The organism is Mesorhizobium sp. f-mel (genome assembly GCF_053850215.1).
The window spans coordinates 225,973-281,527 of the sequence record NZ_JBSPTO010000002.1 but is presented as its reverse complement, the minus strand read 5'-3'; the positions used below and the strand labels follow the sequence as shown (position 1 = coordinate 281,527).

At 63.6% G+C, this 55,555-nt stretch carries 55 protein-coding genes, 1 tRNA gene and 1 riboswitch (2 of these 57 running past the window's edge); of the genes, 29 read left to right on the top strand and 27 right to left on the bottom strand.

Annotation, left to right across the window (positions count from 1 at the left end; all coding sequences use genetic code 11):
- Nucleotides 1-855, bottom strand: the 5' portion of a protein-coding gene (gene serB, locus ACWUKX_RS05410; RefSeq protein ID WP_029357064.1) for a phosphoserine phosphatase SerB. It extends 48 nt beyond the left edge of the window; the window shows 855 of its 903 coding nt (coding positions 1-855); it begins with the start codon at nucleotides 853-855; its stop codon lies off the left edge, out of view.
- Here serB and miaA point away from each other — a divergent pair.
- Complete coding sequence (miaA, locus tag ACWUKX_RS05405; protein ID WP_456004619.1) at nucleotides 824-1,837, top strand: tRNA (adenosine(37)-N6)-dimethylallyltransferase MiaA; 1,014 nt, start codon at nucleotides 824-826, stop codon at nucleotides 1,835-1,837. The two genes, serB and miaA, sit on opposite strands and share 32 nt — an antisense overlap.
- 104 nt (nucleotides 1,838-1,941) lie before the next feature.
- Nucleotides 1,942-2,733, top strand: a complete 792-nt coding sequence (locus ACWUKX_RS05400; RefSeq protein ID WP_065010266.1) for a GGDEF domain-containing protein — start codon at nucleotides 1,942-1,944, stop codon at nucleotides 2,731-2,733.
- Between the two features lie 318 nt (nucleotides 2,734-3,051).
- On the opposite strand, the gene ACWUKX_RS05395 is transcribed toward ACWUKX_RS05400, so the two are convergent.
- The gene (locus tag ACWUKX_RS05395) at nucleotides 3,052-4,881 is read right to left on the bottom strand and encodes an ATP-binding protein (RefSeq protein WP_456004905.1); all 1,830 of its coding nucleotides are present in this window, start codon (nucleotides 4,879-4,881) and stop codon (nucleotides 3,052-3,054) included.
- Nucleotides 4,882-5,036: 155 nt separating this feature from the next.
- Between ACWUKX_RS05395 and ACWUKX_RS05390 the strand changes: the two genes are divergently transcribed.
- The 5 genes from ACWUKX_RS05390 (at nucleotide 5,037) to ACWUKX_RS05370 (ending at nucleotide 9,160) form a co-directional block, all read left to right on the top strand.
- A complete protein-coding gene (locus ACWUKX_RS05390; RefSeq protein WP_456004616.1) occupies nucleotides 5,037-5,603 on the top strand; it encodes a helix-turn-helix domain-containing protein in 567 nt (188 codons plus the stop codon).
- A gap of 3 nt (nucleotides 5,604-5,606) precedes the next feature.
- Nucleotides 5,607-5,915, top strand: a complete 309-nt coding sequence (locus ACWUKX_RS05385; protein WP_456004614.1) for a hypothetical protein — start codon at nucleotides 5,607-5,609, stop codon at nucleotides 5,913-5,915.
- Between the two features lie 80 nt (nucleotides 5,916-5,995).
- Entirely contained in the window at nucleotides 5,996-6,526 is a 531-nt protein-coding gene (locus ACWUKX_RS05380) for a GNAT family N-acetyltransferase (RefSeq protein ID WP_456004611.1), read from the top strand.
- Between the two features lie 568 nt (nucleotides 6,527-7,094).
- On the top strand, nucleotides 7,095-8,255 hold the full coding sequence (locus ACWUKX_RS05375) for a PcfJ domain-containing protein (RefSeq protein WP_456004609.1): 1,161 nt from the start codon (nucleotides 7,095-7,097) through the stop codon (nucleotides 8,253-8,255).
- Between the two features lie 380 nt (nucleotides 8,256-8,635).
- Nucleotides 8,636-9,160, top strand: a complete 525-nt coding sequence (locus ACWUKX_RS05370; protein ID WP_456004606.1) for a DUF1269 domain-containing protein — start codon at nucleotides 8,636-8,638, stop codon at nucleotides 9,158-9,160.
- Between the two features lie 54 nt (nucleotides 9,161-9,214).
- Here ACWUKX_RS05370 and ACWUKX_RS05365 read toward each other — a convergent pair whose 3' ends face one another.
- Nucleotides 9,215-11,017: an NAD(P)-binding domain-containing protein gene (locus ACWUKX_RS05365; RefSeq protein ID WP_456004603.1), complete on the bottom strand. Its 1,803-nt coding sequence runs from the start codon at nucleotides 11,015-11,017 to the stop codon at nucleotides 9,215-9,217.
- A gap of 493 nt (nucleotides 11,018-11,510) precedes the next feature.
- Here ACWUKX_RS05365 and ACWUKX_RS05360 point away from each other — a divergent pair, with 493 nt between their 5' ends.
- The 9 genes from ACWUKX_RS05360 to ACWUKX_RS05320 all read left to right on the top strand — a co-directional run bounded on the left by ACWUKX_RS05360 (nucleotide 11,511) and on the right by ACWUKX_RS05320 (nucleotide 22,252).
- On the top strand, nucleotides 11,511-13,307 hold the full coding sequence (locus ACWUKX_RS05360) for an acetolactate synthase 3 large subunit (RefSeq protein WP_456004600.1): 1,797 nt from the start codon (nucleotides 11,511-11,513) through the stop codon (nucleotides 13,305-13,307).
- An 82-nt stretch (nucleotides 13,308-13,389) separates the two neighbouring features.
- On the top strand, nucleotides 13,390-13,962 hold the full coding sequence (ilvN, locus tag ACWUKX_RS05355) for an acetolactate synthase small subunit (protein ID WP_029351349.1): 573 nt from the start codon (nucleotides 13,390-13,392) through the stop codon (nucleotides 13,960-13,962).
- Nucleotides 13,963-14,113: 151 nt separating this feature from the next.
- A complete protein-coding gene (locus ACWUKX_RS05350; RefSeq protein ID WP_456004597.1) occupies nucleotides 14,114-14,710 on the top strand; it encodes a LysE family translocator in 597 nt (198 codons plus the stop codon).
- 165 nt (nucleotides 14,711-14,875) lie between these two features.
- Nucleotides 14,876-16,114 carry an efflux RND transporter periplasmic adaptor subunit gene (locus ACWUKX_RS05345; RefSeq protein WP_456004594.1) on the top strand — a complete coding sequence of 413 codons (1,239 nt, stop codon included), beginning with the start codon at nucleotides 14,876-14,878 and terminating at the stop codon, nucleotides 16,112-16,114.
- Entirely contained in the window at nucleotides 16,111-19,275 is a 3,165-nt protein-coding gene (locus ACWUKX_RS05340; RefSeq protein WP_456004592.1) for an efflux RND transporter permease subunit, read from the top strand. Before ACWUKX_RS05345 ends, ACWUKX_RS05340 begins: the two co-directional genes overlap by 4 nt.
- A gap of 70 nt (nucleotides 19,276-19,345) precedes the next feature.
- Nucleotides 19,346-19,951, top strand: a complete 606-nt coding sequence (gene nthA, locus ACWUKX_RS05335; protein WP_455847358.1) for a nitrile hydratase subunit alpha — start codon at nucleotides 19,346-19,348, stop codon at nucleotides 19,949-19,951.
- Nucleotides 19,948-20,607 carry a nitrile hydratase subunit beta gene (gene nthB, locus ACWUKX_RS05330; RefSeq protein WP_456004590.1) on the top strand — a complete coding sequence of 220 codons (660 nt, stop codon included), beginning with the start codon at nucleotides 19,948-19,950 and terminating at the stop codon, nucleotides 20,605-20,607. The genes nthA and nthB overlap by 4 nt, the downstream gene beginning before the upstream one ends.
- Complete coding sequence (locus ACWUKX_RS05325; protein WP_164891962.1) at nucleotides 20,594-20,977, top strand: nitrile hydratase accessory protein; 384 nt, start codon at nucleotides 20,594-20,596, stop codon at nucleotides 20,975-20,977. Before nthB ends, ACWUKX_RS05325 begins: the two co-directional genes overlap by 14 nt.
- A gap of 147 nt (nucleotides 20,978-21,124) precedes the next feature.
- Nucleotides 21,125-22,252, top strand: coding sequence for an ATP-dependent DNA helicase (locus ACWUKX_RS05320; RefSeq protein WP_456004903.1), 1,128 nt, complete (start codon nucleotides 21,125-21,127; stop codon nucleotides 22,250-22,252).
- Between the two features lie 19 nt (nucleotides 22,253-22,271).
- On the opposite strand, the gene ACWUKX_RS05315 is transcribed toward ACWUKX_RS05320, so the two are convergent.
- Nucleotides 22,272-22,694, bottom strand: coding sequence for an STAS/SEC14 domain-containing protein (locus ACWUKX_RS05315; RefSeq protein WP_455847360.1), 423 nt, complete (start codon nucleotides 22,692-22,694; stop codon nucleotides 22,272-22,274).
- Nucleotides 22,695-22,806: 112 nt separating this feature from the next.
- Here ACWUKX_RS05315 and ACWUKX_RS05310 point away from each other — a divergent pair, with 112 nt between their 5' ends.
- Both ACWUKX_RS05310 and ACWUKX_RS05305 read left to right on the top strand, forming a co-directional pair.
- Nucleotides 22,807-23,547, top strand: coding sequence for a pyridoxine 5'-phosphate synthase (locus ACWUKX_RS05310; RefSeq protein WP_456004587.1), 741 nt, complete (start codon nucleotides 22,807-22,809; stop codon nucleotides 23,545-23,547).
- A 103-nt stretch (nucleotides 23,548-23,650) separates the two neighbouring features.
- Nucleotides 23,651-25,564, top strand: a complete 1,914-nt coding sequence (locus tag ACWUKX_RS05305; protein WP_456004585.1) for a potassium transporter Kup — start codon at nucleotides 23,651-23,653, stop codon at nucleotides 25,562-25,564.
- A 157-nt stretch (nucleotides 25,565-25,721) separates the two neighbouring features.
- Here ACWUKX_RS05305 and ACWUKX_RS05300 read toward each other — a convergent pair whose 3' ends face one another.
- Nucleotides 25,722-26,612: an SDR family oxidoreductase gene (locus ACWUKX_RS05300; RefSeq protein WP_456004582.1), complete on the bottom strand. Its 891-nt coding sequence runs from the start codon at nucleotides 26,610-26,612 to the stop codon at nucleotides 25,722-25,724.
- Between the two features lie 136 nt (nucleotides 26,613-26,748).
- Here ACWUKX_RS05300 and ACWUKX_RS05295 point away from each other — a divergent pair, with 136 nt between their 5' ends.
- From ACWUKX_RS05295 to ACWUKX_RS05285, 3 genes are all read left to right on the top strand, one after another.
- Nucleotides 26,749-27,159, top strand: coding sequence for a winged helix-turn-helix transcriptional regulator (locus ACWUKX_RS05295; RefSeq protein ID WP_456004579.1), 411 nt, complete (start codon nucleotides 26,749-26,751; stop codon nucleotides 27,157-27,159).
- Nucleotides 27,160-27,254: 95 nt separating this feature from the next.
- Nucleotides 27,255-27,728, top strand: a complete 474-nt coding sequence (locus ACWUKX_RS05290; RefSeq protein WP_456004576.1) for an FAD-dependent oxidoreductase — start codon at nucleotides 27,255-27,257, stop codon at nucleotides 27,726-27,728.
- Nucleotides 27,707-27,916, top strand: coding sequence for a hypothetical protein (locus tag ACWUKX_RS05285; RefSeq protein WP_456004919.1), 210 nt, complete (start codon nucleotides 27,707-27,709; stop codon nucleotides 27,914-27,916). Before ACWUKX_RS05290 ends, ACWUKX_RS05285 begins: the two co-directional genes overlap by 22 nt.
- Here the strand turns inward: ACWUKX_RS05285 and ACWUKX_RS05280 are convergent.
- Complete coding sequence (locus ACWUKX_RS05280; RefSeq protein ID WP_456004574.1) at nucleotides 27,879-28,640, bottom strand: glutathione S-transferase family protein; 762 nt, start codon at nucleotides 28,638-28,640, stop codon at nucleotides 27,879-27,881. The two genes, ACWUKX_RS05285 and ACWUKX_RS05280, sit on opposite strands and share 38 nt — an antisense overlap.
- Before the next feature lie 100 nt (nucleotides 28,641-28,740).
- Between ACWUKX_RS05280 and ACWUKX_RS05275 the strand changes: the two genes are divergently transcribed.
- Nucleotides 28,741-29,199: a MarR family winged helix-turn-helix transcriptional regulator gene (locus ACWUKX_RS05275; protein ID WP_456004571.1), complete on the top strand. Its 459-nt coding sequence runs from the start codon at nucleotides 28,741-28,743 to the stop codon at nucleotides 29,197-29,199.
- Nucleotides 29,200-29,236: 37 nt separating this feature from the next.
- Here ACWUKX_RS05275 and ACWUKX_RS05270 read toward each other — a convergent pair whose 3' ends face one another.
- Nucleotides 29,237-29,665: a DUF1772 domain-containing protein gene (locus ACWUKX_RS05270; protein ID WP_456004569.1), complete on the bottom strand. Its 429-nt coding sequence runs from the start codon at nucleotides 29,663-29,665 to the stop codon at nucleotides 29,237-29,239.
- Between the two features lie 128 nt (nucleotides 29,666-29,793).
- Between ACWUKX_RS05270 and ACWUKX_RS05265 the strand changes: the two genes are divergently transcribed.
- Nucleotides 29,794-30,480, top strand: a complete 687-nt coding sequence (locus ACWUKX_RS05265; protein WP_456004900.1) for a TetR/AcrR family transcriptional regulator — start codon at nucleotides 29,794-29,796, stop codon at nucleotides 30,478-30,480.
- Nucleotides 30,481-30,504: 24 nt separating this feature from the next.
- Complete coding sequence (gene ilvC / locus ACWUKX_RS05260; protein WP_456004567.1) at nucleotides 30,505-31,524, top strand: ketol-acid reductoisomerase; 1,020 nt, start codon at nucleotides 30,505-30,507, stop codon at nucleotides 31,522-31,524.
- A gap of 178 nt (nucleotides 31,525-31,702) precedes the next feature.
- On the opposite strand, the gene ACWUKX_RS05255 is transcribed toward ilvC, so the two are convergent.
- Nucleotides 31,703-31,987 (bottom strand): PilZ domain-containing protein, encoded by a 285-nt coding sequence (locus ACWUKX_RS05255; protein WP_456004564.1) that lies wholly within the window; start codon nucleotides 31,985-31,987, stop codon nucleotides 31,703-31,705.
- A gap of 183 nt (nucleotides 31,988-32,170) precedes the next feature.
- Nucleotides 32,171-32,746: a BA14K family protein gene (locus ACWUKX_RS05250; RefSeq protein WP_456004562.1), complete on the bottom strand. Its 576-nt coding sequence runs from the start codon at nucleotides 32,744-32,746 to the stop codon at nucleotides 32,171-32,173.
- 166 nt (nucleotides 32,747-32,912) lie between these two features.
- On the opposite strand from ACWUKX_RS05250, the gene ACWUKX_RS05245 reads away from it, so the two are divergent.
- Nucleotides 32,913-34,025, top strand: a complete 1,113-nt coding sequence (locus ACWUKX_RS05245) for an endonuclease/exonuclease/phosphatase family protein (protein WP_456004559.1) — start codon at nucleotides 32,913-32,915, stop codon at nucleotides 34,023-34,025.
- An 11-nt stretch (nucleotides 34,026-34,036) separates the two neighbouring features.
- Nucleotides 34,037-34,753, top strand: coding sequence for a hypothetical protein (locus tag ACWUKX_RS05240; RefSeq protein ID WP_456004556.1), 717 nt, complete (start codon nucleotides 34,037-34,039; stop codon nucleotides 34,751-34,753).
- Between the two features lie 85 nt (nucleotides 34,754-34,838).
- Here ACWUKX_RS05240 and ACWUKX_RS05235 read toward each other — a convergent pair whose 3' ends face one another.
- From ACWUKX_RS05235 to ACWUKX_RS05220, 4 genes are all read right to left on the bottom strand, one after another.
- A complete protein-coding gene (locus ACWUKX_RS05235) occupies nucleotides 34,839-35,081 on the bottom strand; it encodes a hypothetical protein (RefSeq protein WP_456004553.1) in 243 nt (80 codons plus the stop codon).
- Between the two features lie 123 nt (nucleotides 35,082-35,204).
- Nucleotides 35,205-36,422 (bottom strand): ABC transporter permease, encoded by a 1,218-nt coding sequence (locus tag ACWUKX_RS05230; protein ID WP_456004550.1) that lies wholly within the window; start codon nucleotides 36,420-36,422, stop codon nucleotides 35,205-35,207.
- A 2-nt stretch (nucleotides 36,423-36,424) separates the two neighbouring features.
- Complete coding sequence (locus ACWUKX_RS05225) at nucleotides 36,425-37,129, bottom strand: ABC transporter ATP-binding protein (protein WP_455841387.1); 705 nt, start codon at nucleotides 37,127-37,129, stop codon at nucleotides 36,425-36,427.
- 4 nt (nucleotides 37,130-37,133) lie between these two features.
- Complete coding sequence (locus ACWUKX_RS05220) at nucleotides 37,134-38,426, bottom strand: efflux RND transporter periplasmic adaptor subunit (protein WP_456004547.1); 1,293 nt, start codon at nucleotides 38,424-38,426, stop codon at nucleotides 37,134-37,136.
- 112 nt (nucleotides 38,427-38,538) lie between these two features.
- Here ACWUKX_RS05220 and ACWUKX_RS05215 point away from each other — a divergent pair, with 112 nt between their 5' ends.
- Entirely contained in the window at nucleotides 38,539-39,450 is a 912-nt protein-coding gene (locus tag ACWUKX_RS05215) for a PhzF family phenazine biosynthesis protein (protein WP_455841385.1), read from the top strand.
- Nucleotides 39,451-39,554: 104 nt separating this feature from the next.
- Nucleotides 39,555-39,630, top strand: a tRNA-Lys gene (locus ACWUKX_RS05210).
- Between the two features lie 118 nt (nucleotides 39,631-39,748).
- On the opposite strand, the gene cobT is transcribed toward ACWUKX_RS05210, so the two are convergent.
- The 7 genes from cobT to cbiE are packed head-to-tail and all read right to left on the bottom strand — an operon-like array spanning nucleotide 39,749 to nucleotide 46,134.
- The gene (gene cobT / locus ACWUKX_RS05205) at nucleotides 39,749-40,759 is read right to left on the bottom strand and encodes a nicotinate-nucleotide--dimethylbenzimidazole phosphoribosyltransferase (protein ID WP_456004545.1); all 1,011 of its coding nucleotides are present in this window, start codon (nucleotides 40,757-40,759) and stop codon (nucleotides 39,749-39,751) included.
- A 24-nt stretch (nucleotides 40,760-40,783) separates the two neighbouring features.
- Nucleotides 40,784-41,563: an adenosylcobinamide-GDP ribazoletransferase gene (locus ACWUKX_RS05200; RefSeq protein ID WP_456004542.1), complete on the bottom strand. Its 780-nt coding sequence runs from the start codon at nucleotides 41,561-41,563 to the stop codon at nucleotides 40,784-40,786.
- Between the two features lie 3 nt (nucleotides 41,564-41,566).
- Nucleotides 41,567-42,937 (bottom strand): cobyrinate a,c-diamide synthase, encoded by a 1,371-nt coding sequence (locus ACWUKX_RS05195; protein WP_456004539.1) that lies wholly within the window; start codon nucleotides 42,935-42,937, stop codon nucleotides 41,567-41,569.
- Entirely contained in the window at nucleotides 42,934-43,752 is an 819-nt protein-coding gene (gene cobA / locus ACWUKX_RS05190; RefSeq protein ID WP_456004536.1) for a uroporphyrinogen-III C-methyltransferase, read from the bottom strand. The genes ACWUKX_RS05195 and cobA overlap by 4 nt, the downstream gene beginning before the upstream one ends.
- A complete protein-coding gene (gene cobM, locus ACWUKX_RS05185; RefSeq protein ID WP_456004533.1) occupies nucleotides 43,749-44,513 on the bottom strand; it encodes a precorrin-4 C(11)-methyltransferase in 765 nt (254 codons plus the stop codon). The genes cobA and cobM overlap by 4 nt, the downstream gene beginning before the upstream one ends.
- On the bottom strand, nucleotides 44,510-44,896 hold the full coding sequence (locus ACWUKX_RS05180; RefSeq protein WP_065012359.1) for a cobalamin biosynthesis protein: 387 nt from the start codon (nucleotides 44,894-44,896) through the stop codon (nucleotides 44,510-44,512). Before ACWUKX_RS05180 ends, cobM begins: the two co-directional genes overlap by 4 nt.
- Entirely contained in the window at nucleotides 44,893-46,134 is a 1,242-nt protein-coding gene (gene cbiE / locus ACWUKX_RS05175) for a precorrin-6y C5,15-methyltransferase (decarboxylating) subunit CbiE (RefSeq protein WP_456004531.1), read from the bottom strand. Before cbiE ends, ACWUKX_RS05180 begins: the two co-directional genes overlap by 4 nt.
- Before the next feature lies 1 nt (nucleotide 46,135).
- On the opposite strand from cbiE, the gene ACWUKX_RS05170 reads away from it, so the two are divergent.
- Entirely contained in the window at nucleotides 46,136-46,918 is a 783-nt protein-coding gene (locus ACWUKX_RS05170; protein ID WP_456004528.1) for a cobalt-precorrin-6A reductase, read from the top strand.
- On the opposite strand, the gene ACWUKX_RS05165 is transcribed toward ACWUKX_RS05170, so the two are convergent.
- The 7 genes from ACWUKX_RS05165 to ACWUKX_RS05135 are packed head-to-tail and all read right to left on the bottom strand — an operon-like array spanning nucleotide 46,882 to nucleotide 55,411.
- On the bottom strand, nucleotides 46,882-47,646 hold the full coding sequence (locus ACWUKX_RS05165; RefSeq protein WP_456004526.1) for a precorrin-3B C(17)-methyltransferase: 765 nt from the start codon (nucleotides 47,644-47,646) through the stop codon (nucleotides 46,882-46,884). The two genes, ACWUKX_RS05170 and ACWUKX_RS05165, sit on opposite strands and share 37 nt — an antisense overlap.
- Nucleotides 47,643-48,401 (bottom strand): precorrin-2 C(20)-methyltransferase, encoded by a 759-nt coding sequence (locus tag ACWUKX_RS05160; protein WP_456004523.1) that lies wholly within the window; start codon nucleotides 48,399-48,401, stop codon nucleotides 47,643-47,645. Before ACWUKX_RS05160 ends, ACWUKX_RS05165 begins: the two co-directional genes overlap by 4 nt.
- The gene (locus ACWUKX_RS05155; RefSeq protein ID WP_456004521.1) at nucleotides 48,398-49,030 is read right to left on the bottom strand and encodes a precorrin-8X methylmutase; all 633 of its coding nucleotides are present in this window, start codon (nucleotides 49,028-49,030) and stop codon (nucleotides 48,398-48,400) included. Before ACWUKX_RS05155 ends, ACWUKX_RS05160 begins: the two co-directional genes overlap by 4 nt.
- A gap of 2 nt (nucleotides 49,031-49,032) precedes the next feature.
- Complete coding sequence (gene cobG, locus ACWUKX_RS05150) at nucleotides 49,033-50,376, bottom strand: precorrin-3B synthase (RefSeq protein ID WP_456004518.1); 1,344 nt, start codon at nucleotides 50,374-50,376, stop codon at nucleotides 49,033-49,035.
- Entirely contained in the window at nucleotides 50,373-53,927 is a 3,555-nt protein-coding gene (cobN, locus tag ACWUKX_RS05145; protein ID WP_456004515.1) for a cobaltochelatase subunit CobN, read from the bottom strand. The genes cobG and cobN overlap by 4 nt, the downstream gene beginning before the upstream one ends.
- 18 nt (nucleotides 53,928-53,945) lie before the next feature.
- The gene (gene cobW / locus ACWUKX_RS05140; RefSeq protein ID WP_455841374.1) at nucleotides 53,946-54,983 is read right to left on the bottom strand and encodes a cobalamin biosynthesis protein CobW; all 1,038 of its coding nucleotides are present in this window, start codon (nucleotides 54,981-54,983) and stop codon (nucleotides 53,946-53,948) included.
- Complete coding sequence (locus ACWUKX_RS05135; protein ID WP_456004512.1) at nucleotides 54,980-55,411, bottom strand: DUF1636 family protein; 432 nt, start codon at nucleotides 55,409-55,411, stop codon at nucleotides 54,980-54,982. The genes cobW and ACWUKX_RS05135 overlap by 4 nt, the downstream gene beginning before the upstream one ends.
- A 38-nt stretch (nucleotides 55,412-55,449) precedes the next feature.
- Nucleotides 55,450-55,555: riboswitch (cobalamin riboswitch) on the bottom strand; it runs 98 nt beyond the window's last position.

The window sequence follows — 55,555 nt, the reverse complement described above, 5'->3', positions numbered from 1 at the left end:
GGTCAGGTCGCCGTGGTCAATGCGGAATTTTGCCTCCGCCGCCACGACCTGCTTGGCATGAAGTGCCACACCGGTGCCGGCTAGGCGGATCATGTCGAGGTCGTTGGCGCCATCGCCGACAGCAATGGCGTCGGCGGTCGTCAGCCCGAGTCGCGCCGAAATCTCGAGCAGCGCATCGGCCTTGGCGGCACGCCCCAGGATCGGCTCGGCCACCAGCCCGGTGAAGCGGCCGTCCTGCTCGATCAGGCGGTTGGCGCGGTTCTCCTGAAAGCCGAGCATGGCGGCGATGCGTGAGGTGAAGACGTTGAAGCCACCCGACACGAGTGCAGTCCATGCGCCATTGGCCCGCATGGTCTGGACAAGTGCGCGGCCGCCGGAGGCCAGCGTCAAGCGGTTGGCGATGACGCGGTCGACCACGGCAGCGTCGAGGCCTTTCAGCAGCGCCACCCGCTCGCGCAAAGCCGGCTCGAATGCGATCTCGCCATTCATCGATCGCGCCGTGATGGCGGCGACGTAATCCTTGACGCCGATCTCGTCGGCAAGCTCGTCGATGCACTCCTGGTCGATAACAGTCGAATCCATATCGGCGATGAGGATTTTCTTCCGCCTTCCCTCGGCCTGCTGGACGATCACGTCGACCGGTTCGGGTGCGAGCACGGCGCGCAGGCCGGCGGTCGTTTCAACGGCTTCGGCCGCCTCGGGCAAAGCGAATTCGCAGGCGATGCCTTCGGCCAGCCAGCGAACAGTGCTTGCGCCAACCGACCGTGACACCATATTCGCAAGCGCCGGCGACAATGCGCGGCCGGCGGGATGGGACACAAGCGTGGCGACCAAGGGCGTGGCAAGCGGGGGCATCGAAAATTCCGGCAGGCAGGCGGGCGAGGGCCGCGTTAAGAACGCGATCCTGATAGCCGGGCCGACCGCCAGCGGCAAGTCCGCCCTTGCGGTCGACCTCGCCGAGCGCAATGGCGGCGTCATCGTCAACACCGATTCCATGCAAGGCTATTCGGTGCTCGACGTGCTGACGGCGCGGCCGACTGCTGCCGAACTCGCTCGCGTCCCGCATTTCCTCTACGGACATGTCCATCCCTCCACCGCATATTCCACCGGCGCCTGGCTGCGCGATGTGATGAAGCTCATCGACAACGGTGCGTTCTTGGAACGGCGGGTCGGCACGTTCTTCGAACGGCCGGTGATTTTCGTCGGTGGTACGGGGCTTTATTTTCGGGCGCTTGCGGAAGGCATTTCGGAAATGCCCGACATTCCGCAGTCGATCCGTGATCGCTGGCGCTACGAACTCCAGGAGCAGGGCGCAGCCAAGCTGCACCGCATCCTGCTGCGCGAGGATTCCGCAACCGGCATGATGCTGAAGCCGACCGACGGCCAGCGCATCGTGCGGGCGCTGGAGGTGCTCGACGCATCGGGCCGTTCCATCCTGGAATGGCAGGCGGCGCGCGGCCGTCCACTGATCGACAGGGCCAGCACGCGTTTCTTTGTGATCGAACCGGACCGAGCGGAGCTGGTGGAGCGGATCGAGGCGCGGTTCGACCGCATGCTGGAGAAGGGCGCTCTCGACGAGGTCAGGCGGCTGACCGACCTTGGCCTCGATCCCGACTTGCCGGCGATGAAAGCGATCGGCGTTCGCGAACTCCAGGCCGCAATGGCCGGCGAGTTGAGTTTCCCCGAAGCGATCGAGCGCGCGAAGATCGCGACGCGACAATATGCCAAGCGCCAGGCGACCTGGTTCAGGCATCAGTTGGGTCCGGAATGGATGAGATTGCGTCCTGGTGATCATGTGGAATCCACGATCTCGGATCTCCTTTCCAGTGCAACCTGAAAAGTTGATTTTGAGGGGAGACTTCCCGTCGAAGTTGTCCTAATTAACCCTCCGTAAGCCCGTCCATGCCATAACGTCTTTGGGAATTTTCCAACGGGGAGCAGATGCGTTTTCACAAGGCGGAATCAGCCTTTTTTGTGTTTATATTCGTGATCCTGGCCGCCGGCCTAGTGACGCTTCACGCCTATGGGCTTCTGCAGGCCTTCGCCGAAGACGTTCATACACCCGCACGGGTCGACAAGATCATCTATCTCAACAAGCTGCTGTTTGGGACCGGCGTTCTTTTGGCGACTGCCCTGTTCTTCGGCATTTTCTTCATCTATCCGCTGATCCGCAAGCAGGCGACAGAAGAAGGCAAGCTGCGCGCCATGACGGTTTCGCTCAGCGCCCGTTCGGAAACGCTGGAACATGCGGCGCTGACCGACAGCCTGACCGGTATGCAGAACCGGCGCTATTTCGATGACGCACTGAAGGAATATCTCGAGGAATTCCGCCGCATCGAGAAGCCGGTCGGGCTGATGATCCTTGATCTCGACCATTTCAAGCAGGTCAACGACACCCACGGCCATGATGTTGGTGACGAGGTGTTGCGGGCGGTCGCCAACTGTCTCAAGGACATGACACGTTATCACGATGTGGTGGCGCGTCTGGGTGGCGAGGAGTTCGCAGTGGTCACGCCCAACATGGACGCCGAACTTCTGTCCAAATTCGCCGAGCGCATCCGCAAGGCGATTGCCAACATGTCGATACTGTCAGGCAATGTCCGCCTAAAGATCACCACGAGCGTCGGCCTTGCCGTCTGGGACCGTAAGGAAACCGCCGAAGAGTTCTATCGCCGCGCCGACCGCCAGCTGTATGAGGCCAAGAGGCAAGGCCGAAACCGCGTCTGCGCCTAAAATCCCGTCACTAAATTCGTGAGGCTGGCCGCCTGATGCCGTTTTCTGCGCTACTACAGCGCCGCGCGTCCTTTGGACTCGCAAAGGACGCTGTAGCATCTTGATTTTGCGCATGATCCTTTCCGAAAATCGATCACGATTTTGGGGTCATGCGCGTGCTCGTGGACTGAATGTCCACTCCGCTCCGGTTCTCGAAAACGACACAATCCGGCTCAGCCTGACGAATTTCCTGACGGGATTTACCCAAGCAGGGAAAGCTTGCCCGGTATCTCAAGCGCGCAGGGCGCTGGATTCATGGAGACTTTCACCGTCGCCGGCTCAATCGTTCTGCGGGCGCAGGCCGAAGGTTGCGGGTTTCAAGCCATAACGCATGTCGAAATCGTCGTCGGGTTGGACGCGCGGGACGGGTGGCTTTCGGTAGTTGGGGTCACCGGCCTGTCGGGCGGAATCCACGACTTCGGCGAAGGCCATCGCCTGCTGCGATTTCGGTACGTTGCGCAGCCTTTCGACGATCGCCACCAGGTCGACATCATTGCCGGTTTCGGACGGCAAGGCTTCCTCGCGCTTGGCAGTGCCTGGAATGAGGTCATCGGACATTTTCTCGAACTTCAGCCGCATGGTCGTTGCCACGCCCTCACCGAAGGCGATGGCTTCGCGCTGGCCCATCGAAGACAGGAATGCCAGCGTCGAGGCCGAGGAATCGGCGATCGCCGAGCGGATGATCGCCTGGTCCTGCTCATTGGCAAGCCGCATGGCGAAAAAGGTCGAGCACTGCGACAGGATGGTGGGATCGAGCTCGCCCGGGCGCTGGGTGACGATGCCGAGATAACAGCCATATTTGCGGCCTTCCTTGGCGATGCGCGACAGCGCATGTCGGGTCGGCGCAAAACCAAGGCGCGGATCGGCCGGCATATAGCGGTGTGCTTCCTCGCACAGCAAAAGCAGCCGCAGCCGGCCTTCGCTCCACAGTGCAAGGTCGAAGGCCAGGCGCGCCAGCACCGAACAGACGGAATTGACCACTTCCGACGGCATGCCGGCCATCTCCAAGCAGGTCACCGGGCGCCCGTGATGCGGCACGCGGAAAATATTGCCGATCGTCTCGTGGATGGTATCTTCGATCAGCCGCGAATTGAACATGAAGCGGTAGCGCGGATCCGAGGCTGCCGATTCGATGCGCGTCTTCAGCGATTTGAGGGTGGGGCGGTCGTTCTTGCTTTCCAGCAGTCCCATGCGCTCGTCGATCTGCTTGATAAGATCGACAACGCGATAGGGCACCGGGGTGTCCGCGGTCAGTGTATCAGTGCCACGCCTGAGATAGGTGCCGGAATTCGGGTTGCGATACAGGTTCTTGGCTGCGGGAATGAGATCGCGCAAAGCATCGACCTCTTCCGGCACGGTCTCGCGCCCGCGAAACAGCACTTCGGCAAATTCCTCGAGCTTGAACATCCAGAAGGGCAGGTCCAGCGTCGTCGAATCGACCCTGACGCAGTGCTCGGGCAAGGACGCGCCGAACTCGTTGTGCGGATCGAGGATGAGAACGCGCAGGTCGGGTCGAGCGGCGATCGATTTGCGCAAAAGCAGCGAGACGGCGGTGGATTTGCCGACGCCGGTGGTGCCCACAATGGCGAAATGGCGCGCCAGCGTGTCGTCAATGGCGATGTTGGCGTCGATCGCCTCATCCTGTGACAGCGTTCCGATGGCAATCGAATGACGTCCGGCGAGATCATAGACCGCCTGCAAGTCGCGGCTGCGGATGCGGTGGGCGATGGCGCCGATATGCGGATAGGTGGTGATACCGCGGTCGAAAATCGGTTTGGTGCCGGGCTCGGCGCCGTCGCGCACCTCGCCGATGAGCTCGATACTGACCTCGATTGGGTTCTGGCCCGCATTGCTCCAGGCGCGATCCGACTTGCCGATCTCGTAGACTAGGCCGACGGTTCGCGTGGCGCCAAGATTGATGGAGATCATCTTGCCGACGCTCCAATGGCCGGTGACCGTGCCTTCGACATCGGCGGCATAGGCGCTGATGGTGGCGCGCGCGCCGTCGCACTGGACGACATTGCCCAGAATGCGCTTGTCGTTCTGCTCCGCCTTGCGGCGCTCCTGCAATGTCGGCTCTCCGACGGAGGCTTCGCGGTCGACGAACATGGACAGGCTGTTTCCCATTTCTCCAGGCGATAGACCTTACATCGACGGGGTTAAGGTGGGGTGAGGTCGGATGGTGTAAGAGCAATTAAGCCATTCGTGAAAATTGAATTTGATCGGCGCCTTGCTCTAAGCCAATATTTCGATATACCGGATGAATGACTGATATAGCGAACGACATCTCCTCGACCATCGGCAGGCGAATACGCTCCGAAAGAGCCTTGAGGGACTGGTCGCTGGCGGAGCTCGCAGACCGGTCCGACGTGTCGAAAGCTATGCTCAGCACGATAGAGCGCGGCAAGACGAGCCCGACCGCAGCACTTCTCGTGCGGGTCGCCGCGGCCTTCGGCATGACGCTTTCCACCCTCATCGCGCGGGCCGAGCTGCAAGGCGGCGGGCTGCTTCGCGAAAGCGATCAACCGCTTTGGCGCGATCCGGCAACAGGCTATGTCAGGCGGCATCTTTCGCCGGTCTCGGATATGCCGCTCGAGCTGATCCGGGTTCAATTGCCGGCGGGAGCCAAGGTGAGCTTTCCGGCAGCGTCCTATGCCTTCATCAGACAACAGATATGGCTGATCTCCGGACGGCTGGAATTCGCCGAGGGCCACGTCGTCCACAGTCTCGAACCGGGTGACTGCCTAGCACTTGGCGCGCCGTCGGATTGCAGCTTCCACGCTCCGGGACCGGACGCCGCCGACTATCTGGTCGCGCTGGCAAGGGGCTGAGCAATGGCGCGCCGTCCGAAACGTACCGACAATGGCGGCCCGCCTCTCGACGACTATGATGGCCCGCCATGGGGCGAGGGCGACGCCTACATCTTCCTTGCCTGGCAGGCGGCTCACGCCAAAGCCTGGAAAGCGCCGAGCCGAGACGTCATGCTGATGCGGCTGGACAAGGCCGAGCGGCTGGGCCTGACCTATGAGGAATACACGCTCGAACTGCTGGAGCGGGGGCGCCATCTGCAGGAAGAAGACACCGAACGCATTGCCGAAATCCGTCGGGCCAGGAGGCGGAGGCGGTTCAGTCATTTCAGCTGATGGCAGGGCCGCGTCTCGTGGCCCGACCGACGCTCACGCATTCACAGCCATTTTCATCTTGTTCTGGGGATCTTGCACGCATGAGTTCCATCGAAATCAAGACTCTGACCCAGGCTGCGGAAACCCACGCCATGCTGATCGACATGCTGGTCGAGACGGTAGCGGCCGGTGGATCGGTCAGTTTCATGCATCCGCTGGCGCCGGACGCGGCAGACGCCTTCTGGGGCAAGTCGCTTATGGCGGCTGAAAGGGGCGAAAGAGCGGTGCTCGGCGCCTGGGAAGGTGAGGTTCTGGTCGGCACCGTCACCTTGCTGCTCGATTGTCCTCCCAACCAGCCGCACCGGGCCGAAATCGCCAAGCTGATGACGCGCGTCGATCATCGCGGCAAGGGCGTGGCAACCCGCCTGATGCGGGTGGCCGAGGATCTCGCGGTCGAGAAAGGCCGCACGCTGCTGGTGCTGGACACGGCGGCCGAGGACGGCGCTTCCGGTCTCTATGAGAGGCTGGGATTCACGCTGGCCGGCGAAATACCGGACTATGCGTTGAAGCCTCACGGCGGGCTGACCAGCACGCTTATCTACTGGAAGCGTATCGGTATGTCGCCGCAGTAGTTCGTGCCGTTCAAGTCGGTGCTGTGCCGGCGAGGACAACTTGCTGTTGCGCTTGTTTCGATGTATTAGCCGCGCCCGACATGCGGCCCTTTTTTGCCGCACCGTACAGACTTTTGAAGGAGGCGACGATGAGATCTTGTTCACGCGTTTTGCGCCTTCGCGGCGGTCGGACGGGCTGACTCGCGCCATAGCGGGTTTTCCAACTTCCTGACAATCTGAGAACGGCTATGCCGCGATGCTGGTCATCGCTGTACACAGTTCGTCAAGCCGCAACGGCGCCGATGCTGCGTGGGTTCCCTTAAAAACGGTGGGCGCTGAGAGCTCCCCGCCGACGATCGCGGCTGTCTGAAGATCTGAGATGCGCCTTTGCAACACCCGGTCAGGCCATTGTAAACATTGGAAGAATGGCTCTTGCCTCGAGTTCGCTGTGAGCGTAGAGACGCGGCCCATTCCCAACCCGTCATCCCCAGAGGAGACCTGTCAATGACCCGGCAATCCAGATCGACACATTCCGTGCCGGCGCTGGAATTGCGTGCGGCTGACAGAGGTCCAATTGGGAAGAACGGCCATGGCAAAGTCCATGATCCAGCGCAGGCAGGATGCCGAGCGCGAACGCATTGACGCATATAAGCCAACGCTGCGGCGCGTTTCTCCCGTCCCGCGTCCCGCTCCGGATTTCGAGCAGGCGCTTGACGAGGCACGCCGGGGCCTTGCCGGCCTGGCGATCCGCGACGGCGCGTTGTGGCGCCCGAAGCTGAAGACGCGCGACCCTGCGCGGCTGCGGCTGGCGGCCGCTCGCCATCTCTATGCGCGCTATCCGGTTTCGGCCGCGCTCGAAGCCATCTGGCTGGATAGGTCGGGGCTGGATGGTCAGGAGATCGCGCTTCGCATGGCTTGGTACGTGGCGGTCGCAGGTGGCAACTCGCTCTACATGGCAGGTGCCAATGCCTGGCTGTCCCGCAAGGAGGTGCATTGCTTCCTGAATGTGACCGGTGACTTCTCGTTCAACGAGGCTTTTTGGTTGGCGATCGCGCGGTCCTATACGGATGATCCGGGATTGGCGGCCCGACTTGCGCGGACGAAAATCGCGCGCACGCCGCGCGGGGAACTGGTCTTCTGGCGCGAGGTGACGCGATTTTTCTGCGGGCATCCAGCGTCGAAGGAGGAGATCGATGACCTCTGCGACTACATCGGCGCGATGCACGAGCGCGATGCAGGGTACAGCCTGAAGGGGCGCACACTGGCTTCGCTGCGTCGGCAGATGTTGGAATGGCACCGCGACATTGGCGCGATCGAACGCATCGAGGCAATGCGCCGCCGCGCTGCCGGCAGGGCTCCGCCAACTGCCGGATTGCAGTCGCAACGCCGTGCCTGGGACGGCTCGCTCCTCGAGGACTGGGAATGGCAGCCATCGGCCAAGGAGGCGAAGGCGCATGGCGAGCGTTTCTTCGTCCGCCAGCTGAAGACCGCCGAGGATCTGGTCGCCGAGAGCCGGGCGATGCATCATTGCGTCTCGATGTATGCAGCCAAATGCATCGCCGGCAACGCCTCGATCTGGGTGCTGCGACGCACGGCGCTCGGCAAGATTGAGCGGTTGCTGACGATTGAGCTCGACCCGCAAAACCGTGCGGTGCAGGTGCGCGGTTTCGGCAATCGTCTCGCCTCGCTGCACGAGCGCAAGATCGTCGAGCGCTGGGCCAAGGCGAGGGGTGTGGTGCTCAGGGCCTGAAACGGAAGACCCCGCGCGGTGGAAAACGCCGCGCGGGCTGTACGGTTGTGCCGATGTCGGGTCGCAGTCGCTGACCGGTACGCTCATCTACTGGAAACGTATCGGTCAGTCTCGGTGACGGCTCCGCTGTCGCAGGTCCGGTTTGCTATCTCTTCTCTCCGGATATTCGGCTGGGCAAGTATCCCGGATGGCATCGCCGTGCAGATAGACAGTCAAGTACTGGTTCGAGTATCTTTCGGCCTCTCGCGGTGCTGCCTGTGTCCGTCCGAAGATGCGCCGCCTCACCGCTTGAGCGATGCGAAGCAAACAATAGCTGTCACGAAGATCTCGTAGCATGGGGCGGACCTGCCGAGCATTGCAAGCCAACAAGGAGCTATTCCATGTCCGATTTGATCGCCATCGTCTATCCGACCGAAGCCAAAGCGGAAGAGGTGCGCACGCGGCTGTTCGAATTGCAGAAGGAATATCTGATCGAACTCAGCGATGCAGTGATCGCCGTGAAGCAGGAGAGCGGCGACGTCAAGCTCAATCAACTCTTCAACCCAACTGCCGCTGGAGCGGTCTCCGGCAGCTTCTGGGGGCTCCTCGTCGGAATGATCTTCCTGATGCCGGTCGTAGGGGCGGCGGTTGGCGCGGCCTCGGGCGCACTTGGCGGCGCGCTGAGCGATTTCGGCATCAACGACAAGTTCATGAAGGATCTAGGATCGAGCCTGCAGCCCGGCAGCGCGGCACTCTTCGTGCTGGTGCGCAAGATGACAGCCGACAAGGTGCTCGAGGATCTGAAGGGATCGGGCGGCACCGTATTGAAAACATCGCTCGACCACACCAAGGAGCAGGCCCTGCGAGACGCGCTGGCAGCCACACAGAGCCAGCCGGTATCCGCACCCGACGCACCTGCCGCCTGATTAGAGGGGAGGCGCGGCATTCACCGCGCCTCCCTCCATGCCTTATCCCGCCTGCTAGCCCTTGTGATGGACCTGCGGCAGCCCGTAGACCGGCGTCGCGATGCCCTCATGCCGTGCCTTCAACTGTAGCGACAGGAACTGCGAATAGTGGCGTGACTGGTGCAGATTGCCGCCATGGAACCAGAGCGCTTCCTGTTGCGTCGGTTTCCACATGTTGCGCTGTTCGCCTTCCCAAGGACCGGGATCCTTGGTGGTGTTCGAGCCGAGACCCCAGCACTTCCCGACCTTGTCGGCGACCTCTTTCGAGATCAGCTCCGCTGCCCAGCCGTTCATCGAACCGTAGCCGGTAGCATAGACGACGACATCGGCCGGCAGCTTGGTGCCGTCGCTGAGCAAGACCGAATGCTCCTTGATCTCCTCCACGTCGACGCCGCTCTTCAGCTTGATAGCGCCGTCGATGATGAGCTGTGAGGCGCCGATATCGATATAGTAGCCGGAACCGCGCCTGAGATACTTCATGAACAGGCCGGAACCGTCGTCACCCCAGTCGAGCATGAAGCCAGCCCTTTCCAGTCCCTCGTAGAAGGCAGCATCACGTTTCTTCATCTCCTCGTAGAGCGGGATCTGAAATTCGTGCAGGATCTTGTAGGGTAGGGAGGCGAAGATGAGATCGGCCTTGGCCGTGGTCATCCCGTTTTGCACGGCTTGCTCCGAATAGAGCGCTCCGAGCCCGATATCCATCAGCGTGTCTGATTTGACGATGTGCGTGGTCGAGCGCTGTACCATGGTGACGTCGACGCCGGCTTCCCAGAGTGCGGCGCAGATATCATGCGCGGAGTTGTTCGAACCGATAACGACGACCTTCTTGCCAACATACTTGTCCGGACCGGGATGTTTCGAGGAATGATGCTGATCGCCCTTGAACGTCTCCATGCCCTTGAACTTCGGGATGTTGGGCCGGCCCGACATGCCGGTGGCCAGCACCAACTGCTTTGGCTTCAGGGCTATGTCCTTGCCGTCGCGATGGACGATGACGGTCCATTCCTTTTTCTCGTCGTCATAGGTGGCGCTTTTTGCCTCCGTGGAAGACCAATAGTTCAGCTCCATGACCTTGGTGTACATTTCCAGCCAGTCGCCGATCTTGTCCTTGGGCGAGAAGACCGGCCAGTTCCCGGGGAAGTCGATATAGGGCAGATGATCGTACCAGACCGGGTCGTGCAGGCAGAGCGACTTGTAGCGCTTGCGCCATGAATCGCCGGCGCGCTCGTTCTTCTCGACGATGATGGTCGGCACGCCGAGCTGCCGCAGCCGGGCGCCAAGCGCGATGCCGCCCTGGCCGCCGCCGATGATGAGCGTGTGGGGCTGACGGACAAAGCCGAGTTCAGTCGCCTCCTTCTCGCGCTCCTCCTTCCAGGTTGGACGATTTTTGCCGTGGCCATGCTTGGCGCCCAACGGCCGGGCGAAGCCGATGGGTTCCTCATGGCCTTTCAATTCGACCATCGTGGTGAGCAGCGTCCAGATCTTGCCGTTCTTCAGCCTGATATGGCCGAAGCCGCGCGCAACCTCCGTCTCGAAGCTGATCCAGCCCTCCAGCAGCTCGCCGCTTTCGCCGGCGTCCTCGCCCTTGGCGATCGCCCAGTTCGAAGGTTTTGTCTTCGCTAATTGGCTCATCAGCATGTCGCGCACCTGGTCGCGACCTTCCATGGTTTTGATGTTCCAGGTGAAGGTCACCAGGTCGCGCCAGTAGCAGTCTTCCTGAAAGCACCCGACCGCCTTGTCGACATCGCCGGCGGCAAGGGCTGCGCCGAATTGGTCGAGCAGGTCGGATAGTTTCTTGGCTGGGGCCTTGTCGAGCATCAAATTTCCTCCCGTGAAGTCCTGGTCGTCATCGTGGCCTTGGCGAACCCTCCCAGTTCGGCCGGAGTATCGCGGCAAACTATGCGCCGCGTCACGTCGTCAAATAGTTTGTTGTGGTTTCAATGGCTTATCGGGACGATCGTGAACTCTGATCCTGCCGGCGGTCGTACCGGAACGGTGCCTTGTGGCGGAACAAGCTGGCTCAATGCGATGATGGTCAACCGGCCCGTCCGATATGGCCAACGGGTTCAAACCCTTTTGGCATCGTGTGCATATTCGCCGTTGACAGCGGCGCAAAACCAATTCTATTGTCCGCCACCATGAAAACGGCACTCATTCTCGTAGTAGGAAAGCGCGTGGGCAAGGCGGTGTAACCGCCGGGCGAAAACCTCCCATGCGCAGACACAGGCTCCCTCGGGGGCCTTTTTTATTGCCCGAAACACGACTAAACGACCAGCAATCGCCCGATGGCGGACAGTACGGGACCAGACCGATGATCAGTGGACAGAATGAGCGGCGCGAAATGCCAAGGACCGAAATCACCGGCGCCGAAATGGTGGTGCAGGCGCTGAAGGACAATGGCGTCAAGCATGTTTTCGGCTATCCGGGCGGCGCGGTTCTCCCGATCTATGATGAAATCTTCCAACAGGACGAGGTCGAGCACATCCTCGTCCGTCACGAGCAAGGCGCGGGTCATGCGGCGGAGGGCTATGCGCGCTCGACCGGCAAGGCCGGCGTCATGCTGGTGACATCGGGGCCGGGCGCCACCAACGCGGTGACGCCCTTGCAGGATGCGCTGATGGATTCGATCCCGCTGGTCTGCCTGACCGGTCAGGTACCGACCTCGCTGATCGGCTCGGACGCGTTCCAGGAGTGCGACACGATCGGCATCACGCGCCCCTGCACCAAACACAATTGGCTGGTGAAGGACGTCAACGAGCTCGCGGCAATCATCCACGAGGCCTTCCACGTCGCAACGACAGGACGTCCCGGTCCGGTCGTCGTCGATATTCCGAAGGACGTGCAGTTCGCCAAGGGCATCTACGTGCCGCCACAGACGGCGCCGCGCACGAGCTATCAGCCTAAGGTCCAGGGCGACCTGGAAAAGATCAAGGCGGCGGTCGAACTGATGGCCAACGCCAAAAGGCCGATCCTCTATACGGGCGGCGGTGTCATCAATTCCGGCCCGGAAGCCAGCCATTTGCTGCGCGAACTGGTCGATCTGACCGGCTTCCCGATCACCTCGACGCTGATGGGCCTTGGCGCCTATCCGGCGTCGGGCAAGAACTGGATGGGCATGCTCGGCATGCACGGCACCTATGAAGCCAATATGGCGATGCATGATTGCGACGTCATGGTCTGCATCGGCGCGCGCTTCGACGACCGTATCACCGGTCGGCTCACCGCGTTCTCGCCGAACTCGAAGAAGATCCATATCGACATCGATCCATCGTCGATCAACAAGAACGTCCACACCGATGTGCCCATCATCGGCGATGTCGGCCGGGTGCTGGAGGATCTGGTGCGGCTGTGGCGGGCGACCGCCAAAGCCGACAAGAAGGCGCTCCACCCGTGGTGGGAGCAGATCGCGAAATGGCGGGCGCGGGATTCGCTTGCCTACAAGATGAACCACGACGTGATCATGCCGCAATATGCCGTCCAGCGGCTCTACGCGCTGACCAAGGACATGGACACCTACATCACCACCGAGGTCGGCCAGCACCAGATGTGGGCGGCGCAGCACTACCATTTCGAGAAGCCGAACCGCTGGATGACCTCCGGTGGGCTCGGCACGATGGGCTACGGCCTGCCGGCGGCGCTCGGCGTCCAGATCGCGCACCCGGATGCGCTGGTCATCGACATTGCCGGCGACGCCTCTGTGCAGATGACGATGCAGGAGATGAGTGCCGCGGTGCAGCACGAAGCGCCGATCAAGATCTTCATCCTCAACAACCAGTATATGGGCATGGTGCGGCAGTGGCAGCAGCTTCTGCACGGCAACCGGCTGTCGCATTCCTACACCAAGGCGATGCCGGATTTCGTCAAGCTTGCCGAAGCCTATGGCGGCCACGGCATCCGCTGCGAGAAGCCGGACGAGCTGGACGACGCGATCAAGGAGATGATTTCGGTGAAGAAGCCGGTGATCTTCGACTGCCGGGTGGCGACACTTGCCAACTGCTTCCCGATGATCCCGTCGGGCAAGGCGCACAACGAGATGCTTCTGCCGGATGAGGCGACCGACGAGGCGGTGGCCAACGCCATCGACGCCAAGGGCAGGGAACTGGTGTAACTGTCAGCCGGGGCAGGGCTGTCGGAAGAAGCCGTGCGGAAACAGAGAATTGGCTCAAAAGTTTGAAATCGAGATTCATGTCATGAACGCACAGCTTCAACCGACCGGCTCCGCCTACTTCATCGCCAAGGAAACGGAAAAGCCGGAGACTCACACGCTTTCCGTGCTGGTCGACAACGAGCCGGGCGTGCTGGCCCGGGTCATCGGCCTGTTTTCCGGACGCGGCTACAACATCGAGAGCCTGACGGTCTCCGAAACCGAACATGAAAAGCATCTGTCGCGCATCACCATCGTAACGCGGGGTACGCCGCATGTGCTGGAGCAGATCAAGCATCAGCTCGAGCGCATTGTGCCGGTGCACCGTGTCGTCGATCTCACCGTACGCTCGCATGAACTCGGCCAGGACCGGCCGCTGGAGCGGGAGCTCGCGCTGGTGAAAGTGGCCGGCACCGGCGAAGGTCGCGTCGAGGCGCTGAGGCTGGCCGATGCCTTCCGCGCTAGCGTCATCGACGCCAATACCGAGCATTTCATCTTCGAGATCACCGGCAAGGGCTCCAAGATCGACCAGTTCATCGCCATCATGAAACCGCTCGGCCTGGTCGAGATCTGCCGGACCGGCGTGGCGGCGATGAATCGCGGCCCGCAAGGGATGTAAACCGTCCGGCGCTATGGCTCCAACGCGCTGGCGCCGCCTACACCTGTCTGTTGCTTTTGGTGCTGATCCTCTGGGCCGGCTGCCGGCGCGGGGTGGCCTTTGTGCGCCTGAACCAAAAAGACAATGTTGCTGACCTGCTTGGGAAGAAGCCATGACCCTCGATGCATTTCTTGCCCTGCTGGTCTATGCCTTCGTGACTTCGATCACGCCGGGCCCGAACAACTTCATGCTTTTGGCTTCCGGCGTGAATTTCGGTTTTGCCAAAACCATTCCGCACATGCTGGGCATCAGCATCGGCTTTCTCGTTCTGCTGCTGGCCGTCGGCTTCGGTCTCGGCGCCGTGCTGACCGCGTTTCCGGCGCTGCACACCGGGTTGAAGGTCGCGGGCGGCGTCTACCTGCTCTATCTCGCCTGGAAAATCGCCGTGTCGCGCTCGTTCAGCGGCAAGGGCGAGGCCAAGGCGCGACCGATGCGTTTCATCGATGCGGCGGCGTTCCAGTGGGTCAATCCCAAGGCTTGGGTGATGGCGATCACCGCCATGGCCGTCTACGCCAATTCGGAGCATCCGTTTCTGTCGGTGGCGTTGATCTCGATAGCCTTCACCGTCGTCAACCTGCCGAGCGTTTCGGTGTGGGCAGGTTTCGGCATGGCGCTGCGCGGTTTTCTGTCGGATCCGGTACGGCTGAAATGGTTCAACATCGCCATGGGCGTTCTGCTGGCGGCGACGCTGTGGCCGATGCTTCGGTAGCTGCCTTTTATTGTGCACTGCACATTAAATCTTCGTAATGCCGGGTTTTGGCACTTTTTCGCCTTCGGCGCCTTCTATCTAACCTGGTGAACCCGCGGCACGAGGCTGCGAGTTAGCCAAGACATGACCACCGTACCACGGCATGTCGGATAGAAGGCTTTGACGATGCGTGGGAAGATCGTGCTTGCGGTGCTTGCGGCCGCCTGCCTTGTCGCAGCCGGGCTCTACCTTTCGCCCGCGGCAACGGACAAGGTCCGGCAGATGCTGTCAGCGGGGCAGGCGTCTCCTGACAAACCGGCGGCCGCCGCAAATGCCGCACGTTCGACCTCGGTGGTTGCCGCCACCGCTTCGACGGCCGACTTCCCGATCCGGCGCTACGCCATCGGCTTCGTATCCTCCCCTGCGGTGGTCAGCGTGAACGCACGGATCTCGAGCCAGATCACATCGATCGTCGTCAAGGACGGGCAGATGGTGAGGGCTGGCGACCTTCTGTTCTCGCTGGACGACCGCTCACTGAAGGCGCAACAGGCCCGTGACCAGGCGACGCTCGCCAAGGACGAGGCGTTGCTTGCCAGTGCCACGGCCGATCTTGAGCGCGCCAAGAACCTTGTCGCCAGGCAGGCTGGCACGCAGCAAACCTATGATCAGGCGATCGCCGCGCAGAAGTCCGCTGCGGCCACAGTCGATGCCGACAAGGCGTCGCTCGATGCCGACGCTGTCCAACTCGGCTTTGCCACGATCACGGCGCCGATTTCCGGCAGGCTGGGCGCGGTCAACGTCGCGATCGGCGATCTCGTCACCACCAGCAACGGCAACAGCACGTCGACCCCGCTGGTGACCATCACCCAGGTGGACCCGTTGCAGGTGAACTTCAATCTTCCGGAAAGCGATCTTGCCTTGCTGCACAAGGCGCTGGCGGAGCCAAGGGAAGGCGCAGTCACGCTGACCAAGGACGGCGATCCGACGCCGATCGGCAAGGGGACCCTCGATTTCGTCGATTCCAGCGTCGACACAGCCTCCGGCACGATCGCAACGCGTGCCCGCGTGCCCAATGCCGATCTTTCGCTGTGGCCGGGCCAATATGTGAATGTCGTTCTCGATGCCGGCATCATGCCGCAAATGACCTCCGTTCCCACGGTTGCGGTCCAGCCCAGCCAGAAGGGACCGTTCGTCTATGTGATCAAGCCTGACGAGACGGTGGAGATGCGGCCCGTGCAGGTCGCGCTGACCGAAGGCGACAGCAGCGCTATCGGCGAGGGGCTGAAAAGCGGCGAACGTGTCGTCGTCGAGGGCCAGGCAAAGCTGAAGAACGGTTCGCCGATCCACGAAGCCGAGGTCGGAACCGGCGATCAGGCGTCTCCAAGGGTTGCGGAGGCTGGCAAGGCGGCCGGGACGCGCCCATGATCTCCGAATTCTGCATCCGCAGGCCCGTCGCCACCCTGCTCATGTCCTTTGCCCTCGTGCTGGGCGGGCTGTTCGCTTACAAGTTCCTGCCAGTGGCCGCTCTGCCGAGCGCCGAGTTTCCGGTGGTCAACGTCTCGGCCTCGCTGCCCGGTGCCTCGCCGGAAACCATGGCGACCTCGGTGGCAACGCCGCTGATCAAGCAGTTCGCCACCATCGCCGGCATCGATTCGATCTCGACCACGAATTCGCTTGGCTCCACCTCGATCGCCATCCAGTTCGTGCTCAATCGCGACATCGACGCCGCGGCGGCCGACGTGCAGGCGGCGATCGCGCGAACGCAGCGGCAATTGCCGCCCGAGATGACCAGCCCGCCGAGCTACCGCAAGGTCAATCCGGCCGATGCGCCGATCCTCCTGATGTCGCTGGTCAGCGACACGGTTCCGCTGACCGATCTCGATGCCTTTGCCGAGAATGTGATCTCGCCGTCGCTGTCGACGATCGAAGGCGTGGCGCAGGTCTCGATCTTCGGGCAGCAGAAATACGCCGTGCGCGTCCAGATCGATCCGACGGCGCTCGCCGCACGCGGCATCTCGATCGACCAGCTGCAGACGGCGATCGCCTCGGCCAACAGCAACACGCCGCTCGGCGTGCTGCAGAACGACAAGCAGCAGCTGACGATCACCGCCAATACGCAGCTGAACAACGCGGCGGGATTTTCCAACATCATTATAGCCACCAGGAACGGCCGTCCGGTGCGGCTCGGCGAGGTGACCCGCGTCATCGATTCGGTCGAGACCACGACGACGGCAAGCTGGTACGACGGCACCCGCGCGATCATCATGGCGGTGCAGCGCCAGCCCGATGCCAACACCGTCGACGTCGTTGACCGCGTCAAGGCGATGCTGCCGTCCTTCCAGGATCAAATGCCGGCGGCGGCCAGTATCCAGTTGCTCAACGACCGCTCGACTTCGATCCGCGAGGCGGTCGACGACGTGCAGTTCACGCTGCTGCTCACCATCGCACTGGTGGTGATGGTGATCTTCCTGTTCCTGCGCCGGGTAACGGCGACAATCATCCCGGCGGTGGCGGTGCCGATCTCGCTGATCGCCACGCTCGGCGCCATGTTCCTGTTCGGCTTTTCCATCGACAACATATCGCTGATGGGGCTGACGCTGGCGGTCGGCCTTGTCGTCGACGATGCGATCGTCATGCTGGAGAACATCTTCCGCCACATGGAGGAGGATGGGCTCTCGGCCCTCGACGCGGCGCTCAAAGGTGCGCGGGAAATCGGCTTCACCATCATTTCGATCTCGATCTCGCTGGTGGCGGTGTTCATCCCCGTGCTTTTGATGGGCGGAGTGATCGGCCGCATTTTCAACGAGTTCGCGGTGGTGGTGACAGTCGCCATCCTGGCGTCGATGTTCGTGTCGCTGACACTGACGCCGATGCTGTGCTCGCGGCTTTTATCGGTGTCGAAGGCCGAGCGCGAAGCAGCGGAGGGCGGAGGTCACAGGCACAATTTCTTCATGCGAGGCTATGACTGGCTGCTGACCTTCTGCCTGCGGCACAGTTTCCTGGTTTTTCTCGTCTTTATCGGAACGGCCGCACTGTCGGTCTGGCTGATCCAGACCTCGCCGAAGGGCTTCTTCCCGCAGGAGGATATCGGCCAGATTTCGGTGACGACCACCGCGCGCCAGGACATTTCGTTCGACGCCATGGTGAAGCTGCAGGGGCAGGTGGCCGATGTCTTCACCCATTCACCCTATGTCTCGCATGTAGGGTGGTCGGTAGGCGGCGGAGACAACGCGCTCAACCAGGGCCGGCTCTATGTGCAATTGAAGGACAAGGACCAGCGCCCCGATATCGACAAGGTGCTCTCGGATCTGCGGCGGCAGCTGGCCAATGTTCCCGGCATCGAAACTTTCATGCAGCCGGTGCAGAATCTGCGGCTCGGCGCGCGCGCTTCGGCCAGCGCCTATCAGCTCGTCGTGCAGGGCCTCGACATCGGCGCGGCGGACAGCTGGGCGCAGAAGCTCACCGACGCGATGGTCGCGGATCACGCAGCCTTCACAGACGTCACCAATGATTTGCAGAATAACGCCTTGCAGGCGTCTTTGGTGGTCGACCGCGACAAGGCGGCGACGCTTGGCATCGACACCGATACGCTGCGCTCCAGCCTCTATGGCGGTTTCGGCACCGAGCAAGTGTCGACCATCTTCGGTTCGGCCGACAGCTATGAGGTGATCATGGAGCTCGACCCGAGGATCGAGTGGTCGCCAGAAAGGATGCTGGCGATCAAGGTGAGGACGGCCAGCGGCAGCCTGGTGCCGCTCGGCGCTTTCGCCAGTGTCGATCGGACCGCCGGCGCCTTGACCGTCAATCAGCTCGGCCAGCTTCCGGCGGTGACCATCTCCTACAATCTGCCGCAGGGCGTCGCGCTCGGTGACAGCGTGACCCACATCAATGCGCTGAAGGAAAAGATCGGCATGCCGGCGACGATCTCGACCACTTTTTCGGGCACGGCGAAAACGTTCCAGGATTCGCTTGCCAACCAGGGCCTGCTGATCGGCGGCGCGATCCTGACCATCTACATCGTCCTCGGCATCCTCTACGAGAGCTTCATCCATCCCCTCACCATTCTGATCGGACTGCCGTCGGCCGTGCTCGGCGCACTGGTGGCGTTGCGGCTTGCGGGCATGGACCTGTCGGTGATCGCGGTCATCGGCATCCTGATGCTGATCGGCATCGTCAAGAAGAACGGCATCATGATGATCGACGTTGCGCTCGAACTCAGGCGCGAGGGGATGTCGCCGCTCGATTCCATCCACAAGGCCTGCCTGATGCGCTTTCGTCCGATCATGATGACGACGCTGGCGGCGCTGATGGGCACGATCCCGATCGCGCTCGGGACCGGCGCCAGCGCGGAACTGCGCCAGCCGCTCGGCGTTGCGGTGGTCGGCGGCCTGGTCGCTTCGCAAGCTCTGACGCTGTTCGTCACGCCGGTCATCTATGTCTACATGGAGCATTTTTCCGGCTGGCTTCTCGGGCTGTGGCCGCAGCGTCGGGACGAGCAGCTACCGGTCGAAACCGTCGACCAGCCGTCGCTGTTCGAGGGCGGAGAAGAGTTGCAGGGCGAGCCGCAAAAGGCGGCTGCAGAGTAAAGCCGATGGGTTTCACTGGCCCAAGCCGTGGCGCTTGCCGCCGGCGGCTCGCGATCGTAATTTGACGCCCATGTCCCATGATCACGACCACGACAACGAGCTTGATCCTTTTGCCGCCCGGGTGCGCGCGCTGGAGACGATCCTTACCCAGAAAGGGCTGATCGATCCGGCCGCCATCGACGTGATCGTCGACACCTACGAGACAAAAATCGGCCCGCGCAACGGCGCCAAGGTGGTGGCGAAGGCCTGGGTCGATCCTGACTTTGCTGCTTTGCTGAAACGCGACGCGACGGTGGCGATTGGCTCGCTCGGCTACACCGGACGGCAAGGTGAGCATATGCAGGCCGTCTTCAACACGGTTGACACGCACAACCTCGTCGTCTGCACGCTGTGCTCGTGCTACCCGTGGTCGGTGCTCGGCCTGCCGCCGGTCTGGTATAAGGCGCCGCCCTATCGTTCGCGTGCAGTGATCGATCCGCGCGGCGTGCTCGAAGAATTCGGGCTGACCTTGCCGGCAACGACCAAAATCCGGGTGTGGGACTCTACTGCCGAGCTCCGCTATCTGGTCGTGCCGACGCGGCCGAATGGCACCGAGGACTGGAGCGAGGAGCGGCTGGCGGATCTGGTGACGCGCGACGCGATGATCGGCACCGGACTGGCCGGGGCGCCGAAATGAACGGGCCGCAGGATCTCGGCGGACAGATGGGGTTCGGGCCGGTCGCGCCTGAGAAGGACGAGCCCTATTTCCATGCCGCCTGGGAAAGGCGTGCACTGGGCGTGACGCTGTGCGCCGGCGCGATGGGGACGTGGAACATCGACGAGAGCCGGCATGCGCGGGAGTCGCTGCATCCAGCCGACTACTATGCCTCCAGCTACTACCAGATCTGGATCAAGGCGCTGGAAACCTTGCTCAAGCGGCATGGCTTCGTCAGCGATCGCGATTTGGTCGCGGGCAAGGCGGTCGATCCAGCGGCGGCGCCCAAAAGGGTGCTGAAGGCGGAAAACGTGCTGGCGGTGCTGGCCAAGGGCGGCCCATGCGACCGGCCGATCGCCACCCCGGCTCGGTTCAAGGCGGGCGACCTCGTGCGGACGAAGAATTTTCATCCGACCGGCCATACGCGGCTGCCGCGCTACGCACGCGGCAAGCAAGGCGCCGTCGAGGCGGTGCGCGATGGTTTTGTCTTTCCCGACACCAACGCGCATGGGCAAGGCGAAAACCCGCAATGGGTCTATACGGTGGTTTTTGAGGGCGCGGAAATCTGGGGCGAGGGCGCCGACCCGACGCTGACCGTGTCGATCGACGCTTGGGAGAGCTATCTTGAATCGGCGTGAGGCGAAGTCAGTCACCGCGCTGCCGGCCGGCGTCGATGCGCCGGTTTTCGCCGAGCCATGGCAAGCGGAAGCCTTCGCCATGACGGTCGCGCTGCACGACAAGGGCCTGTTCTCTTGGAGCGAATGGGCGGACGCCTTGTCCGCCGAGGTCAAGAAGCCGGGTGCTGCGAGCGATGGCCATGATTATTACGAGCACTGGCTGGCAGCACTGGAAAAGTTGCTGTCGGCCAAAGGCGTCGCCGGCAAGAGCGATGTCGATACGCTTGCCGCTGCTTGGGAACGCGCCGCGCACGCAACGCCCCATGGCAAGCCGATCCTGCTGGAGAACGATCCCAGCCGGACCGAAGGTCGTGGCGGCCCGACCGGTTAGGTTGTGGCGGCTCGACTTTGTTCCCTTTACGTTCCGACATCTGCCTGATAACTTGCGTCATTGTCGGCGGTAGGCCCGCCACTGATGATCTTAGTGCCGGTAGTCGTCGGCCTTGTCTTTCCCTCGCGAATCCGGTCTCTCGCGCTGATGGAATTCTCTCCTCAACAGGACGATGCGCTGAAAGCGGTCGCCACCTGGCTCAAGACCGGAAAGCCGCAGCTCTTCCGGCTGTTCGGCTTTGCCGGTACCGGCAAGACGACGCTGGCGCGCTATTTTGCCGAGCATGTCGACGGCCAGGTGCAGTTCGCCGCCTTCACCGGTAAGGCGGCGCAGGTGCTGCGTTCCAAGGGCGCGGTCAATGCCCGCACCATCCATTCGCTGATCTACCGGCCGAAGGGCGAGGAGACGGTAGCGGACGAGGTGACCGGCAAGACTTCGATGTCGCCGACCTTCTCGCTCAACCGGCAGAGCCCGATTTCGCGGGCGAAGCTCGTGGTCATAGACGAATGTTCGATGGTCGACGAACAGCTCGGCCGCGACCTGATGAGTTTCGGCACGCCGATCCTCGTTCTCGGCGATCCCGGCCAGTTGCCCCCGATCTCGGGCGGCGGCTTCTTCACCGACCATGAGCCGGATATTCTGCTCACCGAGATCCACCGGCAGGCGCGCGACAACCCGATCATCCGGCTGGCGCTCGACGTGCGCGAGGGACGCGAATTCATGCGCGGCGACTATGGCACGGCGCAGGTGATCGGCAAGGAAGAGGTCACCCAGGAACTGGTGCTGAAGGCGGACCAGGTGCTGGTCGGCACTAACAGGACGCGGCGTCGGTATAATCAGCGGCTGCGCGAACTGAAGGGGTTCAATGCCGACTACCCGCAGGCCGGCGACAAGCTCGTCTGCCTGCGCAACGACCCGGCCAAGGGATTGCTCAACGGCTCGCTGTGGAAGGTGATGACCTCGTCGCGCGAGACGGTGAAACCCGGCATCAATTTGCTGGTCTCACCGGAGGAGGACGATCCGGACCGCGGCGTTGCCAAGATCAAGCTGCTCAAAGCGGCGTTCGAGGACCCGGACGCCGATATTCCCTGGCAGCAGAAAAAGCGCTTCGATGATTTCGACTATGGCTACGCGCTGACCGTGCATAAGGCGCAGGGCTCGCAGTGGAACGACATCGTGCTTTTCGACGAAAGCTGGGCGTTCAAGGAAACCCGCCAGCGCTGGCTCTACACCGCGATCACGCGCGCGGCCGGACGGCTGACGATCGTCAGATAGGATCGATCCCGCGTCACCATCATGACCCTGCTGGCATCACCGGCGCACTAATCGGCTTGGCGCCCAGCCATTCCCAGGCGGCCGCTTCGTCCTCGGCCTCGAAATGCCGGAATTCGATTGGCACGGAGGCGGGCAAGATGCCTTGTGCGCCCGGTATCCAGTTTGGCTCGCCGATTGCCGCACAGCGGCCGATATGCGCCACGGCATCGGCGGTGCCCTGTTCGATAGTACTGTCCGACACATCGGCCCAGTCGACGCCGTCATGATCGACCAGACGCACCAGCACGTCGATTCTCGGGTGCAGCGCGTAAGCCGCCTCCAGCAAACCGAACAGATTCTCCGCGTCGGCGGCCGTGATATGGCCGACGACGTCGATGGCGAACAGGTCGTCGCGGTCAGTGTCGATGCGGCGAACCGCCGGCACGGCTTCAAGATAATTCACGGGCCTTCCTCTTGCTGGATATTATTCGTTCCTCTGGAACACCGCAAACCCCCTGTCTGTTCCCGCCAAAGGCGGTATAGATGGCCGCAAATACGTCCGGACCCCAGAAGCCATGCCTGCAAAACTCTCCGTCAATCTCAATGCCATCGCCATGCTGCGCAACCGGCGCGATCTGCCGTGGCCAAGCGTCACCGGGATCGGACGCATCGCACTTGCCGCGGGCGCGCATGGGCTGACAGTGCATCCGCGGCCCGACGAGCGGCACACCAGGCATTCCGACCTGCCGCAGATCAGGGCGCTGATCGACGACGAATTCCCTCAGGCGGAGTTCAACATCGAGGGCTATCCGAGCGAGGATTTCCTGGCGCTTGTGGAAAAGCACCAGCCGGAGCAGGTGACGCTGGTGCCCGACGACCCTGCCCAGGCTACCTCCGACCATGGCTGGAACTTTGCCGCCGAGGCGGCGTTCCTGACGCTGGTCGTCAAACGCCTGAAAAAGGGAGGCTTTCGCGTGTCGTTGTTTTCCGACCCGGATCCGGCAGGCATGAAGGCCGCGCGCGACACCGGCGCCGACCGGATCGAGCTCTACACGGGTCCATATGGCAGCTATCATTCCGATTCGGCAGAAGCGGCGAAGGAGCTGGAAAGACTAGGGAAAACCGCGGATGCCGCGCTTGCCGCCGGACTTCAGGTCAATGCCGGGCACGATCTGGTGGTGAACAACCTGCCGGCATTGGCAAAGCGCATCCCGGCACTGGCCGAAGTGTCGATCGGACATGGGTTGACAGCCGATGCGTTGGAGTATGGCATGGCCGGTACGGTCAAAAGATTTCTGAAGGCCTGTGGGTGGTAGCGATGGAAGCCTCGCTTTGCGGACATGGCAGCCATCACGTTGGGGCACTTGATATTGCATTGCAGCAAGCGTAGAGCACCGCGCGCTTATCGGAGTGTCGTCCATGGCCCTTACCAACAGTGGTAGTGAGGCAGAACCAGTCGAACAATCAAGCCATCCTGAGGTCGAAAAGCACAGCACCAAGGTTTTGATGCTGGGCGCTCTCGGCGTGGTCTACGGCGATATCGGCACCAGCCCGATCTATGCGCTTCGCGAAGCACTGCATGCTTCGTCCGGCACCGATCCGCGCAGTGCCGTTCTGGGCATTCTGTCGCTGATCGTCTGGGCACTGACGATTATCGTGACAATCAAATACGTCGCCTTCGTGCTTCGGGCGGATAACAAGGGTGAAGGCGGTACCCTGTCGCTTATGGCGCTGGCGCGGAAAGCTTATCCGGCTGGTTCCGGCATCATTCTTGCCATTGGTCTCTGCGGAGCTGCGCTGTTTTTCGGCGACGCGATCATAACGCCGGCCATTTCGGTCCTTTCAGCGGTGGAAGGGCTGAGCGTTGTGACCCCGGCGTTTGATCCATACGTGGTTCCCATCACATTGGTGATCCTTGCCGTCTTGTTTGCCGTGCAGCGCTTCGGGACCGGCAGAGTGGCCTCGGTTTTCGGGCCGGTGACGGGGCTCTGGTTTCTGGCGATCGGCATTGCTGGATTGGTGCACATCCGCGACGATCCGTCGGTGCTTTTGGCAATCAATCCCTACTATGCAGTCGTCTACCTTGCCGAGGCCAAGGCGGGCGCGTTTCTCACCGTCGGCGCGGTTTTTCTGGCGGTTACCGGTGCCGAAGCGCTTTACGTCGATCTCGGGCACTTCGGTCGCCGTCCAATCGTGCTGGCCTGGTTCTGGATCGTCTTTCCCTGCCTGCTGCTCAGCTATTTTGGGCAAGGCGCATTCGTTCTTGCTCACGGGGGGCTGCCCGACAATCCGTTCTTCCAGATGCTGCCGGATTGGGCACTGATACCGATGGTCGGGCTCGCAACGGCGGCGACTGTGATCGCCAGTCAAGCCGTCATCTCCGGGGCGTTTTCGCTGACCCGGCAAGCGGTGCAGCTCAATCTTCTGCCCAGAATCGAAGTTCAGCACACTTCCGAGATGCAGCTCGGTCAGATTTACATGCCACGCGTGAACCTCATTCTCGCGCTCGGCGTGATGCTGCTGGTCGTCGGCTTTGGCAGTTCGAGTTCGCTGGCTTCCGCCTATGGAATTTCGGTGACAGGCGAGATGCTGATGACGACAATTTTGCTGTTCGTGGTGATGCGGTGGCAATGGAAATGGCAGACCGCGCTCGCTGCGGTGCTGGCGCTGCTGTTTGGCACGATCGACACCGGCTTCTTCCTGGCGAATATCGTGAAATTCTTGGAAGGCGGATGGGTTTCAATCGCCGTGGCCTGCATCATGGGGCTGATCATGGGGACCTGGATACGCGGCAGTCGCTATCTGTTCGACAAGACGCGCAGGAACGAGATTCCGCTCGATTTCCTTGCCGCCAATTTGTTGAAGAAGAAACCGCAGTTGGTGTCCGGCACGGCCGTGTTCCTGACCAGCGATCCGGTCAGCGCGCCGACGGCGCTGATGCACAGCCTGAAGCACTACAAGGTGCTGCACGAACAGAATGTCATCCTCTCGGTGGTGACGGCGCAGCAGCCCGTGGTGCCCGACAGCGAGCGGGTCAAGATGGAAACGATCAACGAGCTGTTCATGCGGGTGACGCTGACCTTCGGCTACATGGAACAGCCCAACATCCCGCGTGCGCTGGCGATCTGCCGCAAGCAGGGCTGGAAGTTCGACATCATGACGACCTCCTTCTTCCTGTCGCGGCGCTCGCTCAAGGCGTCACCCAATTCCGGCATGCCGGTGTGGCAGGACAAGCTGTTCATCGGGCTGGCGCGCACGGCAGCGGATGCGACGGAGTATTTTCAGATCCCGACCGGACGTGTGGTTGAGATCGGAACGCAGGTGGCTATCTAGGGCATGCCGATATTCAGGTGAGGCCGGCCTGCGAACGGCGGGTTCCTGCGCTTCCGGTACTCACGGACCAAATGCCCGCTCCGTTCCGGTTCTCGGAACCCACCATTCTCGACTCGGCCTGACCTGAATCTCGACATGCCCCTGACCACGGCGGACTTCAGCCGGCTAGCACTGCCTTGTTCGCTTCAAGAAATTGCTTCAGCGATTGCGGCTTTTTGCCTGAAAGTGTCTCGATCGCGTCGGTCACCATGCCGATGCGGCCGGAGCGCGTGTTGGTGTCGAAGGAAACGACAACGGGAGCAAAATCCGAGGGAACGCCGGCGGCCGTCAGACCCTCGGTCAAGGCTTCATCCGAAAGCTGAACGACCTCGATGGGCTTGCCGGTGACGTCGGTGACGAGGGCCGCGATCTCGGCGACCGTGTAGGCCTGCGGACCCGTCAGCGTGTATGTGGTGCTTTCGGTATCGCCCGAGGCAAGACCGGCGGCGATCGCCACGGCCATGTCGTCGCGAGCGCCATGGGCGATGCGGCCGTCGGCCGCCGATGTGTACCACTGCCCCGAAGCAATGGCATGCGGCAGCGACATGAACAGGTTCTCCTGATACCAGCCGTTGCGGAAAATCGTGTAGGGGATGCCGCTCGCCTTGATCGCCTGCTCGGTCCCGTAGTGATCGCCCGCAAACAGCACCGGCGATACCGGCTCAGGATTGGGCATCGAGGTGTAGAGCAGATGCGAAACGCCGGCCTCCCTGGCGGCTGCGACTGCATTCTCGTGCTGCTTGAGGCGCTTGCCCCCAAGGTCGATCTCGCCGGTCGAGATGATCAGGACCCTGCCGGCGCCCTTGAATGCCTCGACGAGCGACGCCGTGTCATCGAAATCGGCTTGCCTGATGGTAACGCCGCGCGTCGCGAGGTCGGCGAGGTTTTCCGGATTACGGGTGGCGGCGATGATCCGTGCGGGCGGAACCTTGAGCGTGTCCAGCAGATGATGGATGACGCCGCGGCCGAGCTGGCCGGAGGCGCCGGTGACGAGAAGGGTTTCGGTCATGGGAAGTCCTGTCGTTGCGCCGGAGCGGCGGGTGCTTATATAAGTCTCAAAAAGAGACCAGCACTAAAATAGGAATTGACCGACCCTCGTAAAGAAGGCAGTTTTGCGGGAGGTAGGCAGGCGCAGGGAACCAGCGATGGACAGCAAAATCGTCGGTCTGAGATCGAAGCTCGAGATTTACAAAGCGGGCAGCGGCGGGGGGAACATTGCGGACTGTCCGGTTCGCGATGTGATCCAAGGCATCAGCAACAAATGGAGTTCGCTGCTGATGATGGCGCTAGCAGAAAAGCCGTACCGGTTCGGCGAATTGCGGCGGCTGGTACCCGACATTTCACAGCGCATGCTCACCCAGACGCTGCACGATTTGCAGCGCGACGGTTACGTCCATCGCGAGGTGTTCCCGACCAAGCCGCCGAGCGTCGAATACAGTCTGACCGATCTCGGACGCTCGATGTTCGGACCCCTGCACCAGCTGCTCCAGTGGGCCGAGCTCAATCATGGCGCTGTGCGCGACGCGCGGACCGCATTCGACGCTACCGAGACTTAACCATCAATGCCGGAGTGGCAACGCCAAGTGCGACGGCTTGATTTGGGGATACCGCTGAAGGATTGTCCGACTTGGGCGAGAAGATTCGGCGGGCAATGGGCATTTCTCTGGACATCGCGATTGCCGGCGCCGGCCCGGCCGGACTGGCCGCGGCACTCTGTCTTAAGCGTGCCGGGCACCGGGTCACCATCTTCGAGCGCTTCGACGCGCCAAAGCCAGTCGCGTCCGGATTGATCCTGCAGCCGACCGGGCTGACGGTGCTTGCCGATCTCGGTCTGCTCGACGACATCCTGGTGCTGGGCGCCCGCATCGACCGCCTGCATGGCGCCGATGCGAAAACCGGCCGCACCGTGCTCGACGTCCGCTATGATCCGCATCGCGGCGGCCGTTTCAGGCTGGCGGTGCACCGGGCGGCCTTGTTCGGCGTGCTTTTCCGCGCCGTCCGGCGCGAGGCGATCGCCATCGAAACCGGCGTCGAACTCGAGACGCTGGAAACCGGCGAGCGGACAACGCTGATCTGCGGCAACGGGCGAAGGATAGGCCGCGGGTGTTTCAGGCGCTGTCGCTGATGCTGACGCCGTTCTACCAGTCGGATTCGACCGTGATGCCGTTTGTCCGCGACAGGCTGGTGGCGTCAGTGGCGAAAATCCCGCCAGTGCCAAACATCCTTGCCTCGATGGTGGCTGGAACCGTGGTCGATCCGTTTAGGCGGATCGGTATCAAGGAAGCGCGGTGGCCGCCTCGTTGCGGCGGATAAGTTTCGAAAGATGCGAACCCTTCGCTTGCAGGAATGCATGAAGGCGCTGTGGATAATCCGGGGCGACAGCGTTCTTCACCGACTTGCGTTCGCGCAATTGCTTCCGCCAGGCCTCGACTAGCGACTTTCCGTTCAGGATGCGGAAATCGTCGATCCGATCGAACGCGTCGAGATAGCGGAAGATTGGTCCATAGACAGCATCGACCAGTGAAAAGCGCTGGCCGGCAAACCATGGCCCAGTTCGGCCAGCCGCCAGTTCTATTTCGAGACGATCGAACATTGCCGACAGACCTTGGCTTTCGGCAAGGAAGGCGGCCTCGGTCGGTGCGGAATAGAGTCGACCGATTGCGTTGAGGATGGCCGAGCCGAACTCGATCCAGGCGCGATGCCGGGCGCGGGCCAGCGGGTCGGCAGGGTGGAGTGGGTTGGCCAGCGTTTCCTCAAGAAATTCGAGGATGACCGCCGATTCGAAGATCGCGGTTTCCTCGCCATTCTGCTGCACGCGCAGCAGCGGTACCTTGCCGAGCGGCGAGATCGCCTTGAACCAGGCCGGCTTGTTGGCGAGATCGATGGTGAGGCGTTCGAACGGCACGTCCTTTTCGGCGAGCGAGATGGCCGCGCGCTGCACATAGGGACAAAGGTGATGGCTGACGAGAACGAGCTTGTCGGTCACCAGGCTGCCCGTCTCCGGGATGTCGGCGATCTTGCAGATTTCATGTTTCATGGCAGTGTCTTCCGATTATCGATGCAACTGCATCTATATAGATGCATCCGCATTAACCGTCAAGCTTGATGTAATTGCATCTATTGCCTATGCTGCAATCATGACGGAGAAAACCAGTCCTTCGCCCGCTGCCATCAAAGCCTGGGCGCGCCTGATGCACGTTTCGCGCCAGCTGATGGAAAGAGCTGAAGACGCGCTGAAGGACAGCAGCTTACCGCCGCTTGCCTGGTACGACGTGCTGCATGAGCTTGCCGAAGTGGGCGAGGGCGGCTTGCGGCCATTCCAGCTGATCGAGCGCACATTGTTTGCGCAATACAACATCTCCCGGCTGTTGGCGCGGCTCGAAGCGGACGGGCTGGTCGAGAAGCTCAGGGTTGCCGATGACGGGCGGGGACAGACTATCCGCATTACCGGGAAGGGGCGCGAGATGCGCCGCCGCATGTGGGCCGTCTACGGACGATCGATCGCGGAACTGGTCGGCGCCAGGCTTTCAGATGATGATCTCGACGCCTTGTCGGCTCTGCTTGGGCGGCTGCGCCATCCAGCCGCCTTGGAGTAATGTGGCCTTTTGGCGCTGAAAAATCGTTGCAGCGACGTCAGACACTTCCCCACAGGAATGCCAGTGCCGCCAGCACGCCAAGCGCGACGCGAACCAGATGCAGATTGCCCCATTTGACGATCAACGCCCGGGCTTGCGGGTTGGTGCCGTCCGCGTCCATCGCCTCCAGCAGTCGATTTGTCGGCATCATTGCGATCAGCGTCCATGGCCAGGGCAGGATGATCAGCACCGCCCCGACCAGATAGGCGAGATTGCCGGTCTGCCACCAGGCAACGGCACCAAGAACACAGGCGACGATGGCGATCGACGCCTGCATAGCGGCGCCGCGCTTGTAGGAGGGCTGCCATTCCTGCAGCAGTGCCCTGTCATCGAGACGAAGCCGCGCCGGCTGCTCGGCAACGCTGACATAGATGGCGGCGCCCGCGAAAGCGGCGGTAACGGTCAATGCAAGCAGACCGACAAGCATCTTCCCTCCGTGCTACCCCGTTCCAGTCTGGAAGGCGTCAAAAAGCGAGATAGGGCTTGCACCGGGTCCGACAATACGGCATAGACATGCCGAACCGTAACGTACGGTACTGGCAGGCTGCCACCATCATGGAGCAGGAAGACAGTTTGTTGCAGGCAAGCGTCGACATCGACACCGGCGAAGCGCTGACGGCACGGCAGAAAGCCGTGCTCGACGCCGCACTTCGCCTGCTGGTCGAGGAGGGCGATCAGTTGACCATGACCGCCGTGGCGCGGCGGGCGAGCTGTTCCAAGGAAACGCTCTACAAATGGTTCGGCGATCGCGACGGGCTTTTGACGGCAACGGTGCAATGGCAAGCTTCCAAGGTGCGCGTAGTGCCGGTCGACCGCAAGGGGCTCGACCTTGCCTCGCTGACCGCGAGCCTAGAACGCTTCGCCTCGGATTGGTTGAAGGTGATTTCGAGCGACACCTCGGTCGCGCTCAACCGGGTGGCGGTCGGCCGTGCCGGTCCAATCCGGCGCAAAGGCGGCAAGGACAATCTTGGTGCCATCGTGCTGGAGAACGGCCGCTTCGCGCTGGCCAGGCGCCTGAAGCCGGTGCTGGAAGCCGGTCGGCAGGCGGGGCTTCTCGAGTTCTCGGATGCCGAAGCGGCATTCCGTACCTTTTTCGGGCTGGTCGCCCGTGACGTGCAGATCCGCCTGCTGCTCGGCGACCGGCTGGAATTGACTGATGCGGCGATCGGCGGCGATGCCGTCCGGGCGACGCAGCAGTTTCTCGCTCTTTACGGCGCAAAAACCGGGCCGCAAGGCCTCTGAATTCACAACGGGAAGGAAAGAAAAATGCGTGTCTATTACGATCGCGATGCCGATCTCAACCTGATCAAGGGCAAGAAGGTCGCCATCATCGGCTATGGCAGCCAGGGCAGGGCGCATGCGCTCAATCTCAAGGATTCCGGCGTTAAGGATATCGCAATCGGCCTGAAGGCCGGCTCGGCGACCGCCCAGAAGGTCGAGGCAGACGGGCTCAAGGTGATGAGCGTGGCGGAGGCCGCCAAATGGGCCGACCTGATGATGATGGCGACGCCCGACGAGTTGCAGGCCGACATCTATAAATCCGAGATCGCGCCGAACATCCGCGACGGCGCGGCGATCGCCTTCGCCCACGGCCTCAACGTGCACTTCGGCCTGATCGAGCCGAAGGCCTCGGTCGACGTCGTCATGATCGCGCCGAAGGGGCCCGGCCACACGGTGCGCGGCGAATACCAGAAGGGCGGCGGCGTGCCGTGCCTGGTCGCCGTCAACCAGGACGCTTCGGGCAATGCGCTCGATCTCGCCCTGTCCTATGCCTGCGGCGTCGGCGGCGGTCGTTCGGGCATCATCGAGACCAATTTCCGCGAGGAGTGCGAGACGGACCTGTTCGGCGAGCAGGTGGTGCTGTGCGGCGGTCTGGTCGAGCTGATCCGGGCCGGTTTCGAGACGCTGGTGGAAGCCGGCTACGCGCCGGAAATGGCCTATTTCGAGTGCCTGCACGAGGTCAAACTGATCGTCGACCTGATCTATGAGGGCGGCATCGCCAACATGAACTACTCGATCTCGAACACTGCCGAATGGGGCGAATATGTTTCGGGCCCGCGCATCATCACCGCCGAGACCAAGGCCGAGATGAAGCGCGTGCTGAAGGATATCCAGACCGGCAAGTTCACCTCGGAATGGATGCAGGAATACCGCGCCGGCATGTCGCGCTTCAAGGGCATCCGCCGCAACAACGACAGCCACCAGATCGAGGAAGTCGGCGCCAAGCTGCGCGCGATGATGCCGTGGATTTCGAAAAACAAGTTGGTCGACAAGACCAAGAACTGATCCGCAATTTCATCTTTGCGTAAGAGCCGGCGGAGCGATCCGCCGGCCCAGGGTGCGAGGCCATTGGGTCCTGTGGGCCTCCGCCTCTATCTTACTTGCCGGGGCTCGTCGGGGTATTCTAGGAGATTTTCCTCTCGCCTAACTTCGTCGACTGCTTAAAGGGGCCCGTGCAGAAGATTTAGCCGTAGTGCCAGTGGGGCTTTGGCTCGGTGCCGGTGAACATGATGCCGATGCGGTCCTCGCGGCGCCAGCGGACCACTGCCTTGTAGGCGATGCCGTCGGTCGGCACATAGAGCAGAAACTCGTCGGGCACGCGTGCGTCGATCGAGACCTTCAGTTCGGCGCCGCCGTCATGCATGTTGCGCACCGTGCACGTGACCTCGGAATTGGTCATGCCGGTCAGGATCGTCGCGCCCTTGAAGACACGCTGCCTGCGTTTGCGCCTGTTTTCGTCTTCAGCCATCGCGCCAATCCCCGGCGATCGTCGCATTGCATGTGGTGCTATCGGCAAAGATAATTAGGCCTGCCTGATAAACATAGCGTTATCATCGCTCAGGAAGGGCGGAAAGAGCTTCAGCAGAAGTGGGCCAAATGAAAAACGGCGCCGCGAGGCGCGGCGCCGTTTCGAGTTGATCAGTCGCTCCGTTCAGCTGTAAGGCGACCAGCACTGCTGGCGCGGACCGCCATAGGGCTGGAATGTGTTGTCCCAGTCGCGATACGACCGATAGCGGTCGTAGCACCAGCGGACATGGGCGCTGGAAAGCCTTTGTGTGCGATACTGACGCCGAGGCGGGTAATAGCCCGGCTCATAGTAGCTCGGCCCGCTATAATAGTTGTAGGCGGGCAGCCCGAGGCCGAGGCCGAAAAAGATCGCGGAATCGTTGAAATGACGGCGATGATGACGACGGTGGCGCCAGCGCCAGCCATCGTCGCGATCACGCCATCTCCAGGCTTCGTCGCGACCGCGCCATCTCCGATGATCGCCGCCCCGCCACTCCCGGGCGCCGTGCCGATTGCGCCAGCGCCATTCGCTCTGCATCCGCCTGTCGTTGCCGCCGGCCCAACTCTCGCGGACCGGCACAATGTCGGGGGCGACGGCGTTGGCCGGCACCGGAAGGACAGGTTTGGGAATTGGGCCGGCAAGCGAGGGAGCCGTCAGGCCGGCCAGAAGACCCAGCGCCAGCAGCCCGGATCTGACAGAAAGAGAAAAGAGCGGTTTCATTGCACTCTCCAAGAAATTTCAGGCCCCACGCCCGGAATACCCCGAGGAAGAATGTCATTCATGGAACTTCGCGCCTGAACGGAGGATGAACGGAAAGGTTTCGTCAACCATGACGGGCAGGGCAGGCCCTTGTTTTCGGGCGCGCTTGTGGGCAAAGGTCACCGCCATGTCGCTGCGCCTTGCCACCTTCAATATCGAAAACCTGATGAACAGGTTCGATTTTTCCGGATACCGCAACCAGCTCAACGAAGATCGCACGCTGGCGCTCTTCGACATCCAGAGCGAGGCCGAATACAAGATGCTGGAGCAGGCGCGGGCGATTGCGCAATCCGACGATACGCGCCAGCTGACCGCATTGGCCATCGCGGCTACCCGCGCCGACATCATCTGCATGCAGGAGGTCGACAATATCGAGGCGCTGAAGGCTTTCGAATACGGTTATCTGTTCAAGATGGTCGGGCATGGCTACCGCCAGAAATACACTACCGCCGGCAACGATTCGCGCGGCATCGACGTCGCCGTGATGATGCGCAACGAGACCGCTCAGGGTCAGCCGATCGAATTCGTGCGCATGACAAGCCACGCCTATGTCACGTTCGAACAATTCGGCCTGCACACGCCGGAACTGGCAGCGCTTGGGCATCAGGCCAACCAGCGCATCTTCCGGCGCGACTGCCTGGAGATCGACTTGACCGTCGGTGGCGTGCCGCTGACGCTCTATCTGGTGCACTTCAAGTCGATGGGTTCGCCCCGCAACGGTCTCGACGGGCGCCAGGCGACAATGCCGCTGCGCATGGCCGAGGCGCAAGCGGTGCGCCGGATCATCGAGGAGCGTTTCGGTGGGGATCACGCCGCCGACAAGTCCTGGGCGATCTGCGGCGACATGAACGATTATCGGCAGCGCGTGAAGATCTCCGGCGACGCCTTTGACGGCTACCGCTTCGAGGTGATCGATGAAAGCCAGTCCTGCCTCAACGTGCTCACCGCCGGCGGCTTTTGCGAGAATGCGGTCGAGCGGCGCCCGGAGATGGATCGTTGGACCTTATACCATACGCGCGGACCGCAAGAGCGGCATCTGTGCCAGCTCGACTACATCCTGTTGTCGAAGGCACTGGCAGCCAAGAACGCGACGGCCGTTCCCGACATCATCCGCAACGGCCAGCCCTGGCGCACGATCTTTCCGGCGGGCCAGGAGGTGGACCGCTTTCCGCGTGCCGGCTGGGATCGGCCGAAAGCGTCGGATCATTGTCCGGTGGCGATCACCCTTGAAATGGCCTGAGGATCGCTCCGTTGAGCTTCGACCTGCCGCGCAACATCATCCTGCCGGTCGACGCCGTCGACGTCAGGCTCGACTCGGGCCCGCATCCGTTCGAACGCGATAATGCGCAAGCGATCGCCGAGAATTGGCGGCGCGAGACCGCAGCCAATCCGGCGTTGTTCGACGGCACCGTGGTGCTGCTTTCGGCGCTCAGCTATCGCGATAACAGCCTCGTGGGCCGCTGCCATGCGGTGCGCTATTCGACCTTCATGCTTTGGCGCGGCAACCGGCAGGTGGCTGGGGCCGAGCACGCCTATGCCCATGCCATGCTGGTCGCCGGCGACAACGCGCTGGTAGCGATCCGCATGGCGTCGCACACGGTCAATGCCGGCCGCGTCTACTTCGCCGCCGGCTCGTTCGAGCCAACCGATTTCCGCGACGGCCTCGTCGATGTCGACTTCAACATGATCCGCGAGGTGCGGGAAGAAACCGGCCTTGACCTTGCCGGCGCGACACGCGGTAGGCGCTACTATGCCCTGTCGACGGCAACCGGCACGGTAATCTTTCGCCGCTATCGCGAGACGGCATCCGCCGACGAGGTCGCGCAGCGCATCAGTGCCTTTGTCGCCGCCGAGGCAGAGCCGGAAATCGACGGGCCTGTTATCATCCGCAATGCCGATGACCTGCCGGACGGGCTGATGCCGCATATGAAGCCACTGATCGAGTGGCATTTTGCCGGCAAGGACTGACGCATCGGCCCGAAATCGGAAAGCACCATGCAAAGATTCAAAGTGTTAGAGCGTACTTTGTGCGTCCAAGTGGACGCACGTCGCTCTAACGACGCATTTTGTTTTCGATGGCTTTGCGGTCGTTGCGGGCGGCGACGAAAAACAGCATGACGCCGATCCCCAGCAGCGCACCCATCGCCGTTCCCATCGTCTGACCGACAACCTGCTGGAAATCGGCGGTGACACGATCGGGGTTGGCCATGCCATAGCTGGCCAAGTACCACCAAAGGCCCGCCAATGCGGCCTCGACGATCACCGTCACCAAAATCACACGCTCTTTCTTGCTCATCCCACTATTCCCCCATATCCCCAAGGCGATTGCTATCACCGCGGATTGTTTCGCGACAGGGGGAGGGCGACGGCAGCGTCAAAATTTTGGGGGACATCTGAAGGCGGCGCGCGCTCCGCCGCGCTATTCATGCCTCAGCGCGTCGATCGGATCGAGCCGCGCGCCACGCAGCGCCGGGAAGAAACCGAACACTATGCCGATCAGCGCCGAGAAACCGACGGCGAGCAGGATTACCGTCGGGCTTGGCGCGAAGGGGATGGTCAGCGTCAGCGAGGCGAGGCCGGCCAGCGCCAGGCCGATCAGGATGCCGATGATGCCGCCGAGCAGCGACAGCACGGTCGCCTCGACCAGGAACTGGATGAGGATGTGCTTTTCATGCGCGCCGATGGCCAGCCGGATGCCGATCTCGCGGGTGCGCTCGGTGACCGACACCAGCATGATGTTCATGATGCCGATGCCGCCGACCAACAGGCTGACGCCGGCGACCGCACCCAGCATGCCAGTCATCGTCGTGGTGGCGCTCGCCATGGCGTCGGCGATCTGGGTCATGTCGCGTATCGAGAAATCGTCTTCGCGGTCGGGCGTGATGCGGCGTGTGTCGCGTAAGATGTCCTCGACGCGCGGCAGCAGCTCGGTCGTCGGCGTCCTGTCATCTGCCGCGACGTAAATCGAGTCGATGTCGCGGTTGCCGGCGATGCGGCGCTGATAGGCGGCGAGCGGCATCAATACGACATTGTCCTGGTCCTGGCCGAATCCGGTATAGCCCTTCGGCTCGAGCAGGCCGATGATCTTGCAGGATGTGCGATTGACGCGAATGATCTCGCCTTCGGGGTCGCCTGCGCCGAAAAACTGCCGGCGCACCGTTTCGCCGATCAGGCAAACGCCGGTACCCGAGCGGGTCTCCGAATCGCTGAACGGGCGGCCTGAAACCAGCTTCCAGTCGCGCGCATCGAGATAGGCGCTATCGGTGCCGGTGACACCCGATGTCAGGCTCTCGGTGCCGAAGATGACGCGGACCTGCTTTTGCGAGGCAGGTGAAATGGCGCGGGCGCCGCTCAGATGGGTGACGAGCGCGGCAAGGTCCTTTTGGGCAAGCGGACGGACCACCTGGTCGAGCCCTCCCGGTCCGCCGGGTCCGGCGGGGCGGCCGGAACGGACGACAAGCAGATTGCTGCCGAGCTTGGAGATATCGGCCTGTACCTTTTCGGTGGTGCCCGAGCCGATGGTGAGCATGGCGATGACGGCGGCGACGCCGATGACGATGCCGAGCAGCGTCAGGAACGAGCGCAGCACGTTGCGGCGGACCGACAGCAGCGAGAGGCGGACAGTTTCCCAGATCACGGTTACACCACCTCAAGGTTCATGGTGTCGGATGCGACATGTCCGTCGAGGAAGCGGATTGTGCGCTCGGCATAACCGGCGACATCGGCCTCGTGCGTGACCATGGCGATGGTGAGGCCAAGCTCGGTGTTCAGCCTGGTCAAGAGTTCCATGATCTCGTGGGTGCGGGCGGTGTCGAGATTGCCGGTCGGCTCGTCGGCGACGAGCAGGGTCGGCCTGGTGACAATGGCGCGCGCGATCGCCACGCGCTGCTGCTGGCCGCCGGAAAGCTCGGCCGGCGTGTGGTGCTCGCGGCCGATAAGGCCGACCTCGGCCAGCGCTTTCATTGCGAGGTCATGACGCTCGCGGGCGGCAACGCCGCGATAGATCAGCGGCAATTCGACATTCTCCACCGCCGTGGTGCGCGGCAGGAGATTGTAGCCCTGAAAGACGAAGCCGACATAGAGGTTGCGCAGCATGGCGCGGCGGTTGCGGTCGAGACGGCCAGCATCGATGCCCATGAAGCTGTAGGTTCCGGCCGTCGGCGTGTCGAGGCAGCCTATGATGTTCATTGCCGTCGACTTGCCGGAGCCGGACGGTCCCATGATGGCGACGAATTCGCTGCTGCGGATAGCAAGGTCCACACCAGCCAGCGCATGGACCGTGGCCTCGCCCTGGCCATAGCTTTTCCAGACCTTGTCGAAGGTGATGAGCAGCGAGCCTGACATGATTTCAGCTCCGCTGCTGCGCTGCGGTGATGACGTGCGCGCCTTCTTCGAGGCCGGAGGTGATCTCGGTCAGTTCGCCATCGGTGGAGCCGACCTTGACGCTGACCGGCCGAGGCCGGCCGTTCTCCAGCACGTAGAGCGTGCGCGAGCCGTCGGTAGGCTGCGACGTCGCCAGGCGCTGGCGGTTGCCGCCTGGACGGCCCATGCGGCCCGTGAACAGGTCGCTCAGGCTCCACGCGCGGGCGGCTGTTTGCGCCGGCCGATAGCGAAAGGCGATCGCCGGCACTGTGAGCACGCCCTTGGCCTGCTTGGTGACGACCGAAACGGTGGCAGTCATCCCAGGCCGCAACAGAAGCTCGTTGTTGTCGACCTCGAACCGTGCATCGTAGGTGACGACGCCGTCGGTGGTGACCGAAGCATAGGAAATGTCGCGGATCTCGGCATCGAACCGCCGTTCCGGAAAGGCGTCGACGGTGAAGCGCGCATGCTGGCCGGGCTTGACCGCGCCGATGTCGGCCTCGTCGACCGCTGCCTTCAATTCCATATTTCTGAGATCGGCGGCGATGACGAACAACACCGGCGCCTGCAGCGAGGAGGCAACCGTCTGGCCGGGATCGACCGAGCGCGTCAGAACGATGCCGTCGATGGGCGCATAGATGGTGCTCTTGGCGAAGTCCGTCTGCTGCGCCTTGAGATCGGCATTGGCGATGGCAAGACTGGCTTTGGCGCTGTCGAGCGCTGCCTTGGAGCGGTCGCGCGTCGCGGTCGCCGCTTCAAGCGACTGGTCCGTCGCCATGCCGCGCTTGGTGAGTGCCGCCGCGCGCACAAGCGCCCTTTCATTTTCGGTGAGGGTTACGGTGGCGGTCTCGACATTGGCGGCCGCCGCCTTGGCGGAAGCCTCGGCGCGCTCGATCTGCACCTCCAGCTTGGCCGTATCGAGCGCAGCCAGCACATCGCCCTTCTTCACCTGCTGGTTCTCGTTGACCGCGACCGAGCGGACGACGCCGGACAGTTCGCTCGAAATGTCGACCTGAGTGAGGGGCTGCAGCGTGCCGGTCGCCGATACCTCGACCGTGAGATCGGCGACAGCGGCCGGCGCCGTGGTATAGTCGATCCTGGCGGGAGACGCGGCGTACCATTGGTAGCCGGCGAGGCTTGCGGCGATGACGACCAGCACAAGCAGGCCATAAAGCCAGCCGCGATGGCGTTTCTTCTTCAGACCCAGGTGGTCAAGCCCGAGGGCCGTCTCTATGTCGGAAGTGGATTCCGTCTTTGGCAGATTGACAATCTGGTCCACGCCGGACCCCTATGAACAGTGGTAATCCCATCAGTGCACAGATCAGGCCGAATGGTTCAAATATCAAATTAAATTTCGCCCATGTTGGGATTGAGGCAGAAGGCTTTCTACAATGCTGACCCGGAACTACTTATTGTACGACGTGTTCACGACCGAGCGGCTGGCCGGCAATCCGCTGGCCGTCGTGCTTGACAGCAAGGGGCTGGACACGACCGCGATGCAGGCCATCGCACGCGAGTTCAACCTGTCGGAAACCGTTTTCGTGCTGCCGCCTGACAATCCCAAGCACCGCGCCCGCATCCGCATCTTCACGCCCGATTATGAGATGCCGTTCGCTGGCCATCCGACTGTCGGTTCCGCGATCGCGCTTGCCGAAATAGCTGGCGATGGCGACACCGCCGGCATCTTCGTCCTGGAGGAGAATATCGGCCCGGTGCGCTGCGCCGTCAGCAAGCATGATGGCACCATCTTTGCCGAGTTCGACCTGGCCAAGCTGCCGGAACAACTGGAATTGTCCGCCGACCCGGTGGCGATCGGCGCCGCACTTGGGCTGGGTCCGCACGAAATCGGCTTCGAGAATCACCGCGTCTCGTTCTGGTCGGCCGGCGTGCCCTATGTGACCGTTCCGGTCGCCGATCTGGAGGCCGCCGCCCGGATAAGGCTGGATAACCAGGCGTGGTCGGAATTAGCACCCCGCAAGAGCGATTGGGCCTTCGCCAGCCCGTATGTCTACTGCCGCGAGACGGTGAACCACGACAGCGCCTTCCATGTCCGCATGATCGTGCCGGGCAGTCCCTCTTATGAAGATCCGGCGACCGGTTCGGCGGCGGCCGCCTTCGCTGGCGCTATCATGCATTTCGACGGCCCGCGAGACGGGGTCTCGCGACTGTGGATCGAGCAAGGGCTTGAGATGGGCCGGCCTTCGCGCATTCGCCTCGAACTGAATGTCGAAGGCGGCAGGCTGGCCGCCGCCCGCATCGGTGGCCATGCCGTCAAAGTAGCGGAAGGCCGATTGTTTGTCTGATCGCGAGTAACTCAAGCCGATTTGTCGGGAAATGAATCGGGCAGGGCTGGACATGCCGGATGGCGGCGGCTATATGCCCGCCGACGCTGGTTTTACCGGCGAGTGGGTGCGTAGCTCAGTTGGTAGAGCAGCTGACTCTTAATCAGCGGGTCACAGGTTCGATCCCTGTCGCACCCACCAAAGATTTCAAAGACTTTGGTGGATAAGACCCCGAGAACGGGGCGAGAATGTGAGACTGAAAATCTCAGTTTCACGCCCCTGTATCGAGCCGTGTCGCCTCTCATGAGTTTGCGAGCATTTACTTCTCCGACACCCCAGCCTCGGCGAAGCTTGCCATGCGGGCATGACATTCGAGCGCCGAACGGACAATGTTGACGGCGAGGCATGCGCCGGAGCCTTCGCCGAGCCGCATGCCGAGATCGAGCAGCGGCGGCAGGCCGAGCGCCTCGAGCAGCCGGCGATGGCCGGATTCGGCAGAGATATGGGCGGCAAGCGTGTGGGCGAGGCCGGTGGGGTGCAATTTTGCCAGCGGTGCGGCGGCGGCGGTGCAGACGAAGCCGTCGAGCAGCACAGGTACGCCTAAATGGCGTGCGGCCAGCGTAGAGCCAAAGATGGCGGCGAGTTCGCGTCCGCCAAGGGCTGCTGCGATCTTCAGCGGGTCGGCAAGCGCCTCGGCGTGGCGCTTGAGGCCGGCCTCGATGGCGGTGATCTTGCGCACCAGGCCGGCATCGTCGACGCCGGTGCCGCGCCCGGTCCATTTTTCCGCGCCGCCGCCGAGCAGGGCGGCCGAAATGGCTGCCGCCGGCGTGGTGTTGCCGATGCCCATTTCGCCGAAACAGACCAGGTCGAGGTCTTTCGTCACCGCGCCGTAGCCGGCCGAAACGGCGGCGAGGAAGGCTTCGTCGTCCATTGCCGGCACTTGCGTGAAATCGCCGGTCGGATGATCGAGATCGAGCGGAATGACGTCGAGTTCGGCACCGGCGATGCGGGCGATCTGGTTGATGGCGGCACCGCCGCCGGCGAAATTCGCCACCATCTGCACGGTGACCTCCGACGGGAAGGCGGACACGCCCTGTGCGGTGACGCCGTGATTGCCGGCAAAGACGAAGACTTTGACGCGGCCGAGCTTCGGCATGTCGCGGCCCTGCCAGCGCGCAAGCCAGGCCGCTATGGTTTCCAGCCGGCCGAGACTGCCTTGCGGCTTGGTCAACGTGTCCTGGCGGCGGGCGACAGCATTTGCCGCGGCGTCGCTGCCGGCAGGCAGGTCGAGGCAGGCCGCGCGTAATTCATCAAGCGATTTGAAAGACATGGGGGCAAAGTCTCCGAAACAGAGTCAGGAAAGGCAAACGGAAGCGACGAGCAGTATTGCGATCTCGCCAAACTGCTGCAGCGCGCCGACCGTATCGCCGGTCTGGCCGCCGATCTGGTTGAGGCACAGCATACGGAAGGCGGCAAACAACAGGCCGAGCAGGATGAGCGCGGCGACCGCGCCACCGAACCCTAGCGTTAGCACCGCCACGGCGCCGAGCACGGCGCCGGCAATGGCGGTTTCGGCCGACACGGTGCCTGCATCGGCCGAGAGACCGTCGCTGCGAGCCGGCGGCAACAGACGCATGAAAGCGCCGAGCAGGCCGCGCGAAGCGGCATGCGCAGCGATGAGAGCGACGAGAACTTGCACCGGGCTGGCGAATTCCGAAAGCACGCTCCAGCGGATCAGCAGCGAGAGGCCGAGCGCACAAGCGCCATAGGTGCCGATGCGGCTGTCGCGCATGATCTCCAGTTTTTTCTCGCGTGTCTTGCCGCCGCCAAAACCGTCGGCGACATCCGAAAGTCCGTCTTCATGCATGCAGCCGGTGGCGAGCAAGGTTGCGGCCAGGGTCAGTGCTGCTGCCGGGCCAGATGCAAGGCCGAGCCAGGTCCCGATCGCGTAAACCAAGGCGCCAATCAGAGCGACCGCGAGGCCGGCGACCGGCGCTGCCCAGATCGCGGCAGCAAGGCCGCGGTCCCGGAAATCGACGACCGGCAGCGGCAGCCGGGAGAAGAAGAGGACGCAGAGCGCGATGTCATCGAGCGCTTGGCGAAGCGAAGGGGGCATGTCCTTGAGTTTGAGCATGATCTATTCCGAAAACCGGTTCCCGCTTTTCGCTGACGCAGACCCTCCGTTCGGGATCATGCTCTCGCCTCTCGCAATGGCGTGGAAGAAAGTGCCGCTGACATGGCCGCGGCGGTAACCGGAGGCGCCGAGCGGATTGCCTTGGCCGTCAGCGAGGTCGGCCAGCGGCTCGTCATTGCCGGTCGCAATCATCTGCGCATAGTGGAATTCGTGGCCACGGATCAGCGTGCCCTGGGGTCCCAGTGGACAATCGGCGCGCAGCCGCGCCTCGCGGTAGCCGAGATTCATCTTTCGCTTGGCAAAGCTGGTCGAGTGGCCGAGCAGGCCGAGCATCCCGTGCGTCTCTCCCGATGCGTCCTCGAGCGCTTCGCCGAGCACCATGAAGCCGCCGCACTCGCCATGCACCGGCCGCGTTGCCGAAAACGCCTCAATGCCGGCCCTGAAATTCACAGCCGCCGCAAGGCGGCCGGCATGAAGCTCGGGATAGCCGCCGGGCAGCCAGCAGACATCGCAATTGACGCTGGGCGCTTCGTCCGCGAGCGGCGAGAAGGGGACGATTTCCGCCCCGGCCTTGCGCCAATGCGTCGCGACATGCGGATAGAGGAAGGTGAAGGCGGCGTCCTCGGCCAGTGCGATGCGCTGGCCGGGTGGCGACAGCGCGCCGCTGAAGTTGCCCGGTGCGGGCGCAATTGGCGCCGCCAGCGCCATGATAGCCTCGAGGTCGAGCGATCTTTCGACCATGTCGGCCAGCCGGTCGAGATGGGCCATCAAATCCTCATATTCGCCGGCCTGGACGAGGCCGAGATGGCGCTCCGGCAGGTTAAGCGATGGATCTCGCAGGATCGCGCCGACAACAGGCAGGCCGATCGCCTCGATCGCGTCGCTGCAAAGCCGGCGGTGACGCTCGCTGCCCAACCGGTTGAGCACGACGCCGGCCATGCGCACATCGGGATCATATGTAGCAAAACCCTTGGCGACGGCCGCCGCCGTGGCCGACTGCCCGGAAACGTCGAGGACCAGCAGCACCGGCAGGCCGTAAAGCCGGGCAAGATCTGCGGCCGAGCCGGTGCGGCCTGGAGCAGCGGGGATCCCGTCGAACAAGCCCATCGCGCTTTCGAGGAAGATGAAATCGGCATCTTCAGTTGCGTCACCGGCTAGCGCGTTGAGCAAGGCGGGCGGCATTGCCCAACTGTCGAGATTGACGCCGGAAAGGCCTGTCGCGGCGGTGTGGAAGCCGGGGTCGATATAGTCCGGCCCGGATTTGGCGCCACGCACTTTCACACCGCGCCGGGCGAGCGCGCGCAAGATGCCGATGGTGACGCTGGTCTTGCCCGAGCCTGAGCGCGGCGCGCCGATGATGATCGCGCGGGTCATGGCTCGCCCGCCAATGCCGCACGCATTGCGACGATGCCGCCGACGACGATCAGCGCCGGCGAGGTCAACCCGGCGGCGGCCGCCTCCTCGGCGATGGTGGCGAGCGTGGCGACGACGATGCGCTCCTGCGGCGTCGTCGCGGCGACGATCACTGCAGCAGGCGTGGAAGGCGGCAGGCCGCCCTCGAGCAGCGAGGCTGATATCAGCGGCAGATTGGCCATTCCCATATAGACAATGACCGGTTGGCCGGTCCGGGCAATTGCCGCCCAGTCGAGATCGTCATCGGTGCCGGCAGCGTGGCCGGTGGCCAGGATCACCGCCTTATTGATGCCGCGCATGGTGGCCGGGATGCCGGCTCCAGCCAGCGCGCTGAGACCTGAAGTCAGGCCGGACAGGATGCGGAACGGGATGTTTTCGCGCGCCAGCGCCAGCGCCTCTTCGCCGCCGCGGCCAAAAACATAGGGGTCGCCGCCTTTCAGCCTGACGACGCGGCGGCCTTCTCGCGCCAGCCGCACAAGCAAGGCGGTGATGTCTTCCTGCTTCATCGACGGTTGGCGGCCGCGCTTGCCGGCATAGAACAGCTCGGCACTCGCCGCCACTGCCACGACATCGGGAGATACCAGCGCGTCGTAGACGAGGGCGTCGCACTGCCCAAGCGCGGCCAGCGCTTCCAGCGTCAGGCAGCCGGGATCGCCGGGGCCGGCGCCGGCCAGCCAGACATGGCCCGGCTCCAGCTGGCGCGGTTTGAAGTTCAGCCGGGCCAAAGCCTGTTCGACTGAGGCGTTTCGATGTCTGTTTCCGGTGCTGTCGTTCACGATCCGTCCCGTCCGCGAAAGCGCCGCTGGTAGTGGGCGTCGTAAAGTGAACTCTCGCCAAAACCTTCCGCTGCCAGTGAGCGGCCGACGAAGATGATCGCCGTGCGCTCCATCGGATCGGCGGCCAATTGCGCCGCGATCGTCGCCAGCGTGCCGGTCAGCAGTCGCTCGTCCGGCCAGGAGGCGCGGAAGACAACCGCCACCGGGCAATCGGCGCCATAGAATGGCGTCAGCTCGGCGACGACACGGTCGATGGCGTGGATGGCAAGGTGAATGGCCAGCGTCGCGCCGGTGCGGCCGAAGCCGGCCAGGGTTTCGCCGGGCGGCATTTTCGAGGCACGACCGGAGATGCGGGTCAGCACCAGGCTTTGTGCGATTTCGGGAATGGTCAGTTCGCGGCGCAGCGCTGCCGCAGCGGCCGCGAATGACGGCACGCCCGGCGTCAGCGTATAGGCGATGCCGTGCTTCTCCAGCCGGCGGATCTGCTCGGCAACGGCGCTCCACACTGACAGGTCGCCGGAATGCAGGCGGGAGACATCGTGGCCGGCCTGGTGGGCCGCCACATATTCCGCTTCGATCTCGTCGAGCGACATTGGCGCGGTGTCGATCAATTTCGTGCCGGGCGCGCAGTGCTGCAACAGTTCCGGGGCGACGATCGAGCCGGCATAGAGGCAGACCGGGCAGCTTGCCAGCAGCCGGCTGCCGCGCAACGTAATGAGGTCGGCCGCGCCCGGTCCGGCGCCGATGAAGTGGACGGTCATACCGCGTCTCCGCTGATGGCGATGGCACAGGTGACCGGGCCGAGCACGATGCGGGACCCAAGCAGTTTTGCGCCTTTCCCGGCGGCGGCAAGCGCGGAGGCTTCGGAAACCGACGGCGTGCCGGCATGTTCCTGCGACAGGCTCGAGCGGCTGATTGCGCGCGAAGACGCGGCCCTGAGCGCATCGTCCTCGACAATGGTCACCGGTAGGGCGAGCTCGCGCCCCGCGGAGAAGATTGCCTGCTCGTCCTGCTTCAGAGAAGCGGTGGCGAGCGCCGAAAGCGCCGTCATCGCCAGCCCATGCGCTTCCAGCGCGGTTTCTATGGCCGCAAGAACGTCTTGCACACTCACGCCTTTGCGGCTGCCGATGCCCGCGATCATCATGGCTTGACCCAGCTCCATTGGGTGACCGGCATAGCCGGCCGCCATGCCTGCATCGAACCAACCGGTGAAGCACGGGAGATAGAGATGTGGGTGAGATCGCCGCCGACCGCGGCGTGACGGGCGAGAAGCAGCGCCTCCATCTCCAGCGTCACCGCGTTGGCGACCAGCCGGCCGCCAACACGCAGGGCCTTGATCGCCGCGCCCAGCACGCCGGTATCGCTGCCGCCGCCGCCGATGAAGATCGCGTCGGGCGTGCCTAGCCTGGCAAGCGCCTTCGGGGCGGAGCCTTCGACCACGACAAGGCCGGGCACGCCACAGTGTGAAGCGTTGCGGCGGATGCGGGCGGCGCGGGTTGGATCGGCCTCGATGGCAATGGCGCGCATGGAGGGATGGGCGAGCATCCATTCGATGCCGATCGAACCCGAGCCGGCGCCGATGTCCCACAGCAATTCGCCGCGCCTGGGGGCGAGGGCGGACAGGGTGATGGCGCGCACCTCGCGCTTGGTGATCTGGCCGTCATGCTCGAACAAATGATCGCCAAGGCCTGACGTCAGCGGCAGGATGCGTCCTTCTGAAGTCGATCCAACTTCGATTGCCAGCACGTTGAGCGGATTGATCTTTTCGAGGTCGAAGGCGTCCGCACGCGTCGAACGCAGCCTTTCGTTCGGGCCGCCCAGTGCCTCCAGAATCGTTAGACGCGACGCGCCGAAGTCGAGTTCGGTCAGCAGGCGCGCAATCGCGGCTGGTGCATCGCCGTCCGAGGTCAGCGCAAGGATGCGGGTGCCCGGATGCAGCAGTGGCCGGATCAGGTCGAGCGAGCGGCCGTGCAGCGAAATGGTCTCGATATCCTGCAGCGCCCAGCCGAGGCGGGCGGCGGCCAGCGATGTGGCCGAAGGGGCGGGAATCACCTGCATCTCTTGCGAAGGAATCTTGCGAGCAAGGGTGACGCCGACACCATGGAAGAACGGATCGCCGGAGGCCAGCACACAGACCTTTTTACCCGCAAGTGCCAGCACGTCGCCCATTTCTGCATCGAAAGGGGTCGGCCAGGCGCGTGCTTCGCCTTTGGTGAGCGATGCGACAAGGGCAAGGTGGCGCGTGCCGCCGAAGACGAATTCGGCCTCGGCGATCAACCGCTTGGCCTCTTCGCCGAGACCCGCTACACCGTCCTCGCCGATGCCGACGATTGTTAGCCATCTTGAGTTGAGCTTGGCGCCGCGCGGACCGTCAGCAGGCATGATGACCCACCGTATTCTGATCCTCGGCGGAACCACCGAAGCCCGGCAACTGGCGGGAAAGCTGGTCGCGCGCACCGATGTGTCGCTCACGCTGTCGCTGGCCGGCCGCACCGAAAATCCTGTCGCGCAAGACGTGCCCACCCGTACGGGTGGTTTCGGTGGTGCCGCCGGGCTGGCGGCATTTCTGCGCGAGACCCACATCGACCTGCTGATCGACGCCACGCATCCCTATGCGGCGCAAATCTCCGCCAATGCCACGGAAGCGGCGCATGAGGCCGGCGTGCCGATCATTGCGCTCAGGCGCCCGGGCTGGGAGCCTGCCGAAGGCGACCGGTGGACGCTGGTCGACAGTGTTGCCAGCGCGGTGACGGCGCTGGGGTCGGCTCCACGCCACGTTTTCCTGGCGCTCGGGCGGCAGGAGGTCGCCGCTTTTGAGGCCGCACCCCAACATCACTATCTTATCCGCAGCGTCGATCCGGTCGAGCCAAGGCTCGCTGTGCCCGATGCGACCTATCTCTTGGCGCGCGGGCCGTTCCGGGAAGCCGACGAACGTGCACTGCTTCTGGAACACCGCATCGACGTCGTCGTTTCCAAGAACAGCGGCGGCGAGGCGACCTACGGCAAGATCGCCGCAGCGCGGGCGCTCGGCATCGAGGTGGTCATGATCCGTAGGTCGACGCTGCCGGATGTCCCGTCGGCGGAAACCGTCGAAGCGCTTAACGCGATGGTCGATCATTTTCTGGTCAGTCATTTTCTTGGGCCCGCCGCCGAACGCGGCGTGTAGACCAGCGCCGGTTTTTCGCCGCGCTTGATGATCCTGGTTTCCGGCGAGCCGATGATGATGCAGGTCGCCATGTCGGCCTTTTCCGCATCGGCTTCCGCCAGCAAAAACACCTCGATGCGCTCGTCGGGACGGCCGGCGGCGCGGCCGAAGACGACCGGCGTGGTGCCGGGCAAGATCGCCGTGAGGCATTCGAAGGCGCGGCCAAGCTGCCAGGGGCGCGCCTTGCTGATCGGATTGTAGAGCGCGATGACGAAGCCAGCGCCCGCCGCCGCCAGCAGCCGCAGCTCGATCAGGTCCCAGGGTTTTAGATTGTCGGACAACGAGATGGCGCAGAAATCATGGCCGAGCGGTGCACCGATGCGGGCAGCGACCGCGAGCATTGCGGTGATGCCCGGCAGCATCGTGACGTCAACGGCACGCCATTCGGCCGGGCCGGCCTCGATCGCCTCGCAGACGGCCGCTGCCATGGCAAAGACGCCGGGGTCGCCGCCCGAGACGACGGCGACAGCGTGGCCCTGCGCAGCCTTTACCAGCGCGTCCCTGGCGCGGGACAGCTCCTCGCGATTGTCCGAGGCGACGCGGGTCTGGTCGTGGCGCAGATCGAGCCGGTCGAGATAGGGCTTGTAGCCGTAGAAGAATTTTGCCTCGGCGACGGCGCGGCTTGCCTCCGGCGTCACCTGGTCGGCATTGCCTGGTCCGAGGCCGATGACGGTCAGGCGGCCGCTCATGTTTCGGCTCCCAATGCGGCGGGCCGGCCTGACCAGCCGGCCACCAGCACGATGGCGAAGTAGGGCGCCTTGTCGTCCTGCTTGTCGGCCAGCCGCATCGAAACGCCGCCCGGCATGGTGCCGCGCTCGACATAGACGGCGCGCGCCAGCTTGTCGGTCGCTTCCAGTGCACGCCTGATCTTGGGCAGGTTACGGCCGACCTTCATGATGACGGCGGCATCGGTGTCGGCGAGGCGGCGGGTCAGCTCGAATTCGCTCATCGTGCCCGGCAGCACGGTCAATACATCGTCGCCCTGGACGATCGGCGTTCCGGTCGCCGACCAGCAGCCGGACATGGCGGTGACGCCGGGAATGACCTCGGTCGGGAAGCGGTGCGCCAGCCTGACATGCAGATGCATGTAGGAGCCGTAGAACAGCGGGTCGCCTTCCGAAAGCACCGCGACCATCCTGCCGGCGCTGAGATGCACGGCGACCTTTTCGGCCGACTCTTCGTAGAAATCCGCTATCTGCGACCGGTAATCGCTGTGCTCCTTGTCGATTTCGGTGGTCACGGGATACAGCAGAGGCAACTCTATCAAATCAGGACGAAAATGCGCGCCGACGATGGCACGCGCATTGCTGTTGTTGCCGCGCTTGGCGAAATGCGCGACCACGTCGGCCTCGGTCAGCGCGCGCACGGCCTTGAGCGTCAGCAGCTCGGGGTCGCCGGGACCGGTGCCGACGCCAATAAGCCTGCCTTTTGCAATCGCGTTCACAGACCCGGCCTCGCCAGTGCGTTGAGTGCGGCGGCCGTCATGGCGCTGCCGCCAAGCCTGCCGCGCACGATCGCGTAGGGCACGCCATAGGAATTCTCGGCCAGCGCATCCTTCGATTCGGCAGCACCGACGAAACCGACCGGCATGCCGATGATAACAGCCGGTTTCGGCGCGCCGTCGCGCAATCTTTCCAGCAGGTAGAAAAGTGCTGTCGGCGCATTGCCGATGGCGACGACCGAACCGGCCATGCGTTCGCCCCACAGGTCTATGGCTGCAGCGGAGCGTGTGTTGCCGATCTTTTTCGCGATGTCAGGCGTTTGCGGATCGCGCAGCGTGCAGATCACCTCGTTACCGGCCGGCAGCCGGCCGCGGGTGACACCGTGCGAGACCATCTCCGCGTCGCAGAAGATCGGCGCGCCACCCGCCAAAGCCGTGCGTGCGGCGGCGACGAAATCACTGGAAAAAACAAAGTGCCTGCTGGCCTCGACTTGGCCGCAGGCATGGATCATGCGGATGGCGACATCGGCCTCGGCATCGGAAAAGCGCGACAGGTCGGCCTCGGCGCGAATGATGGCGAAGGAGCGCTCATAGATGGCCGTGCCGTCATGGATATAGTCGTAGGCGGCCATGTTTATTCCTGTCGATAGAGTTCGGCGATACCGGCCGCGCCAAGCCTTGTCAGGCAGGCGGCGGTGGTATCGCCTCGAAGTCGTGCTTCGCGGATCGCTGCCGCAATGCGGCCAACGCCGCGCGCGGCGTCATAGCCTGGCCTGTATCCGGCAGGAAGGGCCTTTGCCGTCCCGTCCACGACAAGACCGGCTCCGTTTTCGCCGCCGACCAGCGTCAGCGCCGCCGGGCCGGGATGCGCGCAGCCCTTGGCGCAGCCGGAAATATGAAGCGTGAGCGAGGAGTCGAGGATGTCGCGGTCTTCCGCAGCGATGGTCTCGGCGATGTCGCGCGTCGCGATCCGGCCGGAGGCGCAGGCCGGCGCACCGGGGCAAGCGGCGATCCTGGTGCGCGGATCAGCAGCGTCGGTGACGAAGCCGAGGGTGGCGGCGGCATCTCTCAGGGAAGTGCAGCCGGACAACTGAAGACCAAGGAATAGCAGCGCGCGGCCCGGCGCCAGGCGAACTTCGATGGCGCCAAGGGCGAAGGCCTGTTGTATGAGGTCGATGAGTTTTTGCGCCGGCATGCTGCCGAAGGGCAGGCCGATGCCGAGGGCGGTTGCATCACCGCCGAGAGGGAATAGGCCGATTGGCGAAGGAGCTGGCGCGGCCGTGAGAGGAAGGCGATCCTTCGCGGGCGCGAAGGAATGCCAACTGGCGAGAGATGTTAGCTGCCTCTCCGACAAATCCCTTGCATGGGCTTCACGGCCTTTTTCGGCAACCATTCTCAGAATCGCGACGGCGATATCACGCGCCGCATCTTCCTCTACCATGACGAGCGGCGTCGCATTCTGCCTGTCGCCGGCAACGGCTACCAGCCACTGGACACCCGCATCAATCCGCATCGCAGCCAGCCTGACATCGGCCGAGACCGCATCCATGGTCAGCCGCCCGCCGCCATCGACGATTACCGAAACCTTCGGCCCGAGGCGCTGTACCAGCCCGGCGTCCTCGATTGCCGCCCGAATCCGCTCCGCCAGCGGGCGCGGATCGGCGATCTCTTCGGGATCGAGCCCCGCAAGCGGCCCGGTCTCGACCGGCACGCCGGTGCGTACGGCGATACCCATTGCATCGACCTCCACCGCCAGCAGCCGGGCGCTTGCCGGCGTCAGGCCGCGTATCTGCAGGCTACCACGTGCGGTCACTTCCATGATGCCGTTGCCATGCCGCAAGGCGGATTCACCGAGTCCGAGCAAGGACTTCGGCGAGAGTCCTCCGGCGACCGGATTGAGCCGCACCAGACGCCCGTCGCCGGTCTGCATCGACGCGGACAAAGCGGGGCAGGCACCGCGACGTGAGAAGGCGTTCATGCGGCCACCCCCAGCGCCTGGGCCTCGGCGATCAGTGCGGCGAGATCGTCATCGATGGAATTGCGCAGCGGATGCCAGAGACCGCGCCTCCGCGCCGACAGAAACCGCTCGGCGATCACCTTCGCGGCGGAAGGGTTCTCGCGCAAGATGAAGGCGCGAACCACGGGATCGCCGAGATAGGCGTCGTGCACGACCTCGATCAGCGTGCCCGATATGGCATGGGTGGTCTCAGCGAAGCCGACCAGCCGGTCGACCGTTTCGGCGAATTCCGAAGCACCACGCGGCCCATGGCGCATCTGGCCGGCAATGAAGCGCGGGTTTACGGCCCGCGCCCGCACGACGCGGGACACCGCCTCGCCAACGGAGCGCGGCTTCGGCTTTTGCGCGTCCGTGGTGTCGAGGACGATCACGTCCGCGTTCTTGCCGAGTGCGGCTAGTGCTGCCGAAAAGCCGCCGATGAAGGCGACATCGGCGGAGCCTTCGAGAATGTCACGGCCAGGGTCGTCTCCGGTATGGACGAGAAGGTCGGCCTCGGCGATACGATCCTCGAATGCCCCGGGCGCCGAAATCCCTTCGCCCTCGGCGCCGCCATAGGCATGCGAGGTGGCGTCGAGATAGGCGCGGCCGATCTCCTCGCGCGCGGCCCAGTCGCCGCTCGACAGCAACTGCTCGACGCCGGCGCCGTAGGTGCCGGGCGAGGTGCCGAAAATGCGCGGGCTGATCTTCCCATCCGCGCGGGTTTTTGCCGCAAGCGGGTTTTCGGACGCGTTTTCGTCACGGGCCGCGACAGCAGTCGCGGCAGCGTCGATCAGGGCGATCTGGGTCGGGAACATGTCGCGAAACAGGCCTGATATGCGCCAGGTAACGTCGACGCGCGGGCGGCCAAGCGTGGCCGGCGGCAGCACCTCGATGCCGGTGACGCGGCCGGTGGCAGAATCCCATTGCGGCCGGCAGCCCATCAGCGCCAGGCCTTGCGCGATCTCCTCGCCGCCGGTGCGCAGCGACGCCGAGCCCCAGAGGTCGATGACCAGCGAACGCGGCCAGTCGCCATGCGATTGCATGTAGCTGCGCAAGACCTCGTCGGACGCCGCCCTGCCGAGATCGAAGGACGTCGGCGTCGGCATGGTGCGTGGATCTGATGTGAACAGATTGCGGCCGGTTGGCAGCACATCGCGTCGGCCACGCGCCGGGGCACCGGCAGGGCCGGCGGCGACATGGCGGCCGTCGAGGGCGGCGAGGAGCGCTGCTTTCTCAGCCGCCGCACTTTGCTTGCGCAAAGGATCGGTTTCGCCCCCGGGCGAGCGGCCATAGATGTGCAGGCCGTCCTTGATGGCGAAATCCTTCAGGTCGCAGAGCCAGGCGTCGATGCGGCGCAGCGCTTCGTCGGGAGCGTCGGTTCCGGCGACGCCAGCTTCGGAGGCGAGGCCGGTCGTTTGCGCGGTTTCGACGATCAGTTTCGCCAGGCGATCGCGGCGGCGGCGGTCGAGCCCGTCGGCCTGGGCATATTCGTCGACCAGCCGTTCAAGCTGGTGCTGGCTCTCATCCAGCCCGGCGCCGGTCAGCGGCGGCGGCAGATGGCCAAGCGTTACGGCGGCAATGCGCCGCTTGGCCTGTGCTGCCTCTCCCGGGTTGGAGACGATGAACGGGTAGATGACGGGCAGGGGGCCAGTCACGATCTCGGGAAAACAGTTTTCGCTGAGCGCAACGGTCTTGCCGGGCAGCCATTCCAGTGTGCCGTGGGCGCCGACATGGATGAGGGCATGGACACCGACCGATTTGCGCAGCCAAAGACCGAAGGCGATCAACGCATGGCGCGGCGGTAATGTCGGGTCGTGGTAGTCGGCGCGGCGGTCGAGTGAGCGCCCACGGTCAGGCGCAAGCGCCACGGTGATGTTGCCGAAGCTGGCGGCGCGGAAGGGGAAATTTGCGGTGGTGGGCGCTTGAACACCCCCCTCTGTCCTGCCGGGCATGTCCGGCAGGACAGAGGGGGGTGCGTCGCACAAACCTGTCTCATCTGCCGCATTCCCCCACGCGGCCGTCACGGCAGCTATTGCCTCAGCCGGCAATTCCGTCGAAAGGTCGAGATAGTCCCCTAGTCCCAATCCACCTTCGCTGCGCTCCAGCATCTTCAGCAACGCGCGCGGCGTTTGCGGAATCTCTTCAACGGCGTAGCCCTGTTCGCTCAAGTCGTGCAGCATTGCCAGCACGCTGGACGGCACGTCGAGGCCGACGGCGTAGCCGGTGCGGCCGGGTGCGCTCGGATAGTCGGGGATCAGGATGGCGAGCTTGCGTTCCGCGCGCGGCGTGCGCTGCAGGCGGATGAAGGCTTGGACACGGTTCGCCACCTGCGCGACGCGGTCCGGCTCCGGCCGGTTGGCGAAGGCGCGGAAGGCCAGTGCCGGGTCGGTTTCGCTCTCGCCTTTGAAGGAAATGGCGCCGGCCAGAATGCGGCCGTCGAGCTCCGGCAATACGACATGCATGGCGAGGTCGGCGGGCGCCAGCCCGCGCTGATTGTTTTGCCAGATGTCACGACGAGTCGTCGCGACGATGACCTGGAAGACCGGCACGCCGGCGCGGTCGAACAGGGTTTCGACGCCGGGCTCGGCGCCGGAGGCGAAAGCCGTCGCGGTGATGATCGCGGCAGGGTTGAGCGCTGCGAGCGCGGTTTCGACGAAGGCGAGCGATGCTGGGTCCTTGAGGCTGGAGACGAAGATGGGGACGGGGGCCATTCCGCGCGCGCTCAGCGCCTCAAAAAGAGCGTCGATGGGCGCGACATCGGCGGCGAGCAGCATCGAGCGATAGAACAGGATGGGAATGACAGGCGCGGCGTATCCCTCCCCCTCGAGGGGAGGGTGGCCCGCAGGGCCGGGTGGGGTCGTTGCGGCAGTGCGCGACGTTTCTTTCTGTCGAAGCGCTTCAGGGTGTCGGCGCACTTCAGAGAGGACCCCACCCCCGGCCTGCGGCCGGACCCTCCCCTCGAGGGGGAGGGGGACGACACCGCGTCCCGGCTCATAATAGCCCGCCTTCGGCACGCTGACCGGCTCCGCGACCGCCATGTCCGATCCCGCCAGCCGGGCCAGCCGATGCACCAGCGCTGTCATGTTGGCCGGGCCGCCCTCGCGAAAATAGTTGAGCAGACCGTCGAGCTCTTCGCGGGGCAGCGTCGAGCATTCGATCAGCCGCAGATCCTCGTCGTGGCTCTCGCCGGGCAGCAGCGCCAGTTTTATGCCGCGTGCGCGCGCGGTCGAGGCAAGCTGGTCGCAGCCATAGCGCCACCAGTCATAGCCGCCGAGAATGCGAACCAAAATAACCCTGGCGTGGCGGGCGACGCTGTCGATCCAGAGGTCGACGGACATGGGATGGCGCAGGTCGCGTAAAGCCGCAAGGCGCATCGACGGCAGGCGATCCGCATCCGTTTTCCACGCCGCCGCCAGCCCGGCCAGATCGCTGTCGGTGAAGGACAGCGCCACGACATCCGCAGGCGTCTGCCTGAGATCAACGGGCTCGGCGAGATCGTCGAGCGAGGCGGATGTTGTGGTGAGGATGTGCATCGCGGCTCGTGCCTGGGGTCAGCCGGCGAGGATACGCTCGATGGCCGGGCGGTTCAGCCCTTTCAGACCGATGACGACGAGACGCGAACGGCGGTCGTCCTCAGCGGTCCAGGCGCGGTCGTAATAGTGATTGACGCGCGGACCGACAGCCTGCAGCAACAGCCGCATCGGCTTGCCGCCGACGTCGACGAAACCCTTGACGCGCAGCACGTTCTCTTCCTCCGCCGCCGTGGCGACACGCAAAGCCAGCTCATCGGGATTGGCGATCGACGGAATGTTGATGACGAAGGAATCGAAGTCGTCATGCTCGTGGTCGAGTTCGTCGTCGTGGTGGGTCTTGCGGTTCTCGATGTCGTCCTCGACGGCAAGGCCGAGGCCGAGCAGCACAGACGGATCGACCTTACCTTGCGAGGTCGGCACGATCTTGACGGCGCGCGCGGTGTGCTCGCCGATGATGGCATTGGCGCGGGCCGAACCGGCGGCGTCCATCAAGTCGCTCTTCGACAATATGATCAGGTCGGCGCAAGCGAGTTGGTCCTCGAACACCTCCTCGACCGGGTCGTCGTGGTCGAGCGTCTCGTCCTGAGCGCGCTGCGCCTGCAGGGCGTCCATGTCGTTGGCGACGCGGCCTTCGGCCAGCGCCGGTCCGTCGACCACGGCGACGACCCCGTCCACGGTCACCCGGCTCTTCACCGACGGCCACTGGAAGGCCTGGACCAGCGGCTTGGGCAGAGCCAGCCCAGAGGTTTCGATCAGGATATGGTCGACCTTCGGCGTCAGCGACAGGATCTGGTCGAGCGCCGGGACGAAATCGTCGGCGACGGTGCAGCAGATGCAGCCATTGGCCAGCTCGACGATATTTTCCTCGGGGCAGGTGTCGATGCCGCATCCCTTGAGGATCTCGCCGTCGATGCCGATGTCGCCGAACTCGTTGACGATGATGGCCAGCCGCTTGCCCCCGGCGTTTTCGAGCAGATGGCGGATCAGCGTCGTCTTGCCGGCGCCGAGGAAGCCGGTGACGACGGTGCAGGGCACGCGGGAGACGGAAGCGGTCATATCTGATCCTTCAAAAGGTCGAGGGGAGGGATGCGGGCGATGAGGCCGCGCTTCAGGCAATCGGGGCGGCCGCGCCACGGAATGAGGCCGTCCGTCGAGGTGGCGAAGAGCTTTGCGCCAGCGACGAGATCGGCGCCGCTTGTCGTGGTCAGGTCGCCGAAGACGTAGCTCCAGCAGCCGTCGCGCAGGATCGCGGCGCTCAGCCGGCGCTTGCAGTTGCCGAGGCATTCGACGCTGCGGATACGGATATTTTCGCCGGAGGCGGCGCGGCGCGTGTCTTCGGCCAACAATTCGCCGGCGCGGGGATGGGCGTCGGAGCCGGTCTCGTCACGGCAGGAGGCGCAGACAATCACCGTGATGCCGGCCAGGGGATCACTATCGGGCAATACGTCCGCTGTCTCAGCCGAAAAACTGCTGTCGCGTTCCAAATCAGGCTCCTTGCCCGGAAAACCCGCCAGGCGATCGGATTCTTTTGTCCTAGACGGCAGGTCTCCTGGCTCGCGCGTCATCGCCTTGGTGCCGCCTTCCCGGGACCGTCCCAGTGGTTTTCGGCCTTGGCTCGTCGCTTACAG

Coding starts and splice junctions, on each gene's coding strand:
- ACWUKX_RS05400 (WP_065010266.1), top strand. CDS start 1,942: ATGCGTTTTCACAAGGCGGAATCAGCCTTTTTTGTGTTTATATTCGTG.
- ACWUKX_RS05395 (WP_456004905.1), bottom strand. CDS start 4,881: ATGTTCGTCGACCGCGAAGCCTCCGTCGGAGAGCCGACATTGCAGGAG.
- ACWUKX_RS05390 (WP_456004616.1), top strand. CDS start 5,037: ATGACTGATATAGCGAACGACATCTCCTCGACCATCGGCAGGCGAATA.
- ACWUKX_RS05385 (WP_456004614.1), top strand. CDS start 5,607: ATGGCGCGCCGTCCGAAACGTACCGACAATGGCGGCCCGCCTCTCGAC.
- ACWUKX_RS05380 (WP_456004611.1), top strand. CDS start 5,996: ATGAGTTCCATCGAAATCAAGACTCTGACCCAGGCTGCGGAAACCCAC.
- ACWUKX_RS05375 (WP_456004609.1), top strand. CDS start 7,095: ATGGCAAAGTCCATGATCCAGCGCAGGCAGGATGCCGAGCGCGAACGC.
- ACWUKX_RS05370 (WP_456004606.1), top strand. CDS start 8,636: ATGTCCGATTTGATCGCCATCGTCTATCCGACCGAAGCCAAAGCGGAA.
- ACWUKX_RS05365 (WP_456004603.1), bottom strand. CDS start 11,017: ATGCTCGACAAGGCCCCAGCCAAGAAACTATCCGACCTGCTCGACCAA.
- ACWUKX_RS05360 (WP_456004600.1), top strand. CDS start 11,511: ATGATCAGTGGACAGAATGAGCGGCGCGAAATGCCAAGGACCGAAATC.
- ilvN (WP_029351349.1), top strand. CDS start 13,390: ATGAACGCACAGCTTCAACCGACCGGCTCCGCCTACTTCATCGCCAAG.
- ACWUKX_RS05350 (WP_456004597.1), top strand. CDS start 14,114: ATGACCCTCGATGCATTTCTTGCCCTGCTGGTCTATGCCTTCGTGACT.
- ACWUKX_RS05345 (WP_456004594.1), top strand. CDS start 14,876: ATGCGTGGGAAGATCGTGCTTGCGGTGCTTGCGGCCGCCTGCCTTGTC.
- ACWUKX_RS05340 (WP_456004592.1), top strand. CDS start 16,111: ATGATCTCCGAATTCTGCATCCGCAGGCCCGTCGCCACCCTGCTCATG.
- nthA (WP_455847358.1), top strand. CDS start 19,346: ATGTCCCATGATCACGACCACGACAACGAGCTTGATCCTTTTGCCGCC.
- nthB (WP_456004590.1), top strand. CDS start 19,948: ATGAACGGGCCGCAGGATCTCGGCGGACAGATGGGGTTCGGGCCGGTC.
- ACWUKX_RS05320 (WP_456004903.1), top strand. CDS start 21,125: ATGGAATTCTCTCCTCAACAGGACGATGCGCTGAAAGCGGTCGCCACC.
- ACWUKX_RS05310 (WP_456004587.1), top strand. CDS start 22,807: ATGCCTGCAAAACTCTCCGTCAATCTCAATGCCATCGCCATGCTGCGC.
- ACWUKX_RS05305 (WP_456004585.1), top strand. CDS start 23,651: ATGGCCCTTACCAACAGTGGTAGTGAGGCAGAACCAGTCGAACAATCA.
- ACWUKX_RS05300 (WP_456004582.1), bottom strand. CDS start 26,612: ATGACCGAAACCCTTCTCGTCACCGGCGCCTCCGGCCAGCTCGGCCGC.
- ACWUKX_RS05295 (WP_456004579.1), top strand. CDS start 26,749: ATGGACAGCAAAATCGTCGGTCTGAGATCGAAGCTCGAGATTTACAAA.
- ACWUKX_RS05290 (WP_456004576.1), top strand. CDS start 27,255: ATGGGCATTTCTCTGGACATCGCGATTGCCGGCGCCGGCCCGGCCGGA.
- ACWUKX_RS05280 (WP_456004574.1), bottom strand. CDS start 28,640: ATGAAACATGAAATCTGCAAGATCGCCGACATCCCGGAGACGGGCAGC.
- ACWUKX_RS05275 (WP_456004571.1), top strand. CDS start 28,741: ATGACGGAGAAAACCAGTCCTTCGCCCGCTGCCATCAAAGCCTGGGCG.
- ACWUKX_RS05270 (WP_456004569.1), bottom strand. CDS start 29,665: ATGCTTGTCGGTCTGCTTGCATTGACCGTTACCGCCGCTTTCGCGGGC.
- ACWUKX_RS05265 (WP_456004900.1), top strand. CDS start 29,794: ATGGAGCAGGAAGACAGTTTGTTGCAGGCAAGCGTCGACATCGACACC.
- ilvC (WP_456004567.1), top strand. CDS start 30,505: ATGCGTGTCTATTACGATCGCGATGCCGATCTCAACCTGATCAAGGGC.
- ACWUKX_RS05255 (WP_456004564.1), bottom strand. CDS start 31,987: ATGGCTGAAGACGAAAACAGGCGCAAACGCAGGCAGCGTGTCTTCAAG.
- ACWUKX_RS05250 (WP_456004562.1), bottom strand. CDS start 32,746: ATGAAACCGCTCTTTTCTCTTTCTGTCAGATCCGGGCTGCTGGCGCTG.
- ACWUKX_RS05245 (WP_456004559.1), top strand. CDS start 32,913: ATGTCGCTGCGCCTTGCCACCTTCAATATCGAAAACCTGATGAACAGG.
- ACWUKX_RS05235 (WP_456004553.1), bottom strand. CDS start 35,081: ATGAGCAAGAAAGAGCGTGTGATTTTGGTGACGGTGATCGTCGAGGCC.
- ACWUKX_RS05225 (WP_455841387.1), bottom strand. CDS start 37,129: ATGTCAGGCTCGCTGCTCATCACCTTCGACAAGGTCTGGAAAAGCTAT.
- ACWUKX_RS05215 (WP_455841385.1), top strand. CDS start 38,539: ATGCTGACCCGGAACTACTTATTGTACGACGTGTTCACGACCGAGCGG.
- cobT (WP_456004545.1), bottom strand. CDS start 40,759: ATGTCTTTCAAATCGCTTGATGAATTACGCGCGGCCTGCCTCGACCTG.
- ACWUKX_RS05200 (WP_456004542.1), bottom strand. CDS start 41,563: ATGCTCAAACTCAAGGACATGCCCCCTTCGCTTCGCCAAGCGCTCGAT.
- ACWUKX_RS05195 (WP_456004539.1), bottom strand. CDS start 42,937: ATGACCCGCGCGATCATCATCGGCGCGCCGCGCTCAGGCTCGGGCAAG.
- cobM (WP_456004533.1), bottom strand. CDS start 44,513: ATGACCGTCCACTTCATCGGCGCCGGACCGGGCGCGGCCGACCTCATT.
- ACWUKX_RS05180 (WP_065012359.1), bottom strand. CDS start 44,896: ATGATGATCGCGGGCATCGGCAGCCGCAAAGGCGTGAGTGTGCAAGAC.
- cbiE (WP_456004531.1), bottom strand. CDS start 46,134: ATGCCTGCTGACGGTCCGCGCGGCGCCAAGCTCAACTCAAGATGGCTA.
- ACWUKX_RS05170 (WP_456004528.1), top strand. CDS start 46,136: ATGACCCACCGTATTCTGATCCTCGGCGGAACCACCGAAGCCCGGCAA.
- ACWUKX_RS05165 (WP_456004526.1), bottom strand. CDS start 47,646: ATGAGCGGCCGCCTGACCGTCATCGGCCTCGGACCAGGCAATGCCGAC.
- ACWUKX_RS05155 (WP_456004521.1), bottom strand. CDS start 49,030: ATGGCCGCCTACGACTATATCCATGACGGCACGGCCATCTATGAGCGC.
- cobG (WP_456004518.1), bottom strand. CDS start 50,376: ATGAACGCCTTCTCACGTCGCGGTGCCTGCCCCGCTTTGTCCGCGTCG.
- cobN (WP_456004515.1), bottom strand. CDS start 53,927: ATGCACATCCTCACCACAACATCCGCCTCGCTCGACGATCTCGCCGAG.
- cobW (WP_455841374.1), bottom strand. CDS start 54,983: ATGACCGCTTCCGTCTCCCGCGTGCCCTGCACCGTCGTCACCGGCTTC.